At 71.9% G+C, this 41,681-nt stretch carries 32 protein-coding genes and 1 pseudogene; 18 read left to right on the forward strand and 15 right to left on the reverse strand.

Annotated elements, in window-relative coordinates; genetic code table 11:
- The 3 genes from AB0M97_RS27920 to glgB form a co-directional block, all read left to right on the forward strand.
- The coding region (locus AB0M97_RS27920; RefSeq protein ID WP_365963745.1) for an alpha-glucosidase C-terminal domain-containing protein at positions 1 to 258 on the forward strand (258 nt) is incomplete at its 5' end.
- Positions 259 to 406: 148 nt separating this feature from the next.
- Positions 407 to 1,810, forward strand: a complete 1,404-nt coding sequence (locus AB0M97_RS27925) for a maltokinase (protein WP_365963746.1) — start codon at positions 407 to 409, stop codon at positions 1,808 to 1,810.
- 22 nt (positions 1,811 to 1,832) lie between these two features.
- Entirely contained in the window at positions 1,833 to 4,541 is a 2,709-nt protein-coding gene (gene glgB, locus AB0M97_RS27930) for a 1,4-alpha-glucan branching enzyme (protein WP_365963747.1), read from the forward strand.
- Between the two features lie 92 nt (positions 4,542 to 4,633).
- Here the strand turns inward: glgB and AB0M97_RS27935 are convergent.
- Together AB0M97_RS27935 and AB0M97_RS27940 are read right to left on the reverse strand one after the other, a co-directional pair.
- A pseudogene (locus tag AB0M97_RS27935) lies at positions 4,634 to 6,860 on the reverse strand (ATP-dependent DNA helicase).
- A 354-nt stretch (positions 6,861 to 7,214) separates the two neighbouring features.
- Entirely contained in the window at positions 7,215 to 8,621 is a 1,407-nt protein-coding gene (locus AB0M97_RS27940) for a cation:dicarboxylase symporter family transporter (protein WP_365963748.1), read from the reverse strand.
- A 167-nt stretch (positions 8,622 to 8,788) separates the two neighbouring features.
- Between AB0M97_RS27940 and AB0M97_RS27945 the strand changes: the two genes are divergently transcribed.
- Complete coding sequence (locus tag AB0M97_RS27945; protein ID WP_365963749.1) at positions 8,789 to 10,426, forward strand: sensor histidine kinase; 1,638 nt, start codon at positions 8,789 to 8,791, stop codon at positions 10,424 to 10,426.
- The gene (locus AB0M97_RS27950; protein ID WP_365963750.1) at positions 10,423 to 11,139 is read left to right on the forward strand and encodes a response regulator; all 717 of its coding nucleotides are present in this window, start codon (positions 10,423 to 10,425) and stop codon (positions 11,137 to 11,139) included. The genes AB0M97_RS27945 and AB0M97_RS27950 overlap by 4 nt, the downstream gene beginning before the upstream one ends.
- A 77-nt stretch (positions 11,140 to 11,216) precedes the next feature.
- Here the strand turns inward: AB0M97_RS27950 and AB0M97_RS27955 are convergent, their stop codons facing one another.
- From AB0M97_RS27955 to AB0M97_RS27965, 3 genes are all read right to left on the reverse strand, one after another.
- The gene (locus AB0M97_RS27955; protein ID WP_365963751.1) at positions 11,217 to 11,777 is read right to left on the reverse strand and encodes a hypothetical protein; all 561 of its coding nucleotides are present in this window, start codon (positions 11,775 to 11,777) and stop codon (positions 11,217 to 11,219) included.
- Between the two features lie 302 nt (positions 11,778 to 12,079).
- Positions 12,080 to 12,898, reverse strand: coding sequence for an SDR family NAD(P)-dependent oxidoreductase (locus AB0M97_RS27960; protein WP_365963752.1), 819 nt, complete (start codon positions 12,896 to 12,898; stop codon positions 12,080 to 12,082).
- Positions 12,899 to 13,014: 116 nt separating this feature from the next.
- Positions 13,015 to 13,554 carry a nuclear transport factor 2 family protein gene (locus AB0M97_RS27965; protein ID WP_365963753.1) on the reverse strand — a complete coding sequence of 180 codons (540 nt, stop codon included), beginning with the start codon at positions 13,552 to 13,554 and terminating at the stop codon, positions 13,015 to 13,017.
- Positions 13,555 to 13,722: 168 nt separating this feature from the next.
- On the opposite strand from AB0M97_RS27965, the gene AB0M97_RS27970 reads away from it, so the two are divergent.
- From AB0M97_RS27970 to AB0M97_RS28005, 8 genes are all read left to right on the forward strand, one after another.
- Positions 13,723 to 14,640 carry a LysR family transcriptional regulator gene (locus AB0M97_RS27970; RefSeq protein ID WP_365963754.1) on the forward strand — a complete coding sequence of 306 codons (918 nt, stop codon included), beginning with the start codon at positions 13,723 to 13,725 and terminating at the stop codon, positions 14,638 to 14,640.
- A 314-nt stretch (positions 14,641 to 14,954) separates the two neighbouring features.
- On the forward strand, positions 14,955 to 16,283 hold the full coding sequence (locus tag AB0M97_RS27975; protein ID WP_365963776.1) for an extracellular solute-binding protein: 1,329 nt from the start codon (positions 14,955 to 14,957) through the stop codon (positions 16,281 to 16,283).
- Positions 16,280 to 17,158, forward strand: coding sequence for a sugar ABC transporter permease (locus AB0M97_RS27980; RefSeq protein ID WP_365963755.1), 879 nt, complete (start codon positions 16,280 to 16,282; stop codon positions 17,156 to 17,158). Before AB0M97_RS27975 ends, AB0M97_RS27980 begins: the two co-directional genes overlap by 4 nt.
- A 5-nt stretch (positions 17,159 to 17,163) precedes the next feature.
- Positions 17,164 to 18,003, forward strand: a complete 840-nt coding sequence (locus AB0M97_RS27985) for a carbohydrate ABC transporter permease (protein WP_365963756.1) — start codon at positions 17,164 to 17,166, stop codon at positions 18,001 to 18,003.
- A 128-nt stretch (positions 18,004 to 18,131) separates the two neighbouring features.
- The gene (locus AB0M97_RS27990; RefSeq protein ID WP_365963757.1) at positions 18,132 to 18,836 is read left to right on the forward strand and encodes an XRE family transcriptional regulator; all 705 of its coding nucleotides are present in this window, start codon (positions 18,132 to 18,134) and stop codon (positions 18,834 to 18,836) included.
- A 220-nt stretch (positions 18,837 to 19,056) separates the two neighbouring features.
- Positions 19,057 to 19,857, forward strand: coding sequence for a serine/threonine protein kinase (locus AB0M97_RS27995; protein ID WP_365963758.1), 801 nt, complete (start codon positions 19,057 to 19,059; stop codon positions 19,855 to 19,857).
- Positions 19,854 to 21,437, forward strand: a complete 1,584-nt coding sequence (locus AB0M97_RS28000; protein WP_365963759.1) for a serine/threonine-protein kinase — start codon at positions 19,854 to 19,856, stop codon at positions 21,435 to 21,437. The genes AB0M97_RS27995 and AB0M97_RS28000 overlap by 4 nt, the downstream gene beginning before the upstream one ends.
- 265 nt (positions 21,438 to 21,702) lie before the next feature.
- Positions 21,703 to 22,155 carry a hypothetical protein gene (locus tag AB0M97_RS28005; RefSeq protein ID WP_365963760.1) on the forward strand — a complete coding sequence of 151 codons (453 nt, stop codon included), beginning with the start codon at positions 21,703 to 21,705 and terminating at the stop codon, positions 22,153 to 22,155.
- A gap of 66 nt (positions 22,156 to 22,221) precedes the next feature.
- Here the strand turns inward: AB0M97_RS28005 and AB0M97_RS28010 are convergent, their stop codons facing one another.
- On the reverse strand, positions 22,222 to 23,247 hold the full coding sequence (locus AB0M97_RS28010; RefSeq protein ID WP_365963761.1) for an ATP-dependent 6-phosphofructokinase: 1,026 nt from the start codon (positions 23,245 to 23,247) through the stop codon (positions 22,222 to 22,224).
- A 214-nt stretch (positions 23,248 to 23,461) separates the two neighbouring features.
- On the opposite strand from AB0M97_RS28010, the gene pta reads away from it, so the two are divergent.
- The 3 genes from pta (at position 23,462) to pyk (ending at position 28,336) form a co-directional block, all read left to right on the forward strand.
- Entirely contained in the window at positions 23,462 to 25,564 is a 2,103-nt protein-coding gene (gene pta, locus AB0M97_RS28015; RefSeq protein ID WP_365963762.1) for a phosphate acetyltransferase, read from the forward strand.
- Positions 25,561 to 26,835, forward strand: coding sequence for an acetate kinase (locus AB0M97_RS28020; RefSeq protein ID WP_365963763.1), 1,275 nt, complete (start codon positions 25,561 to 25,563; stop codon positions 26,833 to 26,835). The genes pta and AB0M97_RS28020 overlap by 4 nt, the downstream gene beginning before the upstream one ends.
- Before the next feature lie 73 nt (positions 26,836 to 26,908).
- Positions 26,909 to 28,336, forward strand: a complete 1,428-nt coding sequence (pyk, locus tag AB0M97_RS28025) for a pyruvate kinase (RefSeq protein ID WP_365963764.1) — start codon at positions 26,909 to 26,911, stop codon at positions 28,334 to 28,336.
- A gap of 97 nt (positions 28,337 to 28,433) precedes the next feature.
- On the opposite strand, the gene AB0M97_RS28030 is transcribed toward pyk, so the two are convergent.
- The 4 genes from AB0M97_RS28030 to AB0M97_RS28045 form a co-directional block, all read right to left on the reverse strand.
- Entirely contained in the window at positions 28,434 to 29,825 is a 1,392-nt protein-coding gene (locus tag AB0M97_RS28030; protein WP_365963765.1) for a hypothetical protein, read from the reverse strand.
- Positions 29,815 to 30,378, reverse strand: coding sequence for a DUF6114 domain-containing protein (locus tag AB0M97_RS28035; protein WP_365963766.1), 564 nt, complete (start codon positions 30,376 to 30,378; stop codon positions 29,815 to 29,817). The genes AB0M97_RS28030 and AB0M97_RS28035 overlap by 11 nt, the downstream gene beginning before the upstream one ends.
- Before the next feature lie 171 nt (positions 30,379 to 30,549).
- Positions 30,550 to 31,182: a DUF6230 family protein gene (locus AB0M97_RS28040; protein ID WP_365963767.1), complete on the reverse strand. Its 633-nt coding sequence runs from the start codon at positions 31,180 to 31,182 to the stop codon at positions 30,550 to 30,552.
- Positions 31,183 to 31,802: 620 nt separating this feature from the next.
- On the reverse strand, positions 31,803 to 32,777 hold the full coding sequence (locus AB0M97_RS28045) for a tetratricopeptide repeat protein (RefSeq protein ID WP_365963768.1): 975 nt from the start codon (positions 32,775 to 32,777) through the stop codon (positions 31,803 to 31,805).
- Positions 32,778 to 33,029: 252 nt separating this feature from the next.
- Between AB0M97_RS28045 and AB0M97_RS28050 the strand changes: the two genes are divergently transcribed.
- Entirely contained in the window at positions 33,030 to 33,653 is a 624-nt protein-coding gene (locus AB0M97_RS28050) for a TetR/AcrR family transcriptional regulator (protein ID WP_365963769.1), read from the forward strand.
- 49 nt (positions 33,654 to 33,702) lie between these two features.
- On the opposite strand, the gene AB0M97_RS28055 is transcribed toward AB0M97_RS28050, so the two are convergent.
- The 3 genes from AB0M97_RS28055 to AB0M97_RS28065 form a co-directional block, all read right to left on the reverse strand.
- Positions 33,703 to 35,403, reverse strand: coding sequence for a methylmalonyl-CoA mutase family protein (locus tag AB0M97_RS28055; protein ID WP_365963770.1), 1,701 nt, complete (start codon positions 35,401 to 35,403; stop codon positions 33,703 to 33,705).
- Between the two features lie 74 nt (positions 35,404 to 35,477).
- A complete protein-coding gene (locus AB0M97_RS28060; RefSeq protein WP_365963771.1) occupies positions 35,478 to 35,816 on the reverse strand; it encodes a DUF3817 domain-containing protein in 339 nt (112 codons plus the stop codon).
- Positions 35,817 to 35,859: 43 nt separating this feature from the next.
- Complete coding sequence (locus tag AB0M97_RS28065) at positions 35,860 to 36,369, reverse strand: MarR family transcriptional regulator (protein WP_365963772.1); 510 nt, start codon at positions 36,367 to 36,369, stop codon at positions 35,860 to 35,862.
- Between the two features lie 167 nt (positions 36,370 to 36,536).
- On the opposite strand from AB0M97_RS28065, the gene AB0M97_RS28070 reads away from it, so the two are divergent.
- A complete protein-coding gene (locus tag AB0M97_RS28070) occupies positions 36,537 to 37,532 on the forward strand; it encodes a glycoside hydrolase family 6 protein (protein WP_365963773.1) in 996 nt (331 codons plus the stop codon).
- A 9-nt stretch (positions 37,533 to 37,541) separates the two neighbouring features.
- Here AB0M97_RS28070 and AB0M97_RS28075 read toward each other — a convergent pair whose 3' ends face one another.
- Complete coding sequence (locus AB0M97_RS28075; RefSeq protein WP_365963774.1) at positions 37,542 to 39,497, reverse strand: kelch motif-containing protein; 1,956 nt, start codon at positions 39,495 to 39,497, stop codon at positions 37,542 to 37,544.
- A 3-nt stretch (positions 39,498 to 39,500) separates the two neighbouring features.
- Positions 39,501 to 41,369 carry a cellulose synthase catalytic subunit gene (locus AB0M97_RS28080; RefSeq protein WP_365963775.1) on the reverse strand — a complete coding sequence of 623 codons (1,869 nt, stop codon included), beginning with the start codon at positions 41,367 to 41,369 and terminating at the stop codon, positions 39,501 to 39,503.
- Positions 41,370 to 41,681: the final 312 nt, after the last annotated feature.

Raw genomic sequence — 41,681 nt, forward strand, 5'->3', positions numbered from 1 at the left:
TCCTACACCGAACTGCCCTCCTCCAACCCGGCCGTCCTCGCCTTCCTGCGCGAATACGAGGACGACCTCGTGCTGTGCGTCCACAACTTCTCCCGCTTCGCACAGCCCACGGAGCTGGACCTCAGCCAGTTCCACGGGCGGCACCCGGTCGAGCTGTTCGGCGGGGTGCGCTTCCCGGCCGTCGGTGACCTGCCGTACCTGCTCACGCTCGGTGGTCACGGCTTCTACTGGTTCCGGCTGCGTGAAGAGCCCGCGTAGGGACCGTGCGGGGGCCGCGCAGGGGCCGCCGTAACACAGGAGCACGTGGCGCACATCTCGGACCCCGGGCGGGGCGAAGCGTTTCTCCCGCTCCGCCCGGGGCACGCATCAGTAACACCCCGACGACCCGGGGAAAGGACGCGACGCCATGTCGGAAGCCGTCACCCGTACCCTCACCACACCGCCCGGCCTCCTTGCGTCACTGGACCCTCTGCTGCGGGAGTGGCTGCCGCGGCAGCGCTGGTTCGCGGGCAAGGGGCGCCCCGTCACCGGGTTCACCCTGGTATCGGCCACCGAGCTGCTGCCGGCCAGTTCCCGGCTCGGCCTGTACCACCTGCTGGTCCGGGCCCAGCAGCCGCTCGTGCCCGGGCACAGCGCCCCCGGCGGCCCGGGCGACTGCTACCAGTTGCTCATAGGAATGCGCGAGGCGCTGCCGCCCCGGCTGGCGCCCGCGCTGATCGGACACGTCACCGAGGGACCGCTGACCGGACACACGATCTACGACGCCCTCCACGACCCGCGGCCCGCCGAGCTGCTCCTGGAGGCCATGCGCACCCGGGCACGCATCGGCGGGCTCCGCTTCGAGCGGGACCCGGACGCGGAGATACGGCCCGGTCTGGTCCCGCGCGTGATGACCGCCGAGCAGTCGAACTCGTCCGTCGTCTACGGCGACACCCTCATCCTGAAGCTGCTGCGCCGGATCGTGCCCGGCATCAATCCCGACCTGGAACTGCCGCTGGCGCTGGCCCGGCGCGGCAACCCCCGGGTCCCCGCCCCTGCGGCCTGGATGGTCGCGGACCTCGGCGACGAGCCGTACGTCCTCGGCGTCCTCCAGCCGTTCGTGCGGGGCGCGGCCGACGGCTGGGAGCTGGCGCTGCGCCGGCTGGCCAAGGGCGAGGACTTCTCCGCCGCGGCCCGGGAGCTGGGGCGCGCGACGGCCGAGGTGCACACGGCGCTCGCCGACGCCCTGCCGACCGCCACCCTCGGGCACAGTCAGATCCAGGCCCTGGTCGACGGCATGATCGAGCGCCTGGAGGACGCCGTCCAGGCGGTGCCCACGCTGCGCCCCTACTCGGCGGGCCTGCACTCGGCCTACGAGGCGCTGGGCGATCTGGCCGCCGAGGGCCGCACCTGGACCGCGCAGCGCGTCCACGGCGATCTGCACCTCGGGCAGTGCCTGCGCTCGCCGTCGGGCCAGTGGTGGCTGATCGACTTCGAGGGCGAGCCGTCGAAGCCGATGGCCGAGCGGCGCATGCCGCAGCCCACCGAGCGGGACATCGCCGGCATGCTCCGGTCCTTCGACTACGCCGCGCAGTCGGCCGACCCGCCCGCCCCGGAGTGGGCCCGGATGTGCCGGGCCGCGTACTGCACCGGGTACGCGGACGTCGCGGGCCGCGACCCGCGCACCGATCCCGTGCTGCTGCGGGCCTACGAGACGGACAAGGCGGTCTACGAGGTCGTCTACGAGGCCCGGCACCGCCCCGACTGGCTGCCGGTACCGCTGTCCGCGATACGGCGGCTGGCCGCGCCCGACGGTACTGACCTGATGTGACTTCGCCGAGGAGGCTCCGCCCGTGACCCCGCGACTCCCGTCCAGCGGTTCGGACCCGAAGAAGACGGCCGAGCAGACGAACGCCGCGAAGGCCGCGACGCAGGCGGCCACGGCCGCGAAGAAGACGGTGGCGAAACAGGCCGCCGCCGCACCCGCTCCCGCGAAGAAGACCGTGGCGAAGGAGGCCTCGGCCAAGAAGGCCGTCGCCAAGAAGACCGTGGCGAAGAAGGCCGTGGCGAAGAAGGCTGTCGCCAAGAAGGCGGCGGGCAAGAAGACTGTCGCCGAGAAGGCCGTGGCCAAGAAGGCCCCGGGCAAGAAGACTGTGGCCGAGAAGGCCGTGGCCGCAGGGGCCGCCAAGACCGGGGCGAAGAAGACCGTGGCGAAGAAGACCGCAGGCAAGAAGACCGCGGGCAAGAAGGCCGTGGCGCGGATCTCCCCCGAGCAGACCCCCGCCGCGCGTGCCGGTGCCGTCGGCACGTCCCCCGCCGAGGCCGCCCCGGCCGCCGTCACCCCGCTCACCCCGCCGGAGATGGACGTCGTGCTCTCCCCCGCCGTCACCGCCGCCGACCGGGACCGGCTGCTCGCCGGAACCCATCACGCCCCGCACTCCGTGCTCGGCGCCCATCCGCTGCCCGGTGGGGGTGTCGCCGTGCGGGCCTTCCGGCCGTACGCGCTGGCGGTGACCGTCGTCGCCGGGGACCTGCGGACCGAGCTGCACGACGACGGGGACGGCTTCTTCTCGGGACTGCTGCCGCTGGAGGACGTGCCGGAGTACCGGCTGCTGGTGACGTACGAGGGGGCGGTCCAGGAGACCGAGGACGCCTACCGCTTCCTGCCCACGCTCGGCGAGCTCGACCTGCACCTGATCGGCGAGGGCCGCCACGAGCAGCTGTGGACGGTGCTCGGTGCGCACCCCATGACGCACCAGGGCGTGCCCGGCACCCGCTTCTCGGTGTGGGCGCCGAACGCGCGGGGCGTGCGGGTGGCCGGCACCTTCAACTTCTGGGACGGCACCGGGTTCCCGATGCGCTCGCTCGGTGGGACCGGTGTGTGGGAGCTGTTCGTGCCGGGGATCGGCGAGGGCGAGCTGTACAAGTTCGACATCACCCGGCCCGACGGCTCGCACGTCCTGAAGGCCGACCCGATGGCGCGCCGCACGGAGGAGCCGCCCGCGACGGCGTCGATCGTGACGTCCTCCGCCTACGAGTGGGGCGACGGGGAGTGGCTGGCGCACCGCGCGGACAGGCCCGCGCACGAGGCCCCGATGTCGATCTACGAGCTGCATCTCGCGTCCTGGCGACCGGGGCTGACGTACCGTCAGCTCGCAGAGCAGCTGCCCGCGTACCTCAAGGACCTGGGCTTCACGCACGTGGAGCTGATGCCGGTCGCCGAGCATCCCTTCGGCGGCTCCTGGGGCTACCAGGTCACCGGCTTCTACGCGCCGACGGCCCGGCTCGGCACGCCCGACGACTTCCGGTTCCTGGTCGACTCGCTGCACCAGGCCGGCATCGGGGTGCTGATGGACTGGGTGCCCGCGCACTTCCCGCGCGACGCGTGGGCGCTCGCCGAGTTCGACGGACGTCCGCTGTACGAGCACTCGGACCCGCTGCGGGCGGCCCACCCCGACTGGGGCACGCTGGAGTTCGACTTCGGCCGGCGCGAGGTGCGCAACTTCCTGGTGGCGAACGCCCTGTACTGGTGCGAGGAGTTCCACATCGACGGGCTGCGCGTGGACGCGGTCGCCTCGATGCTCTACCTCGACTACTCGCGCGAGCCGGGCCAGTGGACACCGAACGAGCACGGCGGCCGGGAGAACCTGGACGCGGTGGCGTTCCTCCAGGAAATGAACGCGACGGTGTACCGGCGGGTGCCGGGCGTGGTGACGATCGCGGAGGAGTCGACGGCCTGGGACGGCGTCACGCGGGCCACGCACCACCAGGGCCCGAGCGGCTTCGGCGGGCTCGGCTTCGGACTGAAGTGGAACATGGGCTGGATGCACGACTCCCTGGAGTACATGTCCAAGGAGCCCGTGCACCGCAAGTACCACCACCACGAAATGACCTTCTCGATGGTGTACGCGTACAGCGAGAACTACGTCCTGCCGATATCGCACGACGAGGTGGTGCACGGCAAGCGGTCGCTGGTGTCGAAGATGCCGGGCGACTGGTGGCAGCAGCGCGCCAACCACCGCGCCTACCTCGGTTACATGTGGGCCCACCCCGGCAAGCAACTGCTGTTCATGGGGCAGGAGTTCGCGCAGGGCGCCGAGTGGTCCGAGGCGCACGGCCCCGACTGGTGGCTCCTCGACCCGAACTACGAGGCGGAGGCGGAGCACCGGGGCGTGCGGGACCTGGTGCGGGACCTGAACGCCGTGTACCGCGACGTCCCGGCGCTGTGGGAGTGCGACACGCACCCGTCCGGCTTCGAGTGGGTGGTCGGGGACGCGGCCGACGACAACGTCTTCGCGTTCCTGCGGTACGACGCCGAGGGCGCGCCGCTGCTGGTGGTGTCCCACTTCGCGGCGGTGGTCCGGCCGGACTACCGGATCGGCGTCCCGGACGACGTGCCGGCCTGGCACGAGGTCCTCACCACCGACGCGGAACAGTACGGCGGCAGCGGCGTCACCAACCCCCACCCGGTCAAGCCGGAGCCGCAGGCCTGGCACGGCCGCCCGGCGAGCATCCGCCTGACCCTGCCGCCCCTGTCGACGATCTGGCTGCGCCCGGCGTAGCAGTCACCGTCGGGTGGGCACGCGACGCCCGTCGTCCCAGGGGACGAGGGCGGTCGCGTGCCCCGCGGCGAGTGCGTCACCGTCGTCCGGGGTCAGTCCCGGGCCGCCGCCTCCGCGAGAGCGCCGGGCAGGTCGCCCGTGTGCAGCACGCCGAGTCGCTGCGTGGCCCGGGTCAGTGCCACGTACAGGTCGCTCGTGCCGTAGCGGCCGGGCTCGACCACCAGGACCGAGTCGAACTCCAGGCCCTTGGCCTGGCGCGGGTCGAGCAGCACGACCGTGTGCGTCAGGTCGGGCTCGGCGCCGGCCGTCACGCCGTCCAGCCGGGCGGCCAGGCGGCGGTGCAGGTCGCGCGGGGCGATGACCGCGAGGCGTCCCTCGTCGGGGGTGAGCTCCGCGACGGCCTCGGCGACGGCGCCGGGCAGGTCGCCGGTGGCGGATCCAGGGCCGTACGCCCGTGGACCGCACCGAACCGGGCGGTTCGAAGCCGGGATGCTCGGCGCGCACGACCGCTGCCGCGAGGTCCATGATCTCGGCGGGCGTGCGGTAGTTGACGGCGAGCCGGGTGTGGACCCAGCGGTCCTCGACATAGGGCTGGAGGATCCTGTCCCACGCGCCGACCCCGGCGGCCTCGGCGGTCTGCGCCGGGTCGCCGACCAGCGTCATCGAGCGGGTCGGGCTGCGCCGCATCAGCAGCCGCCACGCCATCGGGGACAGCTCCTGCGCCTCGTCCACGATGATGTGCCCGAACGCCCAGGTACGGTCGGCGGCGGCGCGCTCGGCGGCGCTGCGCCGGTCCTCCTCCTCGTGGCGCTCGGCGAACCGCTCGGCGTCGATGATGTCGTGGGCGGACAGCACCTCCGAGTCCTCGTCGCCCTTGTCGTCGAACTCGTAGGTGCGCGACGCGTACGACACGTCGAGCACGCCCTGCGCGTAGGCGACCTGTGTCTCCCGTTCCCGCTCGGCGTGCTCGCGTGCCAGGCGGTCGTCCTCGCCGAGGAGTTCGGCGGCCTCGTCCAGCAGCGGCACGTCCGCGACGGTCCACCGCCGAGTCACCGGGCGGCGGACGGCGGCGGCGTCCTCGGCGCTGAGGAACTCCTCGGGCGCGGCGAGGAAGTCGGCGACGAGGCGCTGCGGGGTGAGCCGGGGCCACAGTTGGTCGACGGCGGCCCAGACCTCGGGGTTCTCGGCGAGTTCGTCGCGGATCTGCGTGATGTCGCCGGCGCCCAGCAGGCTGGAGCCGTCGAAGGGGTCGGTGCCGATGCGCTCGGCGTACAGGTCGGTGAGCGTGTTGAGGATGTGTCCCTCGAAGTGCTCGCGGGCCGTGTTGTGCGGCAGCTTCGCGGCGCGGGTGCGGTCGCGGGCGACGCTCACCAGGCCCTCGTCCAGCATCAGGATCTCGCGGTCGTGCTCGATGGCGATCACCGGGTCGGGCAGCGCCTGCCGGCTGCGGACGACCGCGGCGAGGACGTCCGCCATGCCGGCGCGGCCCTTCACGGCGGCGGCCTCGGGCGGGTCCGTCGCCGTGGCCTTAACGCCGGGGAACAGTTCGCCGACCGTCGCGAGCAGTACGCCGGTCTCGCCGAGGGAGGGCAGTACCTCGCCGATGTAGCCGAGGAAGGCGGGGTTCGGGCCGACGATCAGCACGGCCCGCTTGGCGAGCAGTTCCCGGTGCTCGTACAGCAGGTAGGCGGCGCGGTGCAGGGCGACGGCGGTCTTGCCGGTGCCGGGGCCGCCCTCGACGACGAGCACCCCGCGGTGCGGTGCGCGGATGATGCGGTCCTGGTCGGCCTGGATGGTCCGCACGATGTCGCCCATGCGGCCGGTGCGGGCGGAGTTCAGGGCGGCGAGCAGCACGGCGTCGCCGGACGGGTCCTCGTGCCCGGTGCGGGTGTGGTCGCCGAGGTCGAGGATCTCGTCGTGCAGGCCGGTGACGCGGCGCCCGTCGGTGGAGATGTGCCGCCGGCGCCTGAGGCCCATCGGGGTGTGCCCGGTGGCCAGGTAGAAGGGGCGGGCGACGTCGGCGCGCCAGTCGATGAGGACGGGCGTGCGCTCGGCGTCGTCGGCGCGCAGCCCGATCCGGCCGATGTGGTGGGTGATCCCGGAGGTCAGGTCGAGGCGGCCGAAGCACAGGGAGCCGTCGACCGCGTTCAGCGCGGCGAGCAGCCCGGAGCGCTCGGCGACCAGGATGTCCCGTTCCAGCCTGGCCTGCTGGGGGGTGTTGCCCTGCGCGAGCGCGTCCGTGAGGGAGGACTCGGTGTCGCCACGCAGCGCGTCCACGCGTGCGTAGAGCCCGTCGATGAATTCCTGCTCGTGCCGCAATTCATCGTCCGGAAATTCGGTGTTTGACAATTCCGCTCCCGCCCGGATATACTTTGCCCAGTGAACTTCTCCGTGACCATATGCATGACGTCATTAAGGCGCCCTTCATGCGAAGTCACGAATCATTGAATATACGCAGGGAAATCCCCCGGACGCAATTGCGTCCGGGGGATTTCTCTGTGCCGTCGGCCGGGCGCAGGGGCTGGACCGGTGCGCGGGACGGACCTCCGTGGACCCGCGGTTCAGGCGCGGGTCCACGGAGGTCCGGGAGGGACGGGCCGGAGCCGGGCGCGGGCTCGGCCGCGGCCGAGGCGGGGTGCGGGCGCCTCGACGGGGTTCCGGTGTGCGGCTCGGTCAGGCCTTGGTCAGGTGCTTCTCGCCGTCGCCCCGGCCGGGCAGGCCCGCGTGCGGGTGGGCGTCGGGACCGTCCGCGCCGCCGTGGCCGTCGTCCAGCAGGGTCTCCTCGTCGAACGGGACGCGCCCGGCGAGGACCGCACCGACGCGCTCCTTGTCGATCTCCTTGGTCCAGGTGCCGATCAGGACCGTGGCGACGGCGTTGCCCGCGAAGTTGGTCAGGGCGCGGGCCTCGCTCATGAAGCGGTCGATGCCGACGATCAGGCCGATGCCGTCCACGAGGGCCGGCTTGTGCGACTGCAGGCCGCCGGCCAGGGTGGCGAGACCGGCACCGGTGACACCGGCCGCGCCCTTCGAGGCGACCAGCAGGAACAGCAGCAGCGGGATCTGCTCGCCGACCGACATCGGCGTACCCATGGCGTCGGCGATGAACAGCGAGGCCATCGTCATGTAGATCATGGTGCCGTCGAGGTTGAAGGAGTACCCGGTCGGGACGGTGATGCCGACCACCGGCTTGCTGACGCCCAGGTGCTCCATCTTCGCGATGAGCCGCGGCAGCGCGGACTCCGACGAGGACGTGGACAGGATCAGCAGGAACTCGCGGCCCAGGTACTTGAACAGCGTGAGGATGTTCAGACCGGAGACGACCCGCAGCAGCACGCCGAGCACGACGAAGACGAACAGCACGCAGGTGACGTAGAAGCCGAGCATCAGGACGGCGAGGCTCTTGAGCGCGTCGAGGCCGGCCGAGCCGGTGACGGCGGCCATGGCGCCGAACGCGCCGACCGGGGCGGCCCACATGATCATGGCGAGGATGCGGAAGACGAGCCGCTGGATGTGCTCGATGCCGCGCAGGACGGGCTGCCCGGCCCGGCCCATGGCCTGAAGCGCGAACCCGCACAGCAGGGCGATGAGGAGGGTCTGCAGGACCTCGCCCTCGGTGAACGCGGACACGATGGTCGTCGGGATGATGCCGAGCAGGAAGTCGGTGGTGCTCTTGGCCTCGGCGTCGACCTGCGCGTGGCCGGTCTCCTTCACCGCGTCGGTGATCGCGAGGCCGGTGCCCGGCTCCAGGAGGTTGCCCACCACCAGGCCGATGCCCAGCGCCACCAGCGACATCACCAGGAAGTACACCAGGGCGATACCGCCCACGGCGCCGACCTTCGCGGCCTTCCGCACCGAGCCGATGCCCAGCACGATGGTGCAGAAGATGATCGGCGAGATCATCATCTTGATCAGGTTCACGAAGCCGGTGCCGATCGGCTTCAGCTCCACCGCGAAGTCGGGAGCGATCAGCCCCACGGCGATACCGAGGGCGACCGCGACGATCACCGCGATGTACAGATAGTGGGTGCGGTCCCGCTTGGCGCGGGGTGCGGCAGGTGCCGTATCGGCTGCGCTGGTCACGGCGGCCCTCCTTGGCGACGTCGTCGGCATTACCGGCGTGCGGCTCACGCCCGGGGGTGGTCGGGGAATGCCGTGACTATGTCGTGGGCTGTGAGTGCGGTCACCCTTCCGTTCATTTAGTTCACCGCCGGATCGTTCACCGCAGGACGGGGAGGCACACTGACGGCATGCGCATCCCCGTCCCCCGGCCCCGCTCCCTGGCCGGCCAGCTCTTCGCGATGCAGGCCGTGCTGATCGCGGTCGTCGTCGCCGGGTACGCGCTGTTCACCTACGCGGGCGACCGCAGCCAGGCGCAGGAGGCGGCCGGCCGGCAGGCCACGGCGGTGGCGCGTACGGTCGCGGAATCGCCGTCGGTGCGGGAGGCGATCCGCACCGCCGACCCGTCGGCCGTGCTCCAGCCGTACGCGCAGCGGGTGGTGCGGCACGCCGAGGTCGACTTCGTCACGATCATGAACCCGCGGGGCATCCGCTGGACCCACCCCGACCCCGAGCAGATAGGGCAGCGCTTCCGGGGCCACACGGCGCCTGCTCTCGCGGGCCGCACCTTCACCGAGACCTACACCGGCACGCTCGGCCCGTCCGTGCGGGCGGTCACCCCGGTCCGGGACGGCGACCGCATCGTCGGACTGGTCAGCGCGGGCATCCGGGTCGACGCGATCAGCCGGCGGGTACGGGGCCAGCTGACGGCGCTGGTCGGCGTCGCGGCGGGCGCGCTGCTGCTCGGCGCGGTCGGCACGTACGTCATCAACGCCCGGCTGCGCCGCCACACGCACGGCATGAACGCGGCCGAGCTGAGCCGGATGCACGACTACCACCAGGCGGCCCTGCACGCGGTGCGCGAGGGGTTGCTGATGCTGGACGGGCAGTACCGTGTGGCGCTGATCAACGACGGCGGACGGGAGCTGCTGGGGGTGTCCGGCGAGGTGGTGGGCAGGTCGGTGGCGGAGCTGGGGCTGCCGGCACCGCTGACGGGCGCGCTGCTGGCGTCGCAGCCGCGGATGGACGAGGTGCACCTGACGGCGGACCGGGTGCTGGTGGTGAACACCTCTCAGGTGTCGGGCGGCGAGCGGCGCGGCACGGTCGTCACCCTGCGCGACGTGACGGAACTCCAGTCCCTGATGGGCGAGCTGGACTCCGAGCGCGGTTTCACGCAGGCGCTGCGCTCGCAGGCGCACGAGGCGGCGAACCGGCTGCACACCGTCGTCTCGCTGATCGAGCTGGGCCGGGCGGAGGAGGCCGTGGACTTCGCGACGGCGGAGCTGGAACTGGCGCAGGCGCTCACGGATCAGGTGGTGGCGGCGGTGAGCGAGCCGGTCCTCGCCGCGCTGCTGCTCGGCAAGACGGCCCAGGCCAACGAGCGGGGCGTGGAGCTGGAGGTGTCCGAGGACAGCCACCTGGACGACAGCCTGCTCCCGGCCGGCCTGCCCGCCCGGGACCTGGTGACCATCCTCGGCAACCTGATCGACAACGCGGTGGACGCGGCGCAGGGCAGCGCCCGGGCCCGGGTGACGGTGACGGCGTACACGCGGGGCGGGGAGCGGGCGGAGGGCGCGGAGCTGCTGCTGCGGGTGGCCGACACCGGGTCCGGCGTGGACCCGGCGCACGCGGAGGAGGTGTTCCGGCGCGGCTTCTCCACCAAGCCGGCGGGCCCCGGCGGACGCGGCCTGGGCCTGGCCCTGGTCCGCCAGGCGGTCCACCGGCACGGGGGCACGCTCGCGGTGAGGGAGGCGGAGGGCGGCGGCGCGGCGTTCGAGGCGCGGCTGCCGCTGCGGGAGCCGGCCCGTGCGGGGGGTGCCGGCGTATGACGGGCGAGGCCGCCGGGGCGGACGGGCAGCCCATCCGGGTCCTGGTCGTGGAGGACGACCCGGTCGCGGCCGACGCGCACGTGATGTACGTGGGCCGGGTGCCGGGCTTCGTCGCCGTCGGCAAGGCGCACAGCGGGGCGGAGGCGCGGCGGGCCCTTGAGCGCACGCCGGTCGACCTGCTGCTGCTCGACCTGCACCTGCCGGACGTGCACGGGCTGCACCTCGCCCGTTCCCTGCGGGCGGCCGGGCACCACGCCGACGTGATAGCGGTGACGTCGGCACGGGATCTGGCGGTGGTGCGGGAGGGGGTGTCGCTGGGGGTGGTCCAGTACGTCCTGAAGCCGTTCACCTTCGCCACCCTGCGGGACCGCCTCGTACGGTACGCCGAGTTCCACGCGGCCGTCGGCGAGGCGAGCGGGCAGGAGGAGGTGGACCGGGCCCTGGCGGCGTTGCGGGCGCCGGGCCCGGCGGCACTGCCGAAAGGGTTGAGTGCGCCTACGTTGGAGCGGGTGACGAGGGCTTTGCGGGGGGCGGAGGAGGGGCTGACTGCCGCTGCTCTGGCGGAGTCTGTCGGCATTTCGCGGATTACGGCCCGGCGGTATTTGGAGCACCTGGTGGAGGTGGGCCGGGCGGAACGCAGGCCGCTGTACGGGCAGGTGGGGAGGCCGGAGTTGGTCTATCGGTGGGTTTCGGGGGTGGGGCGGGGGCGTTAGGGGGTGGCGTCGTCGAGTTCGGCGGCCCGGGCGCGGGCTCGGGCGGCTTCGGTGGGGGAGTCGGCGCGGGTACGCCGTCAGGCGGGAGTTCTGCTCGCCCTCGGCGCTCGCGCGTACAGCAGGACCTGGATGCCGAGGCCGGCCACCGCGAGTGCCTCCAGCACGGACAGCGCGACGAGCAACGCGCCGCCCTCCTCGCTGGCCCAGAACACCACCAGCGCGGCCAGCGGCACGCCGCAGAACGCGGTCAGGTCGATCACGGCCTGGATCCTCTTGCGGGACCGGCGGCGAGTGTCGCCGCGGTGGTAGGCCTCCCAGCCGAAGGTGGGGAAACTCCCGTCGGCGGAGGCCAGTCGGGCGAGTCGAGGCCCCAATTCGTCTCGCACGTAGTGCCCGATGGCCGTGATCTTCTCGTCGTTGACGAGGTAGGTCCAGCCGAGCACGAGACACACCGGCGGCAGCGCGAGCAGCATGGCGGGCTGCTTGGCCTGCGCCGCAGCGGCGATGACGGCGGCCACGACCGCGAGCGTGACGTACAGCAGGTTGTCCCGGAACCCGATGCGGGCCTTCTGCTCGTCCTTGACGGTCTGGTACTCGGCCAGCAGCAACTGCCCGACCGTGACGTCCTGCTCCGGCATGCGTTCCACTCCCCCGATGCCCCGTTGCGTAGCCTGGGTAGCGTTGCACACGTCGTCGTCGGGCAGTCAACGCCACTGCGCAGCGTGCCAGTTGGGGCTGGCCTGGGCGAGTGCCGCAGAACCGTCCCACCGCCGTCGTCCTGACGCGTCGCAGGCCTCCACGAGCCGCGGGCGTTCCACCACCTCACCGACCCCACCGAAGCCCTCCGCACCCTCATCCGCGACATCAAGGCCGGGAAGGCCGACCACTTCCTCCAGTGAAGACGGGGGGAGCGGGCGGCCTGTGCGCGGGACGTGCGGCGTCATCCGGTCAGGTAGCCGCCGGAGACGTCGACGTCCGTCCCGACCAGGGCAGCCGCGTCGGCCGAGCCGAGCCACATCATCACCCGCGCCATCTCCTCGGCCGGGACGATGCGCTTGATCGGGTAGGCCTGGGCGATCTCCTCGTACGTCATGCCGAAGGCCTCCGCGGCCCGTCGCAGCATGGGGGTGTCCACGGCTCCCGGGGCGAACGCGGTCACCCGGACGCCTTCGGCGGCGTACTCCAGCGCGGCCACCTTCGTCAGCGAGGCCACCGCGTGCTTGCTGGCGTTGTACGGGGCGATCGTCGCGAACCCGACCTCCGCGGAGATCGACGCGGTGTTGACGATGACGCCGCCGCCTTGAGCGAGCATCCGCGGGATCTCGTACTTCATGCCGAGGAAGACGCCCGCGGCGTTGGTCCGCCACACGTCCGTCAGGTCACGCAGCGACTGCTCGTGCAGGCGCACCGCGCGGGGGCTCTCCACGCCCGCGTTGTTGTACGCGACGTCCACGCGCCCGTACCGTTTGACGCAGGCCGCCACCAGGTTCTCGACGTCGGCCTCCTCGCGGACGTCGGCGCGCTGGTACGTGGCCTCCCCGCCGGACGCGCGGATGCCGGCTTCGACGCGGTGGCCGAGGTGTTCCCGGCGCCCGCAGAAGAAGACGCGGGCCCCCTCGGCGGCCATGAGCCGGGCCGCCGCCTCGCCGATGCCGGAGGTGGCCCCGGTGATGAGCACCACCTTGTCCGCGAGGCGCCCGGCGGGCTGGGCCGCCGGACTGTCCTGTTCCCTGCCGCGGGCCGCGGCGGGGCGCGGCACCGCCCCGACCGCCAGCCCCGCCGCCGTCGCCCCGAGGAGCCGGCGCCGCGACGCCCGCGCCGATCCGTGAGGAGTGGGTCCATCAGGGGTCGGTCCCTGAGATACGCGCATGGCGGTCAGCTCCGTTCGGTGAGACGGTCGGGCAGCGGGGCGAGCGGGTAGACGCGCCAGAAGAACGCGTCCGCCGCGTGCTGGTCCCCCGCGAAGTTGACCGCCTCGGCGATGCGCCGGCCGCGGATCCGGAACGCCAGCGCCCAGGTGATGTCCAGACCGGCCGGTGCCGTGCTCCAGCCGCGGTGCAGGTCGACGACCCAGTCACCGTCCGCGGCCAGGAACAGGGTCTGCGCCTTGAACCCGGCACGGCCCAGTTCGCGGAAGAAGGCCAGCACTTCCTCGACGCCTTCCTTGGTGCCGGCCAGTGGGTGGTGGCCCGGGATGGTCCACCGGATGTCCGGCGCGAAGAACGGCCGGAGGGCTTCGAGGTCGCCCGAGCCGTACGCCTCGTAGTACCGCCGTATCAGCCGTACGTTGGGGTGCTCGGCCGCGCCCGGCGCCGCCTGCGCGGCCTGCGTGCCGGCCAGCGACGCGGCGAGCAGCCCGGCCGCGCCGAGTCCCGTGCGGCGCAGCACCTCGGCCCTGCTCATGGATTCGCCCATGGATCCGCTCCCGTCTGTTCCGTCAGGTGCGCGCGAGCCAGGAGGGCGGTCGTCAACGCGGCCCCGGCGGCGCGCGGTTCAACGGAATCAGCCGGGATGCGGTGCGGTCCAATACCCGTGCCCATACGCTTCGGGCATGGATGCGACACCCCGGACGGGGGGCCGGTGATGGACGTCGACACCAGGGTGCTGCGCTACTACCTGGCCGTGGCCGAGCACCTGAGCTTCACCCGGGCCGCCGAGCAGCTGTACGTGTCCCAGCCGTCGCTGAGCCGTCAGATCCAGCGGCTGGAGGAGGACCTGGGCACCCGGCTGTTCGAACGGACCAGCCGGGCGGTGCGGCTCACCGCGGCCGGGGAGGCGCTGCTGCCCTCGGCCCGGCAGATGGTGGCCGACTGGACGCGCGCGACCCGGGACGTCCGCACCACGGCCGCCGCCGGCAGCCGCCTGCTGCGGATGGCGTTCGTGGCGACCGGCGCGGGCGCCTTCGGCAGGCGGGTCCGTGGCCGCTACGCCGCCCGCCACCCGGACGTCACGCTCGAGCCCAAGCGGTTCGACTGGGGCGGGGAGGCCGAGGCGCTGCGGCAGGGGCTGGCCGACGTGGCCTTCGTCTGGCTTCCCACGGACCTGTCCGGGCTGCGCACCGAGGTCGTCGCCGAGGAGCCGCGGTGGGTGGCCGTGGCCCGCACGCACGCGCTGGCCGACCGGGCGGACGTCGGCATACTGGAGGTGGCCGACGAACCGGTGATGTGGACCCGCAAGGCACCCCCGGAGTGGGTCGACTGGTGGGCCGTGAACCCCCGGCCGGACGGGTCGGCGCCCCGGTGGGGGCCGGAGAACGACAACGTCGAGGAGATGCTCGAACACGTCGCCACCGGCTCGGCGATCTGCTTCGGCACCGAGTCGATGGCGAGTTACTACGCGCACCCGGACCTGGTGTGGCGCCGGGTCAGGGACGTCGAGCCGCTGCGGATCGCGGTGGCGTGGCCGGCCGAGAAGCCCAGTCCGCTGGTACGGGACTTCCTCGCCACGGTCCGGGAGCTCGCCGGGGAGGACGGGACGGGGACCGGGGCCCGGTCCCACTGAGGTGCGGACCGGTTGCCGTGCGGTGCGGTTGACATCCGAGCCGGTCGCTCGCCTCCGTCGGCCGCACACCCCGCGTGCGCCCCTGTCCGCACGGGCCGTAGCTCCCGCCCCCGCGATCCGAATGCCGCCCGCGCATTGACCTGACTAGACCACTCCTCTTACGTTCACCACGCAGCCGTCCCGGCCACAGCGTCGTGAGCCCGTAGGAGGTCGTGCCCGTGCGCCCCACCGCCGCCCGCCCCCGCTCAACCGCCCCGACCGCCCGCCGTACCGCCCCGGCCGTCCGCCGTACCGCCCTCCTCGTCGCCGTCACCCTGCTCCCGGCCGGCCTCCTCACCGCCTGCGGTGGTGGCTCCGGGAGTGATGCGGACACGGTCAAGGTGTCCTACAAGCAGTCGACGGACAATTCCGTCAAGGTGATGGACACCTACCTCGCCGCCATCAAGCAGCAGTTCGAGAGCGAACACCCGGGGAAAAAGGTCGAGTTCGTGCCGATCAAGGCGCCGGACTCGGAGTACTACACCAAGCTCCAGCAGATGCTCCGCTCCCCGAAAACCGCGCCGGACCTCGTCTACGAGGACACCTTCCTCATCAACTCCGACATCACCAGCGGGTATCTGAGGCCCCTCGATCCCTACCTCGCCCAGTGGAAGGACTGGGACCGCTTCATCGACACGGCCAAGGCCGCCGCCAAGGGCGAGGACGGCAAGACGTACGGCGTGCCGGACGGCACCGACACCCGCGGGCTCTGGTTCAGCAAGGACGTCTTCGCCGAGGCCGGTCTGCCCGCCGACTGGCAGCCGAAGGACTGGGACGACATCCTCGCCGCCGCCCGCACCATCAAGGAGAAGGTCCCCGGCGTCGTCCCGCTGAACGTCTACACCGGCAAGCCCGCCGGCGAGGCCGCCACCATGCAGGGCTTCCAGATGCTGCTGTACGGCACGAACGACGGCACCTCCGACCCCCTCTACGACAAGGGGAGCAAGAAGTGGATCGCGGGCAGCCAAGCCTTCAAGGACTCCCTTGGCTTCGTTGAGACCGTCTACCGGGAGAAGCTCGGGCCCGACGTCTCCGACGCCCTCGATCCCCACTTCAGCACCAAGGTCCGCGGGGAACTCCTCCCGCAGGGCAAGCTCGGCATCAACCTGGACGGCTCGTGGCTGCCGCAGGACTGGCTGCCCGGCAGCGGGCACGAGTGGCCCGAGTGGTCGCAGGAGCTGGGGCTCGCCCACATGCCCACGCAGCACGGGCAGGCGCCCGGCAGGGTGAGCATGTCCGGCGGCTGGACCTGGGCCATCCCCACCAAGGCGGGCAACCCCGACCTCGCCTTCGAGTTCGTCAAGACGATGCAGACCAAGGCCAACGCCAAGAAGTGGTACATCGCCAACTCCGGCATCGCCGTCCGCGAGGACGTCGCGAACGACCCCTCCTACGTGAACGCCCAGCCCGGCACGAAGTTCTTCACCGATCTCGTCCCGTACACCCACTACCGGCCCGCCTACCCGGCGTATCCGAAGGTGTCCACCGCCATCCAGGAGGCGATGGAGGGCGTGACGACCGGTGACCTGTCGGTCGAGGAGGCGGCCCGCGGCTACGACGAGGCCCTCGAGGACGCCACCGACCACCAGGTCGTCCAGAGGTGAGCGACGCGCTGCCCCGTGCGCGCCGTTCCCTGCTGCGCGCCCTGCCCCTCTCCCCCGCCGTCGCCCTTCTCCTCCTCTTCCTGGCCGGCCCGATCGCCTACTGCGTGGTCATCGCCTTCACCGACCTCCAGCTGACCGGGCAGGCCGAGGAGTCGTTCGTCGGGTTCGACAACTTCCGGCGGGCCTTCCGGGACGACGCGTTCCGCAACGCCGTATGGCTCACGCTCGTGTTCACGGTCATCTCCTCCCTCGTCGGGCAGAACACCCTCGGCCTCGCGCTCGCCACGCTCATGCAGCGGGCGTCGAAGCCGGTGCGCACCCTGACCGGGGGCATCGTGATCACGGCGTGGGTGCTGCCGGAGGTCGTCGCCGGGTTCCTCCTCTACGCCTTCTTCCGGCGCGAGGGCACCCTCAACGCCGTCCTGGACCAGCTGCACCTGCCGTCCCAGAACTGGCTGTTCACGCTGCCGATCCTGGCGGTGTCCTTCGCCAACGTCTGGCGCGGCACCGCCTTCTCCATGCTCGTCTACTCCGCCGCCCTCAACGAGATCCCCCAGGAGGTCACGGAGGCGGCCGAGGTGGACGGCGCGGGCGGCTGGCGCCGCATGTGGCACGTCACGCTGCCGATGATCCGCCGTTCCATCGGCACGAATCTGATGCTCAACACCCTCCAGACGCTCTCCGTCTTCGGCCTGATCTGGGTGATGACCCGGGGCGGCCCGAGCGGCAGGAGCCAGACGCTGCCGCTGTTCATGTACGAACAGGCCTTCCAGAACAGTCTGATCGGCTACGGAACGGCCGTCGCGCTGCTGCTGTTGCTGATCGGCTCGCTGTTCTCGGTCGTGTATCTGCGCCTGCTGCGGACGGAGGTCTGACGCTCATGGCCCGTACACTCGCCGCTCGCCGCACCGCGCGCCGTCTGGCCGCCGACGCGGGGCTGCTGGCCGTCGCCGCGGCGTTCGCGCTGCCGCTGCTGTGGGTGGTGCTGTCGGCGGTGGACCCGCGTGCCGGCCTCAGGGTGAAGGCGCCGGACGGTGTCACGCCGGACCACTTCGACGCGATCCTCACCGCCGAGATCACGTTCACGCCCCTGATGAACAGCCTGCTGCTGTGCGGCGGCGCGACCCTGCTGACGGTGGTGTGCGCGGCGCTGGCGGCGTACCCGCTGTCCCGGTTCCGCTCCCGCCTCAACCGGCCGTTCCTGCTGACGATCCTCTTCGCGACCAGCCTGCCGATCACGGCGATCATGGTGCCGGTGTACGCCCTGTTCGTCCGGGTGAACCTCATCGACACGATGCACGGCACCATCTTCTTCTTCGCCGCCTCCCAACTCCCCTTCGCCATCTGGCTGATGAAGAACTTCATGGACGGGGTGCCGAAGGAGCTGGAGGAGGCCGCCTGGACGGACGGGGCGTCGTCGTGGCAGTCGCTGCTGCGGATCGTGCTGCCGCTGATGGGGCCCGGGGTGTCGGTCGTGACGGTGTTCTCGTTCGTGATGATGTGGGGGAACTTCTTCGTCCCGTTCATGCTGCTGCTCACCCCGGACCGGATGCCGGCGTCCGTGAGCATCAACGAGTTCTTCGGCAACCGCGGCATGGTGGCGTACGGGCAGCTCGCCGCGTTCTCGATCGTCTACTCGACGCCGGTGATCCTGCTGTACGTGCTGATCGCGCGGCGCCTGGGCGGCGGCTTCGCGCTGGGCGGCGCGGTCAAGGGGTGAGGCGCCCCGCACGGCGGCCGGGGGACGGCGCCCGTACGTTCCTGACAGCGTCCGTATGTTCCTACAATCGGTGATCCTGTCCGAACAGACCGTAGTCAACTCGCCGGCAGGCCCCTAGCTTGTGCCCCGTGCACCAACCCTCCGCCCGGCCGAACCAGCCCCCCGTCCCGCCGTTCGACCCCCTCGCCGCCCGCCGTCTGCGCGCCGCCCTCGGCATGAGCCCCGAGCACGTCGCCCACGACCTGCGCGCCTCGTACGGCCTGCCGTACGCCACGCCCCATCTCGTCATCGCCTGGGAACGCGGGACCACCGCGCCGACCGGTGCGGAGCTGAGCGCGCTCGCGGGCGTGCTGTGGTGCTCGCCCGGTGAACTCATCGGCCGACCGCGCACCTTGCGCGAGCACCGCGTCGCCCGCGGAATCGCCCCGGACGACGTGGCCCGTACGGTCGGTCTCGACCTGCCCGCCTACCTGCGCATGGAGGAGACCGGCGCGTGGCGCGGCACCGAACGGCAGTCGGCCCTGCTCGCCCAGGCCCTCGGCCTGACCGTGCCCGACTTCGTCACCGTCACGGGCCGCGAGCCGCGCCTGGCGGAGCTGCTGCGCAGTGCGGCGACGACACGCTGGCAGGCGTACGTGCGCCCGGTGTCGCGGCTGGTGCCCCTGGACCGGGGCGTGCTGGAGGCGGCCCTGCGGGAACTCCACGAGGCGTACCAGGGGCACATGGCCGCCACCCTGAGCTGGGGCGGCGGCGGCAAGGACTCCAGCGACGGCGGCCGGGACTTCCTGGACCGGATCGTGGCGAACTTCTGGACCGCGGCCCAGATCGGCTGACCGCGCGGGGCCGGCCGCACCCACCTCGGCCGATCCAGCGGCCGATTGCACCCCCCTCGGCCGACCCCGCGGCCCGCCGCGACCACGCCGGCTATTCACCCCCATCGGCCCGCCGCACCCACGCCGGCTGATCACCCCCAGCGGCCGGCCTCCCCGGCCGGACACCGGCAGGCGCCCGTCCCCGCCTACAATCCTGGCGTCCACACGGGGGAGTCGGAACATGGAAACAATCATCGTTCAGTTGCCGGACGGCGGCGTGCCGTCGGCGGGGGACGGGCCGGGCAGGCCCGAGTTGCTGCACCTGGGGCCCGGGGACGTCGTCGACTTCGGGCGCGGTCTGCCCGGCGGGGGCGGCGTGGGGATCGTCCTGACCGATCCCGGTGTCTCGCGCCGGGCGGGGCAGCTGGAGGCGGCCGGCGACTACTGGCGGCTGTCCAATTTCAGCCGCAGCGTGTCGTACGTCGTGGAGAACCTGGAGGGCGCCGGTGAGTACGTCACCGTGTCACCGGGACGCCTGGGCGCACCCGTGCCGTTCGAGTTCTCCCGGGTCCTGCTGCCCGCCCTGACGGGGAACGCCGCCTTCAAGGTGTTCGCGCCGCAGCACGCCTACCTCGGCGAGCAGCCCGGGGACGGCTCCGGTGAGCAGACCGTGCACCCCTTCGCCCTGGATCCGGCGGCGAAGTACTTCCTGGTGCTGGTGGCGCTGTGCGAGCCGCTGCTGCGCGACCCCTCGGACACGGCGCTGCCCGGCGTCGGGGACATCGTGGAGCGGCTGCGTCCGCTGGAGCCCTGCCGGGATCTGACGCGCTCGGCGGTGAACTACCACATCGACTACCTGGCGTTCGCCAAGCTGCGCCTCGACGTGGGTGACGAGCAGGCGTCCGACGGCGCCCGCACCGGGGCCAAGCGCGCCCGGCTGGCGTCCCTGGCACTGCGTTTCGGCCTGGTCCGTGAGGAACATCTGGCCCTGCTGCCGCCCCGCGGGGCCGGGCGCCCGGTACCGCAGGAGGCCCGCGCATGACACCGCCCGACGCCCACGAGCCCAACCAGGCCAACCAGGCCAACCAGGCCGACGGCACCCACGACGCCCCGGGCGCGGCACGGCCGCACCGCCTGCCCGTGGGCCTGCGCATCGACCGCTGGGAGGTCGGCGAGGTCATCGGCTCCGGCGGCTGGGGCACCGTGTACGAGGCCCGTACGGTCGAGGACGGTTCCCCCGTCGCGGTCAAGGTGCTGCCGACCGGTGCCCTGGCCCCCGGGCAGCGCGCCGCGCTCGGTGAACTCGTCGCGCGGGAGGTGCGGTTCAGCTCCCGCGCCGACCACCCCCACCTAGTGCGCACGCGTGCCGTGTGCACCGTCGACGTGCCGGAGCTGCCCGCGCTGGACGGCGCGATCGCGCTGGTCATGGACCGGGCCGAGGCCAGCGTGAAGGACGCGCTCGACGCCGCCGACACCGGCCGGCCGATCGCCGGGGCGGACCGGATCCTGCACGGCGTCGCGGCCGGGCTGGCCCACATGCACGGCGCCGGGTGGGTGCACGGCGACCTCAAGCCCGCCAACGTCCTGCTGGGCGCCGGGGGCGAGGTGTGGCTGGCGGACTTCGGGCTGGCCACGGAACTCGACGGCAGCCACGCCCACCTGCCGCCGCTGGGCACCCTGGACCACCTGCCGCCCGAGTGGTGGTCCCAGCGCACCGGCACCGACGGCTCGGTGATCCGGCCCACCGCCGACATCTGGGCCTTCGGCATCCTCGCCCACCAGGTGCTGACCGGGGGCCTGCACCCCTTCCCGGGCGCGACAGCGCGGGCCCGCTCGCTCGCCGCCCAGGCCTACGCGCGCGGCACGGCACCGCTGCGGCTGGACGCCCGGCTCGACGAGGGCTGGCGCGGGCTGATCGCCGACTGCCTGGCCCCGGACCACGCCTCCCGCCTCCCGGTCACCGCCGAGAGCCTCGCGGACCGCGTCGGACAGTCGGCGGGCGGGAAACGGCGCCGTCCCGGGCGGCGGGTTCCGGCCGTCGCCGCCGCGCTGGTGGGCCTGACCGCCGCGGCCCTCGCGGGAACGGCATGGCTCTGGGAGCGGGACGATCCGGAGAGCGGCGACCGGGGCCGCCCCGCGCCCACCCGCGCCGCCGCCCCGGGTGGGATCCCCGCCGGCTCCGACGTGCCGAAGGCACTGCGCCCGGTCATCACCAGGGCCGCCAGCCGCTGCACCGACGAGGAGATCACGCCCGCGCTGCTCGCCGCGATGCTCAAGGCGGAGAGCGGCTTCGACGCCGGGGCCGCCCGCCCGGAGAGCGACGAGTACGGCATCGCCATGTGGACGCCGTCGGTGTTCCGCGCCTGGGCCGTGGACGGCGACGGCGACGGCGACAAGGACCACATGTCGCCGCCGGACGCGATCGCCACGATGAGCGTGTACGTGTGCTGGCTCGACCAGCGCTTCAAGGAGGCCGGGCTGCCGAAGGAGGACCTGCCCGCGCTGGTCGCGGCCGGCTACCGCACCAGCGACCGCGCCGTCATCGAGGAGGGCGGGGTGCCCGCACGCGTGCGCCCGCACGTCGACACGGTGCTGCGCCACCTCGCGGAGTACGAGCGGTGAGCCGGTCCCCCGCACGGGCCCACCGGTCGCGTCCGGCCGCCGGGGAGCCGGCTGCCCGTTACGTCGGCTGCCACTGGGCGCGGGCCGGGCGGTCGCGGCAGATGTCAGGGCGCGGGCGCCCGGCGGCCCGACCCTGACATCTGTCAGGTGCCGCGCGGGCGGTGACGCCGCCTACGGTCGGCGCAGCGCGGAACGGCGCTCGGGCCGCGACCGGCCCCGCGCCGCCGTGCATCGCCGACAGACGAAGACCGATGAAAGAGGGCTCATGAGCCGTCGTTCGCTCAAGACCGTGCTGGCCGCGTCGGGCGCCGCCGCCGTCATGGCACTCACGCCGACCGCCGCCCAGGCCGCCTCGTACTCGGGCGGCAACTACGGGGCCTACGGCATGGAGGGCCTGTACCCCACCCACTCCTCCTGCGCGGGCACCTTCCGGCAGATCGGCAGTACCGTGTTCGCCGGGACCATGGCGCTGAAGTACTTCTACTCCGACAGCTGCGGGTCCTTCGCCCGGATCGAGAACTCCCGGCCCGGTTGCGTCGCCGTGCTCCAGCGTTCGAACGACGGCGTCGGGCGTGTCGACGGCTGGGTCTCCGAGTCCGTCGACCCCGGCATCACCTACGCGTACACGAAGCTGGGCAACAACCTGCACGGCCGTGTCTCGCGCGCGCTCATCTCGTGCGACGGCCACGACCTGGCCCGGCCGACGTCCTGGTACTGAGCCGCGGCACGGCATGAGATGCGGGCGGGCCGGAACACCGGCCCGCCCGCCCGCGTTTGCCGGCGCCTAGAAGACCGACTCGGCCTCGTCCATCCGGTCCTTCGGGACCGTCTTCAGCTCGGTCACGGCCTCCGCGAGCGGCACCATCACGATGTCCGTGCCGCGCAGCGCGGTCATCATGCCGAACTCGCCGCGGTGCGCGGCCTCCACGGCGTGCCAGCCGAACCGGGTGGCGAGCACCCTGTCGTACGCGGTCGGCGTGCCGCCGCGCTGCACATGGCCGAGGATGACCGGCTTGGCCTCCTTGCCCAGGCGCCGCTCCAGTTCGTGGGCGAGGGCGGTGCCGATGCCCTGGAAGCGCTCGTGGCCGAACTGGTCGATCTCGCCCTTGCCGTAGTCCATGCTGCCCTCGACGGGGTGGGCGCCCTCGGCGACGCAGATCACCGCGAACTTCTTGCCGCGCGAGAAGCGCTCCTCGACCATCTTCACCAGGTCGGCCGGGGCGAAGGGCCGCTCGGGCAGGCAGATGCCGTGCGCGCCGGCGGCCATGCCGGACTCCAGGGCGATCCAGCCGGCGTGCCGGCCCATGACCTCGACGACCATCACGCGCTGGTGGGACTCGGCGGTCGTCTTCAGGCGGTCCATCGCCTCGGTGGCGACGCCGACGGCGGTGTCGAAGCCGAAGGTGCGGTCGGTGGAGGAGATGTCGTTGTCGATCGTCTTCGGCACGCCGACCACGGGCAGGCCCGCGTCGCTGAGCATGCGCGCGGCGGTCAGGGTGCCCTCGCCGCCGATCGGGATCAGCGCGTCGATGCCGAAGTCCCGGGCGACGTCCGGGGCGTTCTCGCAGGCCTCGCGGAGCCGGTCGCGCTCCAGGCGGGAGGAGCCGAGGATGGTGCCGCCGCGGGCCAGGATGCCGCTGACCGCGTTGAGGTCGAGGGGGCGGAAGCGGCCGTCCAGGAGCCCGGCGTACCCGTCCTCGAAGCCGATGACCTCGTCGCCGTAGTTGTCCACCGCTCGGTGCACGACCGACCGGATCACTGCGTTCAGGCCGGGGCAGTCGCCGCCTGCGGTGAGAACTCCGATGCGCATCGTGCTGTGTCTCCTGCTCGCTGTGGATACCGGTGAGCCACTGCCGATTCTTCCACGTCCCACAGGGCGGTGCCGACAGCCCACTGACGGGCGCCTTACCCACCGCCGGAGGTATTGTCAAGAGGGTTCAGCTCACCTCGGTGGGCGATTTTTATGACGGCGACGATTTTCATGGACCGCGACCGACTGTGACGGCGAAGAACGGAGAGCGCACGTGACGCGCAGCGTGTACGTGACCGGAATCGACCGCGGCGACGGCCGCCAGGTCGTCGAGCTGGGGGTCATGGAGCTGCTGACCCGGCGGGTGGACCGGGTGGGCGTCTTCCGCCCGCTCGTCCACGACGGCCCCGACCGCCTCTTCGAGCTGCTGCGCGCCCGTTACCGCCTCTCCCAGGACCCGGCGACCGTCTACGGCCTGGATTACCACGAGGCGTCCACCCTCCAGGCCGAGCAGGGCACCGACGAGCTGGTGGCCGCGCTGGTGGAGCGGTTCCACCTGGTGACCCGCGACTACGACGTCGTCCTCGTCCTCGGCACCGACTTCGCCGACACGCAGTTCCCGGACGAGCTGTCCCTCAACGCCCGCCTCGCCAACGAGTTCGGCGCCTCCGTGATCCCGGTGGTCGGCGGCCGCAAGCAGTCCGCCGAGTCCGTGCTCGCCGAGACCCGCAACGCGTTCCGCGCCTACGACACCCTCGGCTGCGACGTCCTGGCGATGGTCACCAACCGGGTGGCCCGCGAGCACCGCGACGAGATCGCCGGGCGGCTCGCCGACCGGCTGCCGGTGCCGTGTTACGTCCTGCCCGACGAGCCCGCCCTGTCCGCGCCGACGGTCGCCCAGATCGCGCACACGCTGGGGGCGAAGGTGCTGCTCGGCGACGAGTCGGGCCTGGCGCGCGACGCCCTGGACTTCGTGTTCGGCGGGGCGATGCTGCCGAACTTCCTGGGCGCCCTGACCCCGGGCTGCCTGGTCGTCACCCCGGGCGACCGCGCGGACCTGGTGGTCGGCACGCTCGCCGCGCACAGCGCCGGAACCCCGCCGATAGCCGGCGTGCTGCTCACCCTGGGCGAGGTGCCCAACGACCGCATCCTCACGCTGGCCGGGCGGCTCGCCCCGGGCACGCCGGTGATCTCGGTGCCCGGCAACAGCTTCCCGACCGCCGAGCAGCTGTTCTCGCTGGAGGGCAAGCTGAACGCCGCGACCCCGCGCAAGGCGGAGACCGCGCTCGGCCTGTTCGAGCGGTACGTCGACAGCGGTGAGCTGCTGGAGCGGGTCTCGGCGCCGAGCAGCGACCGGGTGACGCCGATGATGTTCGAGCACAAGCTGCTGGAGCAAGCGCGCGCGGACCGGCGCCGGGTCGTCCTGCCGGAGGGCACCGAGGAGCGCGTGCTGCACGCGGCCGAGGTGCTGATGCGCCGGGGGGTGTGCGACCTGACGCTGCTCGGGCCGGTCGACGCGATCCGCAAGAAGGCCGCCGACCTCGGCATCGACCTCGGTGACGCGCAGCTGATCGACCCGGCCGTCTCCGCGCTGCGCGACTCCTTCGCCGAGAAGTACGCCGCCCTGCGCGCCCACCGGGGCGTCACCCTGGAGCTGGCGTACGACGTGGTCAGCGACGTGAACTACTTCGGCACGCTGATGGTGCAGGAGGGCCTGGCCGACGGCATGGTGTCGGGCTCGGTGCACTCCACGGCGGCGACGATCCGCCCGGCCTTCGAGATCATCAAGACCACGCCGGAGGCGTCGATCGTGTCGTCGGTGTTCTTCATGTGCCTGTCCGACAAGGTCCTCGTCTACGGCGACTGCGCCGTGAACCCCGACCCGGACGCCGAGCAGCTCGCCGACATCGCCATCCAGTCGGCCGCGACGGCCGCCCAGTTCGGCGTGGAGCCGCGCATCGCGATGCTGTCGTACTCCACCGGCACCTCCGGATCGGGCGCGGACGTCGACAAGGTGCGCCGGGCGACCGAGGCCGTGCGCGCGCGGCGGCCCGACCTGAGCGTCGAGGGGCCCATCCAGTACGACGCCGCCGTCGAGCCGACCGTCGCCGCGACGAAGCTGCCCGGGTCGGAGGTGGCCGGGCAGGCGAGCGTGCTGATCTTCCCCGACCTCAACACCGGCAACAACACCTACAAGGCCGTGCAGCGCTCGGCCGGCGCGATCGCCGTCGGGCCGGTCCTGCAGGGCCTGCGCAAGCCGGTCAACGACCTGTCCCGGGGCGCCCTCGTCCAGGACATCGTCACCACCGTCGCCATCACGGCGATCCAGGCCCAGACCCTGGCCCAGGGCCCGACCGGGAAGGCGACCGCCCAGTGACCTCCCACCCGTCACCCACCACCGGCCCGGCCGACGAGCCGCGCTCGGCCCCCGCTTCGCGCGTCCTCGTCCTCAACTCCGGCTCCTCCTCCGTGAAGTACCAGCTGCTCGACATGCGCGACAGCAGCCGGCTCGCCGTGGGCCTGGTCGAGCGGATCGGCGAGGAGACCTCGCGTCTGAGGCACACCCCGGTCGCGGACGGCAGGACCCGTGAGCGGACCGCCGCCGTCCCCGATCACGACGCCGCGCTGAAGGCCGTCGCCGCCGAGCTGGCCGGGGACGGCTTCGGGCTCGACTCGCCGGAACTGGCCGCGATCGGGCACCGGGTGGTGCACGGCGGGCAGCGGTTCACCGAGCCGACGGTGATCGACGACGCCGTGCTCGCCGAGATCGAGCGGCTGATCCCGGTGGCGCCGCTGCACAACCCGGCCAACCTGACCGGCATCCGCACCGCGCGGGCGCTGCGCCCGGACCTGCCGCAGGTCGCCGTGTTCGACACCGCGTTCCACACGACGATGCCGGAGTACGCCGCCCGCTACGCGATCGACGTGGAGACCGCCGACGTGCACCGCATCCGCCGCTACGGCTTCCACGGCACCTCGCACGCGTACGTGTCCCGCGCGACCGCGGAGCTGCTGGGGCGGGCGCCGCAGGACGTGAACGTGATCGTGCTGCACCTCGGCAACGGGGCGTCGGCCTCCGCCGTGCGGGGCGGGCGGTGCGTGGAGACCTCCATGGGCCTGACGCCCTTGGAGGGGCTCGTGATGGGTACGCGCTCCGGTGACATGGACCCGGCCGTCATCTTCCATTTGATGCGCGTTGGCGAAATGTCCGCCGACGAGATCGACAATCTGCTCAACAAGAAGAGCGGGCTGGTCGGGCTGTGCGGCGACAACGACATGCGGGAGATCCGCCGCCGGATCGACGAGGGCGACGAGCGGGCGAAGCTGGCGTTCGACATCTACATTCACCGGCTGAAGAAGTACATCGGTGCCTATTACGCGGTGCTCGGACGGGTGGACGCGGTCGCCTTCACGGCCGGGGTCGGTGAGAACGCGGCGCCGGTGCGGGAAGCTGCCGTGGCGGGCCTGGAGGAGCTGGGGCTCGTGGTGGACGGCGAGCTGAACGCGGTGCGCTCGGACCGGCCGCGGCTGATCTCGCCGGAGTTCGCGCGGGTCGCCGTGGCCGTGGTGCCGACGGACGAGGAATTGGAGATTGCGACACAGACGTACGCACTGGTCGAAAAGAACAGCCGAGGAATACACGCCTGAGCGCGAACCCGCCCATTTGTACTTTCCGCCAGACGGAATATTCCGTAGCGAAACAAACCGATAGGATCGCCCCATGCGCCGTTCGAAAATCGTCTGTACTCTCGGCCCCGCGGTCGACTCCCACGAGCAGCTCGTCGCGCTGATCGAAGCCGGTATGAATGTGGCCCGCTTCAACTTCAGCCACGGCACGCACGCCGAGCACCAGGGGCGGTACGACCGGGTCCGTGCCGCCGCCAAGGAGACCGGCCGGGCCATCGGTGTCCTCGCCGACCTGCAGGGCCCGAAGATCCGGCTGGAGACCTTCGCCGAGGGCCCGGTCGAGCTGGTGCGCGGTGACGAGTTCACCATCACCACCGAGGACGTCCCCGGCGACCGCTCGATCTGCGGCACCACCTACAAGGGCCTGCCCGGCGACGTGAGCAAGGGCGACCAGATCCTCATCAACGACGGCAACGTCGAGCTGAGGGTCACCGAGGTCGAGGGCCCGCGGGTGAAGACGATCGTCATCGAGGGCGGCGTCATCTCCGACCACAAGGGCATCAACCTGCCGGGCACCGCCGTGAACGTCCCGGCGCTGTCCGAGAAGGACATCGACGACCTGCGGTTCGCGCTGCGGATGGGCTGCGACCTGGTCGCCCTGTCCTTCGTGCGCGACGCCCGCGACGTGCACGACGTGCACCGCGTCATGGACGAGGAGGGGCGCCGCGTCCCCGTCATCGCCAAGGTGGAGAAGCCGCAGGCGGTGGAGAACATGGAGGACGTCGTGATGGCGTTCGACGGCGTGATGGTCGCGCGCGGCGACCTGGCCGTCGAGTACCCGCTCGAGAAGGTCCCCATGGTGCAGAAGCGCCTGATCGAGCTGTGCCGGCGCAACGCCAAGCCGGTGATCGTGGCGACCCAGATGATGGAGTCGATGATCACCAACTCCCGTCCGACCCGCGCCGAGGCCTCCGACGTGGCCAACGCGATCCTGGACGGCGCCGACGCGGTGATGCTGTCGGCCGAGTCGAGCGTGGGCGCGTACCCGATCGAGACGGTCAAGACGATGTCGAAGATCGTCCAGGCGGCCGAGGAGGAACTGCTGTCCAAGGGCCTGCAGCCGCTGGTGCCGGGCAAGAAGCCGCGTACGCAGGGCGGTTCGGTCGCGCGTGCCGCGTGCGAGATCGCCGACTTCCTCGGCGGCCGGGGCCTGGTGGCCTTCACCCAGTCCGGTGACACCGCGCGCCGGCTGTGCCGCTACCGCGCCGCGCAGCCCATCATCGCGTTCACCACGGACGAGGGCACCCGCAACCAGCTGGCGCTCAGCTGGGGCGTGGAGCCGCACGTGGTGCCGTTCGTGAACAGCACGGACGAGATGGTCGACCTGGTGGACCAGGAGATGGTCAAGCTGGGCCGGTTCAACGAGGGCGAGATCGTGGTGATCACGGCCGGTTCCCCGCCCGGCGTCCCCGGCACCACCAACATGGTCCGCGTTCACCACCTGGGCGTCGGCAAGGGCTGACCCGCCCGGTTTCGAACGGCGTCGAGGGCGCCCCCCGGCGAACGGGGGGCGCCCTCGGCGTTGTTGCGGCTCCCGGACGGGTCCTGGGAGGGCCGGCTCAGTCGGTGATGAACTGATGCAGGCCCGGGACGTGCAGGGTGCCGCCGAACTGGCCGGCCTGCACGACCTTCACCTTCGTGAAGTAGATCACCGGGATGTTCAGCGGCGGCGGGTTCTCCGGGCTGAACGTGATCGGGATCAGGCCGAGCAGGTTGCCGGAGATGCTCTCCGTGTACATCACGGTGTCGCCGTCGCGGATCGTGGACGTCGAGCCCTTGGCCGCCTGCACGTGGTAGGTCTTGCCGGACTGTGGGTCCTTGACCGTCTGGTGCAGGTCGCCGATGTCGGTGCCGTCGGAGATGACGTACTTCAGCACCTTCTTGGTGGAGCCGTTGGCGGTCCGCACCTCGACGATGCCCTGGTAGTCGGCGCCCTTGAGCAGCAGCGAGCTGGCGTCCAGGTACCACGGGTCGTCGGGCAGCGGGACCTTGTTGTCGACCCCGCCCTCGGCGTCCGTGGCGGCCGGGCAGTCGTCCGGGTCGGTCGTCGCGCTCGCGGACGGGCTGGGCGTCGGCACGGCGTCCTTGGCATCGCCCGCCGCGTCGTCCACCGCATCGCCCGCCGCGTCGCCGACGGCGTCGGCGGCGTCCCCGGCCGGGTCGGACACCTTGCCGGTGGCGTCCTCGACAGTGTCCCGCACCGTGTCGGTGACCTTGCCGGTGGTGTCCTTCACGGCGTCCGCGGCGTCGCCGGCCGCTCCGCCGGGCGAGCTGTCCCCGGCCGCGCTCTTGGAGGCGGACGGCGTGGGGCTCGGGCTCGGCGACGTCCTGCCGCCGCCGAGGAGGCCGTCGACGGCGTCGCCGATGCCGTCGAGCAGGCCGCCGCCCCTCTCCGACGGCGACGGGGAGGCCGTACCGGCGCCGCCCGACGTCCCCTCCTTGCCCGTGGAGGCGGACGGGGACGGAAGCGGGGCCGGACCGGCCTCGTCGTCGGAACCTGAATCCGGCGAAGAGGACGACCCATTACCGTCACCCGAGCCCGCGTCCGCACCCGAACCGGAGTCCCCCGAGGTCGCCGAAGGGCTGGGCTCCGGCTGCCCGTCCGCCTCCTCGGAGTCCTCGGAGGGGCTCGCCGAGGGCGACGGCGTGGCGGACGCCGAGGAGTCCTCCTTGCCGTCCTTCTCCAGGGCGGCGACGCAGTCCTTGTACTCGTCGGCGGTCAGGCTGTTCGACGTCGGCTTCACCGCGTCGTTGTTGTCGGCGATGGCCAGCGTGGGGGTGAACCCCATCCCCATGAGCACCGCGGTGGGCATCGCGGCCAGGGCTATCGCCTTCCCGGCCGGCATGTGGAACCTGGTGAACAGCGGCTTCTTGGGTGCCGCGTGGCGCGGCCCGGTTCTCGCACGGGACGCGTCCGCATCCCTCCCGTGGGTCACCTCGTCAGCCGGCACTGTGCCTCCCGTTCGCCCCGTTGGCCGGGCTCGTTCCTGACAGATCGTTCGGCTCGCCCACCCCGTCGGTCTGCTGCGGGATCGTGGCGCCCGGCGCCACGCCCTGCGGGGCGTCCCCCTTGCCCAGGCCGTCCTCGTGCCGCGTCTCCTGCTCGGGCGGCGCGCCCGGCGCCCACGACACGGCCATCGCCCCGCCGATCAGCGCGAGGAGGAAGCCGATGACGAACCCGCCCAGGTTGGACACGGGGATGGACACCAGCGCCAGCAGGATCGCCGCGACGCCCGCGAAGACACGGACGTGCTTCTGGAACCACAGGCTCAGGCCCAGCACGACGAGCAGCACGCCGATGATCAGGGACCCGGCGCCCGCTGTCGTGGCCATCGCCAGCGTCAGGTGGCCGATCCGGAGGTTCGCGTACGGGAAGTAGGCGATGGGGAGTCCGCCGAGCATGACGAACAGGCCGGCCCAGAACGGCCGCATGCCCCGCCAGGCGCGGAACTGCTGCCTCCGACGGGTGAACTGGCCGGTGGCGGCAGGAGTCTCGGCGCTCATGGAAAACAGCTCCCTGGAACGGCGTTGCCGTGGTGGTGAGGTGGTACGTCGTGTGCTGTGTGTGCCGCGTCCGCCGTGCACGCGGTGTGCGCGGTGTGCGCGGCGCGTGAAGACGCGAGCGGTAGGGGACGGGCGGGGGTGCCGTCGGCTCCCCCGCCCGTCAGCGAGTGCTTAGTAGCACTCCTTGACACCCGTCGACAGCGACATCTTCAGGCCGCTGAGCTTGAAGGTTCCGGCGGTGGTCGCCCACGCCGTCTGCTTCACGTCGGTCAGCACGACCGAGTCGGCCTGCTGCGCGAACCCGTACGGGTTGGCGTGGTCGCCCTTGGCGATGCCCGGACCCTTGGCGGCGTCCTTGGCGGCCACACCGATGTCGATGTTCTTGAACGTCGCGTTGGCGTTCAGGTCGGCGACATCGATGTACAGGTTCTCCGCCTGGACCGGCGTGCTTCCGCCGCCCGCCTTCAGGATGAGACTGACATTGCCGAGCAGCGGGACGTCCGGGGTGACCACGGACTGGCACAGGTTCTTGATCGTCGCGGTCTTGAACGCCGAGACGGCGACGGGGTGAGCCGTCTTCTTGCCGTCGAGCGTGTAGCCCGAGTCGATCGCCCCGTACTGCGAGAAGCCCTGACCGTCGAGCCGGTCGGTCGTCACCTTGAACGACTGCCCGGAGACACTGAACGACGCGGCGAGAGCGCCCTGCGCGAGGGCGACACCTATCGCAGCCGTGGCGGCCACGCTGGGCACCATCACGACGGCGAACCGCTTCCATCTGGTCCCGCCACGCACCTGGGACTCCATATTTCCTCCTTCTCGGACGTACATCTCCTGGCCCTGACTGCGCCGTGGACGGCTCAGTCGGGCAGGGATGGGAGAAGTGCTACGTCCTCGGGAAGGAGAGCGCCCGCGCTCGGCGGCGCACACAGCGCCCGAATCACCGGCGATCACCCCCGAGCGACAACCACTGGTCGCGCCTGACACGCATCACGCACAACCTTGCTGGACAGGCTTCGCCGGACGGCGAAGACCCCCCTGCCCAAGAGCCGGCTGCACCGCCGTCGGCTCTGCTCGGTGGGGACCCAGGAACTCCCGCGTCCCGACCGGCTGTCGGGGAAGCGGGAATGGACCGAGCGTGGCCGATCGTGGTGCATTCTCGCCGCCTGCACAAGGGGGTTCGTTACTCGCTAGTAACGGCCGGATAACCGAGCAGCGACCCATGGGTCTCGACCAGCGACGCAGGGTGCCACCCATCCCCCTGACAAAGCCGCTGATCCCTGGACAGATTCTGACAGACCGACGACCCCGACTTACTCGCAGTAACAGCGGCCGCGATTACCAAGTTTTGGTAAAACACGGCCGCGGTGTCGACGTTGTGGAGGTTTCCCCACGCGGGCACCACGCGCCCCCGCGTCGAGGGCCGGTCAGAACAGGGCCCTCGCCAGGGCGCGGCGGGCGCTGATCACCCGGGGGTCGTCGGCCCCCACCACCTCGAACAGCTCCAGCAGCCGCACCCGTACCGCGTCCCGTTCGTCGCCGGACGTGATGCGCACGGTGTCGATGAGCCGCCCGAACGCGTCCTCCACGTGACCGCCGACCAGATCCAGGTCGGCCGCGGCGATCTGCGCCTGGGCGTCGGCCGGCTTGTCGGCCGCGTCCTTGCGCACCCGCTGCGGGTCCAGCCCCTGCACGCGCTGGAGCAACTCGGCCTGGGCCAGGCCCAGTGCGGCCTCCGTGTTGCCGGGGTCGTCCGCGAGCACGTTCCGGTACGCCTGGACCGCGCCGCCGAGGTCGCCCGCGTCCAGCGCCTGTACGGCCGCCTCCAGCAGGGCGTCGTGCGGCCCGGCCGGCCGTTGCGGGGCCTGGGCCGCGCCCGGTGCGGCGTCGGGGTCCACGACGAGGCCGGTCAGGCCGAAGCGCTGCTCGGCGACCTGCACCAGCTGGTCCAGGGTCTGGCGGATCTGCTCCTCGCCCGCGGCGCCCTGGAAGAGCGGCAGGGCCTGCCCGGCCACCACCGCGAAGACCGCCGGGATGCCCTGCACCCCGAACTGCTGCATCAGCATCTGGTTGGCGTCGACGTCGATCTTGGCGAGGACGAAGCGCCCGTTGTACTCGACGGCGAGCCGTTCCAGCACCGGGCTGAGCTGCTTGCAGGGCTGGCACCACTCGGCCCAGAAGTCGATGACGACCGGGACCTCGGTGGAGCGCTGCAGGACGTCGTTCTCGAAGCCGGACTCGTCGACGTCGATGACGAGGTCGGCCGGGGAGACGGCTCCGGACCCGCCGCCCTGCTGTGCCGCTTGGGCGCGCGCCTGCTCCGCCTTCGCCTTGGCCTCCTGGGCCGCCTTCACCGCGGCGAGGTCGACGACTCCGCTCATGGACATGTTCCGTGGCTGCATGCGCCTATCCTCCCCCGTTCGGCGGGCACATGTGAAAACCGCCGTGAAAGCAGGCCGGCCCGCTTGTCTCGCGTGTGCGTCCAGGCCCCGCGCCGGGTCCCCACCCGCGCCGTACGGCCGTCGCTCGCGGGTACGTCCGTCCGCTCGCTTTCGCTACGAGTCGTAGCGTAATACCGGGCGGGTTCCGGCCGGGCACGGTGCCCCGGTGATCTCCCTCACGGCCACGCGGGGCCCGCCGGATAGGGTCGGAGGATGCCCAGCCGTATCCCCGCCGGCCGCACCGGACGACCCCGCAGTGCCGCCGCGGACGCCGCGATCCTGGCCGCGACGCGGCAGGCGCTGGTGGAACTCGGCTGGTCCCGGCTCACCCTGGGTGACGTGGCGACCCGCGCCGGGGTCGCCAAGACGACGCTCTACCGCCGCTGGGCGGGCAAGAACGAGCTGGTCGTGGACGCGGTGGCGGAACTCTTCGACGAACTGCGGCTGCCCGACCGCGGCAGCCTCGCCGCCGACATCGAGGGCGTGGTCACGCAGTTCGCGGCGATCCTGGCCCGCCCGGAGGCCCGCAGTGGCCTGATGGCGGTGGTGACCGAGGCCACCCGGGACGAGGCCCTGCGCGCCCGCATCCGCGACTCGATCGTGGAACGCCAGAAGCGCCTGGTGATGGAGGGCAGGGCCCGCGCGGAACGACGCGGCGAGCTGCCCCCGCCGGCGGACCCGGCGGAGGCCGCCCGCACCATCGACCTGATCTTCGACGTGGTGGCGGGCGCGGTGGTCCACCGCACCCTGGTCAGCGCGGAACCGGCGGACGAGGAGTGGGTCCGGGGCCTCACCAGGATCCTGCTCACGGGCCTGGCCGATTCCGGCCGGTCGTAGAGCCCCGGGGGTGGGGGCGAGCCCACCACGGCCCCGCCCCCGCCGTCCGCTAGAACCCCGCGGGCTCCGTGTAGACGCCCCACTCGTCGCGCAGGACGCCGCAGATCTCGCCCAGCGTCGCCTCCGCGCGCACCGCGTCCAGCATGGGCTCGATCATGTTGTCCCCGGACCGGGCCGCGGCGAGCATCGCGTCCAGCGCGGCACGCACCGCCGCGTCGTCCCGCGCGGCCTTCCGCTCCCCGAGCACCCGCACCTGCTCCCGCTCCACCTCGTGACTGACCCGCAGGATCTCCAGGTCACCCGTGACGGAGCCGGTGTGGCAGTTGACGCCGACGACCCTCTTGTCGCCCTTCTCCAGTGCCTGCTGGTAGCGGAACGCCGACTCGGCGATCTCGCCGGTGAACCAGCCGTCCTCTATGCCGCGCAGGATGCCGGACGTGATCGGCCCGATCGGGTGCTGCCCGTCGGGGTGGGCCCGCAGCCCGCGCTCCCTGATCTGCTCGAAGATCTTCTCGGCGTCGGCCTCGATGCGGTCCGTGAGCTGCTCGACGTACCAGGAGCCGCCCAGCGGGTCGGCGACGTTGGCGACCCCGGTCTCCTCCATCAGTACCTGCTGGGTGCGCAGCGCGATCTCGGCGGCCTGCTCGCTGGGCAGCGCGAGCGTCTCGTCGAGGGCGTTGGTGTGCAGCGAGTTGGTCCCGCCGAGCACGGCGGCGAGCGCCTCGACGGCCGTGCGGACGACGTTGTTGTACGGCTGCTGCGCGGTCAGCGAGACACCGGCGGTCTGCGTGTGGAACCGCAGCCACTGCGCCTTCTCGCTCCGGGCGCCGTACACGTCGCGCATCCAGCGGGCCCAGATGCGCCGCGCGGCACGGAACTTGGCGATCTCCTCGAAGAAGTCGACGTGCGCGTCGAAGAAGAAGGACAGCCCGGGCGCGAAGAGGTCGACGTCGAGCCCGCGCGAGAGCCCCAGCTCCACGTACCCGAACCCGTCCGCGAGGGTGTACGCCAGCTCCTGCGCGGCCGTCGCCCCGGCCTCGCGGATGTGGTAGCCGGAGACGGACAGCGGCTTGTAGGCGGGGATGCCGGCCGCGCAGTACTCCATGAGGTCGCCGATGAGGCGCAGGTGCGGCTCGGGCTGGAACAGCCACTCCTTCTGGGCGATGTACTCCTTGAAGATGTCGGTCTGGAGCGTGCCGTTGAGGACCGCGTGGTCCACGCCCTGGCGCTCGGCGGCGACCAGGTACATGCAGAACACGGGCACGGCCGGCCCGCTGATCGTCATGGACGTGGTGACGTCCCCGAGCGGGATGTCGCGGAACAGCACTTCCATGTCGGCGGCCGAGTCGATGGCCACGCCGCAGTGCCCGACCTCGCCGAGCGAGCGCGGGTCGTCGGAGTCGCGGCCCATCAGGGTGGGCATGTCGAAGGCGACCGACAGACCCCCGCCGCCGTTGGCGAGGATCATCTTGTACCGCTCGTTGGTCTGCTCGGCGTTGCCGAAGCCGGCGAACTGCCGGATGGTCCACGTACGCCCCCGGTAGCCGGTCGGATACAGACCGCGGGTGAAGGGATACTCCCCCGGCCAGCCGATCCGCTCGAACCCGTCGTACCTGTCACCGGGCCGTGGCCCGTACACCGGCTCCACGGGGTCCCCCGAGAGCGTGGTGAAGTCAGCGTCGCGCTTGCGTGCGGCGTCGTACCGGGCCTGCCAGCGACGGCGGCCCTCCTCGATGGCGTCAGCGTCCATACCGTCGAATTTACTTGGACGTCCTAGTAAATGTCGATGCCTGACGGCCGTACGGTCGTCCGCACGGCCCTGGGTCAGGCCTTGACGGCCGCGGGCGAACCCTCGGCGATCTTCGGTTCCACCTCGCGGCTGACGTTGCGCTCCACGAAGAACGCGGCCGTCGGGACGGTCCCCGCGAGCAGCACCCACAGCTGCTTCCTGACCGGCCACTTCGCCTTGGCGCCCAGGTCGAAGGCGAAGACGAGGTAGATCACGTAGAGCCAGCCGTGCGCGATGCTGACGACGCGCGTGAAGCCCTCGGCGCCGTTCATCTCCAGCAGATACTTGGCGATCATGCCGAGGCACAGCAGGATCAGCAGCACGCCAGTGACGTACGCCATGACGCGGTAGCGGGTCAGCACGCTTCGTTTCATGGCTACGAGCGTAACGGCGCGTTCCGGGAGATCCCGCCCCGGGTCATTCCTCCCGGAAGTCCCCCGCGGCGATGCGCAGCGGGCGCAGCATGGCGAAGATCTCCCGGCACTCCTCGGCGTCGTAGACGCCGAGGCCGAAGTCCATCGCCATCAGGTCCCGGGTGGCCGACTCGACCACCTCGCGGCCCTTGTCGGTGATCGACGCGAGGATGCCGCGGCCGTCGTTGGGGTTGGGGCGCTTGTCCACCAGGCCCGACCTGACCAGCCGGTCCACGGTGTTCGTCACCGACGTCGGGTGCACCATGAGCCGCTCGCCGATCTTGGACATCGGCAGCTCGCCGGACTTGGAGAAGGTGAGCAGCACCAGCGCCTCGTACCGCGCGAACGTCAGCCCGTACGGCTTGACCACCGCGTCCACCTCGGCGAGCAGGATCTGGTGCGCGCGCATGATCGAGGTGATGGCGGCCATCGACGGCACGCCTCCCCAGCGCTGCTTCCAGAGTGCGTCGGCACGGGCGATGGGGTCGAAGGACAGACTGAGCGGCTTCGGCACGTCCCAGACCATACCGGCCGGTCACATACCGATCAGCACTGTCTCGCCTTTCGGTCCCCCTGAGGGGGTGGCCGAACCATGTCGGTCCCCGGCAGGATCGTCCGCTCGTGCAACGATTGACGCCGGTCTATCCCTTTTTGTACGCCACCTCTGCCCCAGGGAGCAGCATGCCCCGGCTGATCCACACCCTCGCGGTCCTCGCGCTGCTCGGGCTCACGGCGGGCTGCTCGTCCGCGCCGGCCGTCGACCGGGCCTCCTTCGCCGGTTCCGCCTCCCGGAAGTCGGCCCCCGACACCTCCCCGTTCTGGGTCGACCCCGACAGCCCCGCGGCACGGCAGATCCACACCTGGCAGCAGGAGGGCCGCACCGGCGACGCCGAGCTGCTGAAGCGGATCGCCGACCGCCCCGCGGCCCTCTGGCCGACCGGTGAGGGAGACCCGGCGCCGCAGGTGCGGGCGGCGGCGGGGGCCGCGGGCCGGGCGGGCAGGACGGTCGTCCTCGTCGCCTACAACATCCCGCACCGGGACTGCGGCCAGCACTCGGCGGGCGGCGCGGCCGACGCGGACGCCTACCGGCAGTGGATCGGCAAGTTCGCCGAGGCGATCGGCGACGCCAAGGCCCTCGTCGTGCTGGAGCCGGACGCCGTCGCCCACGTCGTGGACGGCTGCACGCCCGGCGAGTACCACGCCGAGCGCGAGCGGCTGCTGGCGGAGGCCGTCGGCCGGCTGAAGCAGCAGCCTCACACGAAGGTGTACATCGACGCGGGCAACCCGGAGTGGATCAAGGAGTCCGGGAAGCTGGTCGAGCCGCTGCGGCGCGCCGGCATCGCGAACGCCGACGGCTTCGCCCTCAACGTCTCCAACTTCCAGACCAATGAGGCCAACGCCGCGTACGGCCGGGAGCTGTCCAGGAGCCTCGCCGGCAAGCACTTCGTCGTCGACACCAGCCGCAACGGCAACGGCCCGCTGGCGGGCTCCTGGTGCAACCCGCCCGGCCGGGCGCTCGGCACCCCGCCGACGGCCGGCACCGGCGAGCCCCTGCTGGACGCCTACCTGTGGATCAAGCGGCCCGGCGAGTCCGACGGCACCTGCGGGGGCGGCCCGGCCGCCGGGCGGTGGTGGCCGGAGTACGCCCTGGAGCTGGCGCGCAACTCCAAGGCGTGACCGGCCCGTTCACTTCACGTGGATCCACTTGGCCTCGGAGGGCGTGCCCTTCGCGTCCGTCACGAACAGCATGTACCAGCCGGGCGGCACCAGCGCCGGGTCCCGGGGCACGTCGAACGTCACCGACGTGCCCCGCTTCTTGATGCCGAGCTGGATGGAGCGCTGCTCGACGTCCGTCGTGTGGGTCACCGCGCTCGGCCGCATCAGCCGTGCCCGGACGACGCGTTCGGGGTGCGCCGTCCGGAACGTCACCCGGTGCCGGGCGTCCAGCGTCCTCGGGCCGTCCTTCAGCACGGGACGGCTGCCGGCGGCCCGGTGCAGCGCGGGCGGCGTGTAGACCTCCATGCGCTGCTCGAAGTGGCCGAGCTTGGTGTTCTGCTGGTCGTCGAAGAGCGGGTCGGAGCCGAACGTGGCGACCCGGCCGTCGGGCAGCAGCAGCGCCTCCGAGTGGTAGTTGCGGCCCACCAGCGGCGCCGCGGCCTCGCGGAAGGTGTGGGACTTCGGGTCGTAGAACTGGGCCTTGAGGATGTTGCTGGCGCTGCGGCCCCGGTAGTCGCCCGAGCCGTTCGTGGTGAACACCGAGTCGTCCGGCATGATCACGCTGTTGAGGTAGCGGGTGCCCTGCGGCAGGTCCGGGCCGTCCACGAAGGCCGGGTTGTCCTTCTTCAGGTCGATCACCGCCGTGCGCCGGGTCGACTTCCTGGACTCGCCGACGCCCCCGCCGCCCAGGATCATCACCTTCTGGTCCTGCGCCGGCGGCAGCAGCAGTGACGACGAGGTCTCCGTCTGGTCCGGGTCCCGCAGGCCCGGCACCTTCGTGAAGGTGTTCTTCTCCAGGTCCCACAGCCCCGGTGCGCGCCCCTTGTCGGCGGGGCCGTAACCGGCGTTGGACGCCGAGTAGAACAGCTTGTTGCCCTTGGTGAGGAACAGCGCCGGGTACGTCGGGAAGTACCGCTTGGGACCCGGCTTCCACTTCTTCGTCCTCGGGTCGTAGATCTCGTTGTCACCGGGGTCGATCTTGCCGACGTCGTCCAGGCCGGACACCGCGAGGACCCGGCCGTCGTCCAGGCCGACCAGTGTCGGGTACCAGCGGGCCTTGTCCATCGGCTCGACCGGCACGTACTTCTCGGCCACCGGGTCGAACTCGTAGGCGGCGCGGATGCCCTGGTAGTCCTGCTTCTCCAGGGTGATCTTCTCCGACAGGCCGTAGACGTTGGCGGCCTGCTCGCCCTTCAGGCCGACGATCTCGTACTGCGACTGCTTCTCGGTGACCGACAGCGGGCCCTTCTCGACGGCCTCCACCCACACCCGCCGCTCGCTCGCGGTGACCTTCGTCCTCCAGGGCCGCATTGCCCCGGTCCGGTCGTACGTCACCTTGAAGGTGCGCTTGGCCTTCGGGACCGTGACGTCGAACCTGGTGACGTACTCGACGCCCGCGGGCGAGCGGAAGCGGGTGCCCTTCTTCAGGAACACCGCCCTGTCGGGGCTCTCGTTCTTCACGCGCATGCCGCCCCCGGCGCGTTCCACCTCGCCGTCCAGGAGTTCGTAGCGGGCGGTGCCGCCGGCCACCAGCAGGCGGCCGTCCGGGAGCTGGGCGTGGCCGGCGCAGAAGAAGTCCTCGGGGGTCGGGATCTTCTTGAAGGTGTTCCTGCGCGGGTCCCACAGCACGGTGTCGAAGGACCCCGCGTCGAACTTCTTCTTCTCGTTTCCGGACCCGGCCACGATCAGCACCTTGCCGGTGTGCAGGAGCGCCGCGTGAATGGCGTTCGTGCGGTACTCCTCCGGGATGCCGACCTGGCTCCAGGAGCCGTACCTCGCCTGGTACTCGGGCTGGGCGATCTTGTACGCGTGGTACCGGTCGCCCGCGAAGTCCAGGGCGGCCGGGGCGTTGAGTCCGGCGAGGATCGCGACGCCTCCGATGCCCAGGACCGTCTTCCTGGTCCTGCTGGACCGCTGGTGGGGCATGGGCTAGTCGCCTCCTGTCGTGGTACCGGTCACCGGTGAGGTCGCCCCGGTCGTGGCGAAGGCCGGCTCGTGGCCGTCGCCGACGCGGGCGGTCGCGGGCAGCGGCTGCGGCTCGGGGGGTGCCGGGTGCTGCGGGCCCGCCGCGTGCGCCGGACGGCTGCGGAGCAGCAGGCCCCGGGCGCTCCCGCCGAGTCGCTCCCCGCGGTCCTTCAGCAGCGTGACGGCCCATACGGCCACCGGGGCCAGGGATATCGCCGTCGCCAGGAACGCCCAGGTGCGCATCGCCGCGTGCGTGTGGCCGAGGACGGCCGAGGCGACGAGGGAGACGGTCAGGAGCGCCGCCCAGGACAGGTGGATGCGGAAGGTGAGCAGCCGGTCGGGGCTCGCGCCGCCGCCCTTGGGCGTGACGACGAACCGGCTGGGGCGGCGCAGCACCGCCTCCGTGAACGACTTCAGGTAGATCGGCGCGGACAGCGCCGACATCGCCATGCCGGCCAGCCCGCCGGAGCCCTCCGGCTCGTGCGGGGAGACGTTGTGGCGGCGGTTCCACAGATACAGGCCGATCTGGAGGGCCGCCGCGTCGCTGTAGAGCATCAGCCAGACCGACGCGGCGACCTGTGTGCCCGAGGCCCCGAACCAGAGGAACAGGAAGCAGCTGAGGATGCCGAGGAACCAGTTGACCGCCGTCATCGGGTAGTAGACGAGCATCAGCGTGTACGAGAACAGGCGGCCCGGGGGCATGCTCAGCGGGGCCTTCCAGTACTGCTTGACCAGCGTCTCGTAGGTACCGCGCGACCAGCGCATCTGCTGGGTGAAGAAGTCCGTCCAGGAGGCCGGGCCCTCACCGACCGCGAGCACGTCCGGGGTGTAGACGGACCGCCAGTGGCGGCCGGTGAGGGGGGTGCGGGTGCGGTGCAGCTCGAAGCCGGTGGCCATGTCCTCGGTGATCGAGTCGTACAGGCCGCCGATCTGCAGGACGGCCGAGATCCGTACGACGTTGTTGGTGCCGACGAACATGGGGGCGCGGTAGCGGTTGCCGGCGCGCTGGATCAGGGCGTGGAAGAGGAACTGCTGGGACTCGGCGGCCTTGGTGACCGGGTTGTGGTAGTTGCCGTACACCTGCGGGCCCACGACGAAGGCGACGTCCGGATCGCGGAAGTACCCCATCATCCGCTCCAGGAAGTTGGGGAGCGGGACGTGGTCGGTGTCGACGGAGGCGAAGAAGTCGTACCGGTCGCCGTGCATGGCGAGCCAGGCGTTGTAGTTGCCGTGCTTGGTGCGGGCCTTGTGGACGCCCTCGGGGCGGTTCCACTCGGGGACGCCGTGCCGGGTGAAGTGCCGGACGCCGAGCTCCGCGCACAGGGCCTTGGCCTGCTCGTCGTCGCCCTCGTCGAGCAGCCAGACGTCGAGGGGGCCGGTGTGGGTGATCCGGGTGGCGCCCTCGAGGGTGGCGCGGACCATGGCGAGGGGTTCCTTGCCGGGGACGTACGTGGTGAGGAAGGCGACGCGGGTGCCGGGCTCGGGGACGACGGGGACGGGGTCGCGGGCGACCATCGTGGCGTGGGCGACGGAGGCGACGTTGACGAGCATGAACAGCTCGATGAGGCCGATGGATATGAGCATGGTGACGTCGAGGCCGACCAGCCACGTGTCGCCGCCCTCGCGGTCGACCCAGTGCGTCGGCCACACCAGGTACACCAGCAGGGCGCCGGTCAGCAGCGGGGCGAGCGCCATGAGGGCGACGGCTCTTATTCGGTGCGGCTCGCGCGAGAGGAGCGAGGTGTACTGCACCCGGTACGCGTTGTCGGCCGGCTCGGTGAGCGGCCCGGCGAGTCTGCTGTGGGTGTCGTAGTCGTAGCCCTCCGGCGGCACAGCGCCCTCCAGTGATTGACCCGTGATCGAAGCACCGATACCCCTACGAAAGGGGACCTTTACGGGCGTGTCGAACTGTGGAGGGCCAGGTGGGTGGGCGGTACATACGGGGGGTTGGGGGTGCGGGCGGGGTGCCTGCGGCGGCGTGCGTGGGTGCGCGGGGGGTGCCTGCGGCGGCCTGTGCGGGGTCGGTGGGGGTGCGGGTGGCGCGGTTCGTTCGGTGGGTGGGGCGGGGCCGCGCCGGGGGGTGTCCGTCCTCGGAACGGCGCGGAATCGGTGGGCCGTGAAGTGACCGGCGCGGACGCGCCAACC

This window comes from Streptomyces sp. NPDC051207 (genome assembly GCF_040682395.1).
Lineage (GTDB): Bacteria > Actinomycetota > Actinomycetes > Streptomycetales > Streptomycetaceae > Streptomyces.

Excerpts from the sequence above, each read along its gene's own strand:
- AB0M97_RS27925 (WP_365963746.1), top strand. The coding sequence starts at position 407 with ATGTCGGAAGCCGTCACCCGTACCCTCACCACACCGCCCGGCCTCCTT.
- AB0M97_RS27945 (WP_365963749.1), top strand. The coding sequence starts at position 8,789 with ATGCGCATCCCCGTCCCCCGGCCCCGCTCCCTGGCCGGCCAGCTCTTC.
- AB0M97_RS27950 (WP_365963750.1), top strand. The coding sequence starts at position 10,423 with ATGACGGGCGAGGCCGCCGGGGCGGACGGGCAGCCCATCCGGGTCCTG.
- AB0M97_RS27955 (WP_365963751.1), bottom strand. The coding sequence starts at position 11,777 with ATGCCGGAGCAGGACGTCACGGTCGGGCAGTTGCTGCTGGCCGAGTAC.
- AB0M97_RS27965 (WP_365963753.1), bottom strand. The coding sequence starts at position 13,554 with ATGGGCGAATCCATGAGCAGGGCCGAGGTGCTGCGCCGCACGGGACTC.
- AB0M97_RS27970 (WP_365963754.1), top strand. The coding sequence starts at position 13,723 with ATGGACGTCGACACCAGGGTGCTGCGCTACTACCTGGCCGTGGCCGAG.
- AB0M97_RS27985 (WP_365963756.1), top strand. The coding sequence starts at position 17,164 with ATGGCCCGTACACTCGCCGCTCGCCGCACCGCGCGCCGTCTGGCCGCC.
- AB0M97_RS27995 (WP_365963758.1), top strand. The coding sequence starts at position 19,057 with ATGGAAACAATCATCGTTCAGTTGCCGGACGGCGGCGTGCCGTCGGCG.
- AB0M97_RS28000 (WP_365963759.1), top strand. The coding sequence starts at position 19,854 with ATGACACCGCCCGACGCCCACGAGCCCAACCAGGCCAACCAGGCCAAC.
- AB0M97_RS28005 (WP_365963760.1), top strand. The coding sequence starts at position 21,703 with ATGAGCCGTCGTTCGCTCAAGACCGTGCTGGCCGCGTCGGGCGCCGCC.
- AB0M97_RS28010 (WP_365963761.1), bottom strand. The coding sequence starts at position 23,247 with ATGCGCATCGGAGTTCTCACCGCAGGCGGCGACTGCCCCGGCCTGAAC.
- pyk (WP_365963764.1), top strand. The coding sequence starts at position 26,909 with ATGCGCCGTTCGAAAATCGTCTGTACTCTCGGCCCCGCGGTCGACTCC.
- AB0M97_RS28035 (WP_365963766.1), bottom strand. The coding sequence starts at position 30,378 with ATGAGCGCCGAGACTCCTGCCGCCACCGGCCAGTTCACCCGTCGGAGG.
- AB0M97_RS28040 (WP_365963767.1), bottom strand. The coding sequence starts at position 31,182 with ATGGAGTCCCAGGTGCGTGGCGGGACCAGATGGAAGCGGTTCGCCGTC.
- AB0M97_RS28045 (WP_365963768.1), bottom strand. The coding sequence starts at position 32,777 with ATGCAGCCACGGAACATGTCCATGAGCGGAGTCGTCGACCTCGCCGCG.
- AB0M97_RS28050 (WP_365963769.1), top strand. The coding sequence starts at position 33,030 with ATGCCCAGCCGTATCCCCGCCGGCCGCACCGGACGACCCCGCAGTGCC.
- AB0M97_RS28055 (WP_365963770.1), bottom strand. The coding sequence starts at position 35,403 with ATGGACGCTGACGCCATCGAGGAGGGCCGCCGTCGCTGGCAGGCCCGG.
- AB0M97_RS28060 (WP_365963771.1), bottom strand. The coding sequence starts at position 35,816 with ATGAAACGAAGCGTGCTGACCCGCTACCGCGTCATGGCGTACGTCACT.
- AB0M97_RS28070 (WP_365963773.1), top strand. The coding sequence starts at position 36,537 with ATGCCCCGGCTGATCCACACCCTCGCGGTCCTCGCGCTGCTCGGGCTC.
- AB0M97_RS28075 (WP_365963774.1), bottom strand. The coding sequence starts at position 39,497 with ATGCCCCACCAGCGGTCCAGCAGGACCAGGAAGACGGTCCTGGGCATC.